The 55,460-nt window shown below is 70.4% G+C and carries 53 protein-coding genes (2 of these 53 cut by a window edge); 25 read left to right on the forward strand and 28 right to left on the reverse strand.

What is annotated here, in order from left to right; all coding sequences use genetic code 11:
- Together ABZT93_RS02745 and ABZT93_RS02750 are read right to left on the reverse strand one after the other, a co-directional pair.
- A protein-coding gene (locus ABZT93_RS02745) for a DUF4291 domain-containing protein (RefSeq protein ID WP_356097788.1) crosses the window boundary here: on the reverse strand, positions 1–215 show its beginning. Its footprint begins 382 nt before the window's first position; only the first 215 of its 597 coding nucleotides appear in the window; it begins with the start codon at positions 213–215; the stop codon falls past the left edge of the window.
- Between the two features lie 41 nt (positions 216–256).
- Positions 257–856: a hypothetical protein gene (locus tag ABZT93_RS02750; RefSeq protein WP_356097790.1), complete on the reverse strand. Its 600-nt coding sequence runs from the start codon at positions 854–856 to the stop codon at positions 257–259.
- A gap of 454 nt (positions 857–1,310) precedes the next feature.
- On the opposite strand from ABZT93_RS02750, the gene msrA (ABZT93_RS02755) reads away from it, so the two are divergent.
- Positions 1,311–1,823 carry a peptide-methionine (S)-S-oxide reductase MsrA gene (gene msrA, locus ABZT93_RS02755; protein WP_356097793.1) on the forward strand — a complete coding sequence of 171 codons (513 nt, stop codon included), beginning with the start codon at positions 1,311–1,313 and terminating at the stop codon, positions 1,821–1,823.
- A 90-nt stretch (positions 1,824–1,913) separates the two neighbouring features.
- On the opposite strand, the gene ABZT93_RS02760 is transcribed toward msrA (ABZT93_RS02755), so the two are convergent.
- The gene (locus ABZT93_RS02760) at positions 1,914–2,834 is read right to left on the reverse strand and encodes a DUF5829 family protein (protein WP_356097796.1); all 921 of its coding nucleotides are present in this window, start codon (positions 2,832–2,834) and stop codon (positions 1,914–1,916) included.
- Positions 2,835–3,554: 720 nt separating this feature from the next.
- Here ABZT93_RS02760 and ABZT93_RS02765 point away from each other — a divergent pair.
- A complete protein-coding gene (locus tag ABZT93_RS02765; protein WP_356097798.1) occupies positions 3,555–4,169 on the forward strand; it encodes a DUF1326 domain-containing protein in 615 nt (204 codons plus the stop codon).
- Entirely contained in the window at positions 4,157–4,924 is a 768-nt protein-coding gene (locus ABZT93_RS02770; RefSeq protein WP_356097801.1) for a DUF2182 domain-containing protein, read from the forward strand. The genes ABZT93_RS02765 and ABZT93_RS02770 overlap by 13 nt, the downstream gene beginning before the upstream one ends.
- Before the next feature lie 271 nt (positions 4,925–5,195).
- Here ABZT93_RS02770 and msrA (ABZT93_RS02775) read toward each other — a convergent pair whose 3' ends face one another.
- Both msrA (ABZT93_RS02775) and ABZT93_RS02780 read right to left on the reverse strand, forming a co-directional pair.
- Positions 5,196–5,831, reverse strand: coding sequence for a peptide-methionine (S)-S-oxide reductase MsrA (gene msrA / locus ABZT93_RS02775; RefSeq protein ID WP_356097804.1), 636 nt, complete (start codon positions 5,829–5,831; stop codon positions 5,196–5,198).
- Between the two features lie 133 nt (positions 5,832–5,964).
- Positions 5,965–7,083 (reverse strand): hypothetical protein, encoded by a 1,119-nt coding sequence (locus ABZT93_RS02780; protein ID WP_356097806.1) that lies wholly within the window; start codon positions 7,081–7,083, stop codon positions 5,965–5,967.
- Between the two features lie 193 nt (positions 7,084–7,276).
- Here ABZT93_RS02780 and ABZT93_RS02785 point away from each other — a divergent pair, with 193 nt between their 5' ends.
- Positions 7,277–8,434, forward strand: coding sequence for a cystathionine gamma-synthase (locus ABZT93_RS02785; protein WP_031043532.1), 1,158 nt, complete (start codon positions 7,277–7,279; stop codon positions 8,432–8,434).
- A gap of 7 nt (positions 8,435–8,441) precedes the next feature.
- On the opposite strand, the gene ABZT93_RS02790 is transcribed toward ABZT93_RS02785, so the two are convergent.
- The 3 genes from ABZT93_RS02790 to ABZT93_RS02800 all read right to left on the reverse strand — a co-directional run bounded on the left by ABZT93_RS02790 (position 8,442) and on the right by ABZT93_RS02800 (position 9,886).
- Positions 8,442–8,690, reverse strand: a complete 249-nt coding sequence (locus ABZT93_RS02790; RefSeq protein ID WP_356097809.1) for a hypothetical protein — start codon at positions 8,688–8,690, stop codon at positions 8,442–8,444.
- Between the two features lie 61 nt (positions 8,691–8,751).
- Positions 8,752–9,255 (reverse strand): sigma factor-like helix-turn-helix DNA-binding protein, encoded by a 504-nt coding sequence (locus tag ABZT93_RS02795; RefSeq protein WP_356097812.1) that lies wholly within the window; start codon positions 9,253–9,255, stop codon positions 8,752–8,754.
- A gap of 127 nt (positions 9,256–9,382) precedes the next feature.
- On the reverse strand, positions 9,383–9,886 hold the full coding sequence (locus ABZT93_RS02800; protein ID WP_356098455.1) for a MarR family transcriptional regulator: 504 nt from the start codon (positions 9,884–9,886) through the stop codon (positions 9,383–9,385).
- A 163-nt stretch (positions 9,887–10,049) separates the two neighbouring features.
- Between ABZT93_RS02800 and ilvA the strand changes: the two genes are divergently transcribed.
- The 3 genes from ilvA (at position 10,050) to ABZT93_RS02815 (ending at position 13,301) form a co-directional block, all read left to right on the forward strand.
- Positions 10,050–11,279 (forward strand): threonine ammonia-lyase, encoded by a 1,230-nt coding sequence (ilvA, locus tag ABZT93_RS02805; protein WP_356097815.1) that lies wholly within the window; start codon positions 10,050–10,052, stop codon positions 11,277–11,279.
- Positions 11,280–11,460: 181 nt separating this feature from the next.
- Complete coding sequence (locus ABZT93_RS02810) at positions 11,461–12,459, forward strand: ATP-binding cassette domain-containing protein (protein ID WP_356097818.1); 999 nt, start codon at positions 11,461–11,463, stop codon at positions 12,457–12,459.
- Complete coding sequence (locus ABZT93_RS02815; RefSeq protein ID WP_356097821.1) at positions 12,456–13,301, forward strand: ABC transporter permease; 846 nt, start codon at positions 12,456–12,458, stop codon at positions 13,299–13,301. Before ABZT93_RS02810 ends, ABZT93_RS02815 begins: the two co-directional genes overlap by 4 nt.
- Before the next feature lie 60 nt (positions 13,302–13,361).
- Here ABZT93_RS02815 and greA read toward each other — a convergent pair whose 3' ends face one another.
- Together greA and ABZT93_RS02825 are read right to left on the reverse strand one after the other, a co-directional pair.
- Entirely contained in the window at positions 13,362–13,862 is a 501-nt protein-coding gene (gene greA / locus ABZT93_RS02820; RefSeq protein WP_057607641.1) for a transcription elongation factor GreA, read from the reverse strand.
- A gap of 168 nt (positions 13,863–14,030) precedes the next feature.
- Complete coding sequence (locus ABZT93_RS02825) at positions 14,031–14,429, reverse strand: DUF4307 domain-containing protein (protein WP_356097824.1); 399 nt, start codon at positions 14,427–14,429, stop codon at positions 14,031–14,033.
- A gap of 136 nt (positions 14,430–14,565) precedes the next feature.
- Between ABZT93_RS02825 and mca the strand changes: the two genes are divergently transcribed.
- Positions 14,566–15,426, forward strand: coding sequence for a mycothiol conjugate amidase Mca (gene mca, locus ABZT93_RS02830; protein WP_356098457.1), 861 nt, complete (start codon positions 14,566–14,568; stop codon positions 15,424–15,426).
- Positions 15,419–15,676, forward strand: coding sequence for a hypothetical protein (locus tag ABZT93_RS02835; RefSeq protein ID WP_356097827.1), 258 nt, complete (start codon positions 15,419–15,421; stop codon positions 15,674–15,676). The genes mca and ABZT93_RS02835 overlap by 8 nt, the downstream gene beginning before the upstream one ends.
- 360 nt (positions 15,677–16,036) lie before the next feature.
- On the opposite strand, the gene ABZT93_RS02840 is transcribed toward ABZT93_RS02835, so the two are convergent.
- Positions 16,037–19,240: a tetratricopeptide repeat protein gene (locus ABZT93_RS02840; protein ID WP_356097830.1), complete on the reverse strand. Its 3,204-nt coding sequence runs from the start codon at positions 19,238–19,240 to the stop codon at positions 16,037–16,039.
- A gap of 167 nt (positions 19,241–19,407) precedes the next feature.
- Between ABZT93_RS02840 and ABZT93_RS02845 the strand changes: the two genes are divergently transcribed.
- Positions 19,408–21,438 (forward strand): thioredoxin domain-containing protein, encoded by a 2,031-nt coding sequence (locus ABZT93_RS02845; RefSeq protein ID WP_356097833.1) that lies wholly within the window; start codon positions 19,408–19,410, stop codon positions 21,436–21,438.
- Here the strand turns inward: ABZT93_RS02845 and ABZT93_RS02850 are convergent.
- The 4 genes from ABZT93_RS02850 to ABZT93_RS02865 form a co-directional block, all read right to left on the reverse strand.
- Positions 21,395–22,153 carry a Mut7-C RNAse domain-containing protein gene (locus tag ABZT93_RS02850; protein ID WP_356097836.1) on the reverse strand — a complete coding sequence of 253 codons (759 nt, stop codon included), beginning with the start codon at positions 22,151–22,153 and terminating at the stop codon, positions 21,395–21,397. The genes ABZT93_RS02845 and ABZT93_RS02850 overlap by 44 nt on opposite strands.
- Positions 22,154–22,186: 33 nt before the next feature.
- Positions 22,187–22,813, reverse strand: coding sequence for a TetR family transcriptional regulator (locus ABZT93_RS02855; RefSeq protein ID WP_356097839.1), 627 nt, complete (start codon positions 22,811–22,813; stop codon positions 22,187–22,189).
- Between the two features lie 11 nt (positions 22,814–22,824).
- Positions 22,825–24,363 carry an MFS transporter gene (locus ABZT93_RS02860; protein WP_356097842.1) on the reverse strand — a complete coding sequence of 513 codons (1,539 nt, stop codon included), beginning with the start codon at positions 24,361–24,363 and terminating at the stop codon, positions 22,825–22,827.
- A 100-nt stretch (positions 24,364–24,463) separates the two neighbouring features.
- The gene (locus ABZT93_RS02865) at positions 24,464–25,177 is read right to left on the reverse strand and encodes a hemolysin III family protein (RefSeq protein WP_356097845.1); all 714 of its coding nucleotides are present in this window, start codon (positions 25,175–25,177) and stop codon (positions 24,464–24,466) included.
- 339 nt (positions 25,178–25,516) lie between these two features.
- Between ABZT93_RS02865 and ABZT93_RS02870 the strand changes: the two genes are divergently transcribed.
- The gene (locus tag ABZT93_RS02870; protein WP_356097847.1) at positions 25,517–27,340 is read left to right on the forward strand and encodes a phosphoenolpyruvate carboxykinase (GTP); all 1,824 of its coding nucleotides are present in this window, start codon (positions 25,517–25,519) and stop codon (positions 27,338–27,340) included.
- A gap of 197 nt (positions 27,341–27,537) precedes the next feature.
- Here ABZT93_RS02870 and ABZT93_RS02875 read toward each other — a convergent pair whose 3' ends face one another.
- From ABZT93_RS02875 to ABZT93_RS02900, 6 genes are all read right to left on the reverse strand, one after another.
- Positions 27,538–28,152, reverse strand: a complete 615-nt coding sequence (locus tag ABZT93_RS02875) for a hypothetical protein (RefSeq protein WP_356097850.1) — start codon at positions 28,150–28,152, stop codon at positions 27,538–27,540.
- Positions 28,139–29,695, reverse strand: a complete 1,557-nt coding sequence (locus ABZT93_RS02880; protein WP_356097853.1) for a VWA domain-containing protein — start codon at positions 29,693–29,695, stop codon at positions 28,139–28,141. The genes ABZT93_RS02875 and ABZT93_RS02880 overlap by 14 nt, the downstream gene beginning before the upstream one ends.
- Positions 29,692–30,867 carry a toxic anion resistance protein gene (locus ABZT93_RS02885; protein WP_356097855.1) on the reverse strand — a complete coding sequence of 392 codons (1,176 nt, stop codon included), beginning with the start codon at positions 30,865–30,867 and terminating at the stop codon, positions 29,692–29,694. The genes ABZT93_RS02880 and ABZT93_RS02885 overlap by 4 nt, the downstream gene beginning before the upstream one ends.
- A 15-nt stretch (positions 30,868–30,882) precedes the next feature.
- Complete coding sequence (locus tag ABZT93_RS02890; protein ID WP_356097858.1) at positions 30,883–31,947, reverse strand: substrate-binding domain-containing protein; 1,065 nt, start codon at positions 31,945–31,947, stop codon at positions 30,883–30,885.
- Between the two features lie 511 nt (positions 31,948–32,458).
- Complete coding sequence (locus tag ABZT93_RS02895; protein ID WP_356097861.1) at positions 32,459–32,881, reverse strand: hypothetical protein; 423 nt, start codon at positions 32,879–32,881, stop codon at positions 32,459–32,461.
- Between the two features lie 82 nt (positions 32,882–32,963).
- Positions 32,964–34,175 (reverse strand): pyridoxal phosphate-dependent aminotransferase, encoded by a 1,212-nt coding sequence (locus tag ABZT93_RS02900; RefSeq protein ID WP_356097864.1) that lies wholly within the window; start codon positions 34,173–34,175, stop codon positions 32,964–32,966.
- A 392-nt stretch (positions 34,176–34,567) separates the two neighbouring features.
- Between ABZT93_RS02900 and ABZT93_RS02905 the strand changes: the two genes are divergently transcribed.
- The gene (locus tag ABZT93_RS02905) at positions 34,568–34,963 is read left to right on the forward strand and encodes a hypothetical protein (RefSeq protein WP_356097867.1); all 396 of its coding nucleotides are present in this window, start codon (positions 34,568–34,570) and stop codon (positions 34,961–34,963) included.
- Positions 34,964–35,165: 202 nt separating this feature from the next.
- Positions 35,166–36,098 carry a serine protease gene (locus ABZT93_RS02910; protein WP_356097870.1) on the forward strand — a complete coding sequence of 311 codons (933 nt, stop codon included), beginning with the start codon at positions 35,166–35,168 and terminating at the stop codon, positions 36,096–36,098.
- A 58-nt stretch (positions 36,099–36,156) separates the two neighbouring features.
- Here the strand turns inward: ABZT93_RS02910 and ABZT93_RS02915 are convergent, their stop codons facing one another.
- Together ABZT93_RS02915 and ABZT93_RS02920 are read right to left on the reverse strand one after the other, a co-directional pair.
- Positions 36,157–37,767, reverse strand: coding sequence for a D-aminoacylase (locus tag ABZT93_RS02915; RefSeq protein ID WP_356097873.1), 1,611 nt, complete (start codon positions 37,765–37,767; stop codon positions 36,157–36,159).
- 20 nt (positions 37,768–37,787) lie between these two features.
- Positions 37,788–39,062, reverse strand: coding sequence for an amino acid deaminase (locus tag ABZT93_RS02920; RefSeq protein ID WP_356097876.1), 1,275 nt, complete (start codon positions 39,060–39,062; stop codon positions 37,788–37,790).
- Between the two features lie 128 nt (positions 39,063–39,190).
- Here ABZT93_RS02920 and ABZT93_RS02925 point away from each other — a divergent pair, with 128 nt between their 5' ends.
- The 4 genes from ABZT93_RS02925 to ABZT93_RS02940 all read left to right on the forward strand — a co-directional run bounded on the left by ABZT93_RS02925 (position 39,191) and on the right by ABZT93_RS02940 (position 43,031).
- Entirely contained in the window at positions 39,191–40,282 is a 1,092-nt protein-coding gene (locus ABZT93_RS02925; protein WP_356098459.1) for a sugar kinase, read from the forward strand.
- Positions 40,279–41,040: an IclR family transcriptional regulator gene (locus tag ABZT93_RS02930; RefSeq protein WP_356097879.1), complete on the forward strand. Its 762-nt coding sequence runs from the start codon at positions 40,279–40,281 to the stop codon at positions 41,038–41,040. Before ABZT93_RS02925 ends, ABZT93_RS02930 begins: the two co-directional genes overlap by 4 nt.
- The gene (locus tag ABZT93_RS02935; RefSeq protein ID WP_356097883.1) at positions 41,037–41,447 is read left to right on the forward strand and encodes a RidA family protein; all 411 of its coding nucleotides are present in this window, start codon (positions 41,037–41,039) and stop codon (positions 41,445–41,447) included. Before ABZT93_RS02930 ends, ABZT93_RS02935 begins: the two co-directional genes overlap by 4 nt.
- Before the next feature lie 105 nt (positions 41,448–41,552).
- Positions 41,553–43,031: a gluconate:H+ symporter gene (locus ABZT93_RS02940; protein WP_356097886.1), complete on the forward strand. Its 1,479-nt coding sequence runs from the start codon at positions 41,553–41,555 to the stop codon at positions 43,029–43,031.
- A 57-nt stretch (positions 43,032–43,088) separates the two neighbouring features.
- Here the strand turns inward: ABZT93_RS02940 and ABZT93_RS02945 are convergent, their stop codons facing one another.
- Positions 43,089–44,318, reverse strand: coding sequence for an RNA-guided endonuclease TnpB family protein (locus ABZT93_RS02945; protein ID WP_356097889.1), 1,230 nt, complete (start codon positions 44,316–44,318; stop codon positions 43,089–43,091).
- A gap of 253 nt (positions 44,319–44,571) precedes the next feature.
- On the opposite strand from ABZT93_RS02945, the gene ABZT93_RS02950 reads away from it, so the two are divergent.
- A complete protein-coding gene (locus tag ABZT93_RS02950; protein ID WP_356097892.1) occupies positions 44,572–45,087 on the forward strand; it encodes a hypothetical protein in 516 nt (171 codons plus the stop codon).
- A gap of 12 nt (positions 45,088–45,099) precedes the next feature.
- Here the strand turns inward: ABZT93_RS02950 and ABZT93_RS02955 are convergent, their stop codons facing one another.
- A complete protein-coding gene (locus ABZT93_RS02955) occupies positions 45,100–46,443 on the reverse strand; it encodes a M14 family metallopeptidase (RefSeq protein ID WP_356097895.1) in 1,344 nt (447 codons plus the stop codon).
- A gap of 387 nt (positions 46,444–46,830) precedes the next feature.
- On the opposite strand from ABZT93_RS02955, the gene ABZT93_RS02960 reads away from it, so the two are divergent.
- Positions 46,831–47,721 carry an MEDS domain-containing protein gene (locus ABZT93_RS02960; protein ID WP_356097898.1) on the forward strand — a complete coding sequence of 297 codons (891 nt, stop codon included), beginning with the start codon at positions 46,831–46,833 and terminating at the stop codon, positions 47,719–47,721.
- A 67-nt stretch (positions 47,722–47,788) separates the two neighbouring features.
- Positions 47,789–49,105: an Nramp family divalent metal transporter gene (locus ABZT93_RS02965; RefSeq protein WP_356097901.1), complete on the forward strand. Its 1,317-nt coding sequence runs from the start codon at positions 47,789–47,791 to the stop codon at positions 49,103–49,105.
- On the opposite strand, the gene ABZT93_RS02970 is transcribed toward ABZT93_RS02965, so the two are convergent.
- Both ABZT93_RS02970 and ABZT93_RS02975 read right to left on the reverse strand, forming a co-directional pair.
- Entirely contained in the window at positions 49,102–50,346 is a 1,245-nt protein-coding gene (locus tag ABZT93_RS02970) for a hypothetical protein (RefSeq protein ID WP_356097904.1), read from the reverse strand. The genes ABZT93_RS02965 and ABZT93_RS02970 overlap by 4 nt on opposite strands.
- Positions 50,347–50,402: 56 nt before the next feature.
- Complete coding sequence (locus ABZT93_RS02975; protein ID WP_356097907.1) at positions 50,403–50,909, reverse strand: SigE family RNA polymerase sigma factor; 507 nt, start codon at positions 50,907–50,909, stop codon at positions 50,403–50,405.
- Positions 50,910–51,031: 122 nt separating this feature from the next.
- Between ABZT93_RS02975 and ABZT93_RS02980 the strand changes: the two genes are divergently transcribed.
- Together ABZT93_RS02980 and ABZT93_RS02985 are read left to right on the forward strand one after the other, a co-directional pair.
- Complete coding sequence (locus ABZT93_RS02980; RefSeq protein ID WP_356097910.1) at positions 51,032–51,460, forward strand: hypothetical protein; 429 nt, start codon at positions 51,032–51,034, stop codon at positions 51,458–51,460.
- Positions 51,461–51,462: 2 nt separating this feature from the next.
- On the forward strand, positions 51,463–51,774 hold the full coding sequence (locus tag ABZT93_RS02985; protein ID WP_356097913.1) for a hypothetical protein: 312 nt from the start codon (positions 51,463–51,465) through the stop codon (positions 51,772–51,774).
- 7 nt (positions 51,775–51,781) lie between these two features.
- Here the strand turns inward: ABZT93_RS02985 and ABZT93_RS02990 are convergent, their stop codons facing one another.
- Positions 51,782–53,479: a glycoside hydrolase family 18 protein gene (locus ABZT93_RS02990; RefSeq protein ID WP_356097915.1), complete on the reverse strand. Its 1,698-nt coding sequence runs from the start codon at positions 53,477–53,479 to the stop codon at positions 51,782–51,784.
- Positions 53,480–53,735: 256 nt separating this feature from the next.
- Between ABZT93_RS02990 and ABZT93_RS02995 the strand changes: the two genes are divergently transcribed.
- From ABZT93_RS02995 to ABZT93_RS03005, 3 genes are all read left to right on the forward strand, one after another.
- On the forward strand, positions 53,736–54,632 hold the full coding sequence (locus ABZT93_RS02995; protein ID WP_356097918.1) for a hypothetical protein: 897 nt from the start codon (positions 53,736–53,738) through the stop codon (positions 54,630–54,632).
- 67 nt (positions 54,633–54,699) lie between these two features.
- Positions 54,700–55,407 carry a Flp pilus assembly protein CpaB gene (gene cpaB, locus ABZT93_RS03000; RefSeq protein WP_356097920.1) on the forward strand — a complete coding sequence of 236 codons (708 nt, stop codon included), beginning with the start codon at positions 54,700–54,702 and terminating at the stop codon, positions 55,405–55,407.
- Positions 55,408–55,416: 9 nt separating this feature from the next.
- Positions 55,417–55,460, forward strand: the 5' portion of a protein-coding gene (locus tag ABZT93_RS03005; RefSeq protein WP_356097923.1) for an AAA family ATPase. Its footprint extends 1,207 nt past the window's final position; only the first 44 of its 1,251 coding nucleotides appear in the window; its start codon is at positions 55,417–55,419; the stop codon falls past the right edge of the window.

Consider the following 55,460-nt stretch of genomic DNA (forward strand, 5'->3'; position numbering starts at 1 on the left):
ACCGTTTCCTGCCCCTCCTTCATGCCCCAGCCGCAGCGGTACATCATCCAGAGGAACGACGGCTTGATCCACGTCATCCGGTCCCGCTTCCACACGGCGGGGAAGCGGCCCTCGCGTGCGGCGGGCAGGCCGATCTCCGGCGCGTACGCCTGGTACACGGTGATCGTGGACTCGGTGTGCAGTGCGCGGATTCCCCGCGGTTGCGGTTCTTGCATGGAGTACAGGGTGGGCGGAACAGGAGCCCCCTGCCAGCGAATTACGGACTCGGCGGACGGGTCCACAGGGTCACGTCGCTGCTCGTCGCGACGGCGAGGGTGCGACCGGAGGGGGAGAAGCCGACGGCCCGGAGTTCGGAGTAGTGGGAGTGGAAGATGTGCCACCACTGTTCGCCGTGCGGGTCGGGGTAGGGCATGCCGCTGTGGTGGGAGAGCAGGACACGTTCGTTCGGCCAGGCCGGGGCGACGACCTCCACATGCCAGCCGCCGGTCGCCGTGCTGTGGAGCCCGCCGCCGTACAGCCCGGCGATGTGCACCCTGCTTCCGTCGATCGGTCCGAGGCCCGGGCAGGTCAGATCCGAGGCCGTGTCAGGCGTATCGCTCTCGGGATCGGGGTCCCGGTCCCGGTCCCGAGCGATCCGCTCCCCGGTGACGGCGTCGAAGAGACCGTGACCGTCGGTCGAGACGACCATCACCAGGTCGTTGCCGCTGTCCGGGTGCGTCGCGAACCCGATGCCGAGTAGTCCGCCGACGGCGGCGCGGCTCTGGAAGACCGGCTGCCAGGGAGCGGGCGCGGGCACCACGGGCACGGCGAGCAAGCGGTCACGCAGGTTCTGCTGATACGGCGAGAGTGCGGTCACCTCGCCATGATCTCCTGCCCCACCCGCTGGGGACGTCCGCCGAACCGGGGCGGGGGCGGGGGCGGGGGCCGTCCTACGGTCGTCCGGGGATCGTCCGCCGGCCGGTCAGGCGAGCGTCCTACGACCGGCGGGGCGATCGGCCTCTCGGGCTGGGGGACGGCGTGGGTGGTGGGGTGATGCGGCCGGTCGGGCGGCGGGGTGATGTGGCTTCTCGGGCCGGGGGACGGCGTGGCCGGTGGGTGGTGGGGCGGCGTGGCCGGGCGATCGACGCGACCGCGGGATCGCGGGACCGCGGACCGACGTGGCCGCGCGACCGCGGAACGACGTGGCCGGACGGCCGGGTCGGAATCGTGCGGAGCCCTCGTGCGTTGAGGGGGGTGGGCACAGGATGCCGTTGGTGTGCGAGCAGAGTGGCCCGCCCGAATGACCGAGCCGACAGACAGGGAGGGCCGCAATGGCCGCGCAGACACAGAGGGCCGTGCTGGCGGGCGGATGCTTCTGGGGCATGGAGGAGCTGATCCGCCGACTTCCGGGCGTGACGGCCACCCGGGTGGGATACACCGGAGGCGACGTGCCGAACGCGACGTACCGCAACCACGGCACACACGCGGAGGCCATCGAGATCCTCTTCGACCCCGAGAAGACCGACTTCCGCACGCTCCTGGAGTTCTTCTTCCAGATCCACGACCCGAGCACCAAGAACCGCCAGGGCAACGACATCGGCCTCAGCTACCGCTCGGCGATCTACTACGTGGACGACGAGCAGAAGCGCATCGCCGAGGACACCATCGCGGACGTGGACGCCTCCGGCCTGTGGCCCGGCAAGGTCGTCACCGAGGTGGAGCCGGTCGGTCCCTTCTGGCAGGCCGAGCCCGAGCATCAGGACTACCTCCAGCGCTACCCGGACGGCTACACCTGCCACTTCCCGCGCCCGGGATGGCGGCTGCCCGCCCGCGCCGAGGGCTGACCGGCAGGGTCAGCGCGACGGCACGAGCCCGCTGTCCAAGCGTGTGGGTGCGCCCCCTGGCCGGGGGCGCACCCACTGTCCGTCCGCCGGTTACCGGGTGCCGTTCTCGGCGAACGTCCACACGGCACGGCTGCCCGGGCCGACCGACAGGGTCGAGTTGCCGATCTGCTCCACGTGCCGGTCCTTCACAGGCCGGTTGAGTGACATCTCGACCCGCTGCAACCCCGCCCGCTCGCGCGGGACGACGTCGAACCGGATCGTGGTGCCACCGCCCTGCGCGACGACGCCACCACCCGCCACGCCCTTGACGGCGAACCCGCCGGCCCGCAGCAGCGGCACGGTGTCGGCGAGGTCGCCCTCCGTGACCGCGAAGCGGACAGAGGTCACGTCCCGCATCAGGTGGGTGCGGTAGTCGTCGGACAGGACACGCTCCCGGCCGACGTCACCGGGGAAGCTCGCGGGCTCGGTGTTGCTGCGAGGATCGGCGAAGTACTCCGGCCGGTACTCCATCGCCCAGGCGTTGAAGGCGTCGTACTCGGTGGCGGTGAGGACGGCGTCGAACCACGGCACGGGTACACCGTCACCGAAGTCCCGGGTCTGGAGGAACTCGATGGGGTCGGCGACCCCCTCGCTCCTCAGTCGCTCGGTGACGGTCGCCAGGTCCCCGTCCCGTTCGCTGGACAGACCCAGCCCGCCGGAGCCGAACGTGCCGTCCGGGCCGGAGATGTCACCGACTCCGAACAGTTCCAGGTAGGTCTCGCGGCCCATCAGATAGCGGCCGGTCCAGGTCTGCCCGCCGGTACCGGTCGTGGTGCGGACCTGGAAGTTGGCGAACTCCCTCAAGTAGTCGGAGTGTTCGATCGCGTCGGCGGTCTCCCGGTCGAGAACCCCGTAGGAGTGGTTGTAGAACAGCAACTGCCGGTCGGACGAGGACAGGCCCTCATCGGCCTGCGCCGTCCCTACGGCACCCCCGATCGCTGCGGCGAGGGCCGCAGCGAGCACGACGATCATCCGTAATATCCGCGGAATCATCATGCGGGCGATCGTAGGACGGGGCCGCCGCGGCCGCTGTCCTATTTCAACGAGGTCGAAATGTTTGACACCTGGCGTTCGGCGGTGACTGTGGCGCCCCTCGAGCCATGCGCCGGACTCCGACGAGGGAACGGCGCTGCGTCTCGGCCTGGCTGACGCACGCGTCGAGCAGGACGACTTCTTCTGCCCGGGCCAGGCGCATACGCCCTCGGCGCGCCCAGCTGCTGGTGCTTGCTTCCCAGCGGCTCACCACTCACGTCCAGTTCGACCGTCGCGCAACCACATCCGCCCGGCGGCAGTGACTCAGCCATCCGCCCTCACCACACCGACCGGGCAGGACACCCCGGTCCCGCCGGGCCCGTGCTGCCATCTGGCCTGTGGACCCGGCGTCGGTGTTTTGACGATCGGCACATACGGCGAGGGCGACGCCGGGAACGGCAACCGTCCGGATGCCCCGTCTCCACTGATCTGACCCCAGGTCGGGCTCTTGAGCCGCAGTGACCAGTTCAGCTGAGACCTTCGGCGTCTCGACTGTGAGAGCGACGAGCGAGTCGACCCGGCCGCCACGGTCGCTCCCACGAGCAGGTGTCAGGACGGTGAGCTGGTTGTCGGCCGATCTGCGGTAGGGGTGTTGCCGGGAATAGCCTGGAGAAGAGCTGCACCGGGATGGCGCGGACCCTGTGAAGGGGAGGTAGAGCCATGTCCTGGAATCTGAACGGCACATATCTGGAGAGCTGCAACTGCAACGTGGTGTGCCCCTGCACCACCTCGGGCCTCACCGCACCGGCCGACCACGAGCGCTGCCAGGTGACCTTGGCGTTCCACGTGGACAGCGGGAACGTGGACGGCGTGGACGTCTCCGACCGCAGCGTCGCCGTTTTCATCGACGCGCCCCGCGTGATGGCCGACGGTGGCTGGCAGGTGGCGCTGTACCTCGATGCTTCGGCTGACGACGGCCAGGCGGAGGCGCTGGGCAAGGTCTTCTCCGGCCAGGCCGGCGGGCCGATGGCGGCGCTCACCCCGCTCATCGGCGAGGTCCTCGGGATGGAGCGCGTTCCCATTGGCTACCGCGACGACGGCCGCCGCCACGCCGCGCGGGTGGGCGACACCATCGACATCGAGATCGAGGACCAGGTTGCCCCTCAGTACGGCGAGGACGGTCCGGTCATGAGCCTGACCGGCATGTTCCACCCGGCGAACAGCACGCTGACCATTGCCCGGTCCACCCGGGCGACGGGTGACGGCGTGTACGGCCGATCCTGGGACTTCTCCGGCGGCAACGGACACTCGGCGCCCTTCACATGGTCCGCGTGACCGGTCGGCCGGTCACCCTCCGCCGCGGGGCGAGTCCTGCCGGACTGCTGCTGCTCGCGGCGGCTGCCGCCTGGGTCTGGGTGGTGACACGCTGGGGCGGCATGGAGGCGATGCCGGGCACAATGGGCCTGAGCCTGCCCGCTTTCCTGGCCGTGTGGACGCTGATGATGGCTGCGATGATGCTGCCCGCCACTGCGCCCGTCGGCGCGCTGTACGCACGTACCATCACCCTGCACCGAACTCCGCGCATGGTCGTTTTCACGGTCGGCTACCTGCTTGTCTGGGCCGCGGCCGGGCTGCCGGTGTACGGGCTGGCCGTCGGCCTGGGCCGAGTGGAGTACCTCCCCGCTTCGGCAGGGACCGCAGTGGCCGCGACGCTGTTCGCGGTCAACGGTGTCTACCAGCTCACGCCCCTCAAAGACCGCTGCCTGGCGAGGTGCCGCTCGCCGATCGCGCTGATGCTGCGCTACGCCTCGTACGCAGGGCCCTCGCGCGATCTGCGCGCGGGAGCCCATCACGGGGCCTTCTGCCTGGGCTGTTGCTGGTCGCTGATGGTGCTGCTGGCGGCGTTCGGCGTGATGAACCTGTGGGCCATGGTGGCTCTGACCGCCGTGATCACCACCGAGAAGCTGGCTCCGGCCGGTCATCTGGTGGCTCGTGTCGTGGGGATCGCCTCGATCGCCCTGGCCGTCGCCGTCTTCTGGTTCCCGGCGCTGGCTCCGGGCCTCACGGGTGGCGGTATGGCCGGGATGTGAGGGCGGACAAGTGCCCGCGCAAGATCCCACGCCGGGCGGGCACATGAAGGTCCGGCTCACGAGGCCGCGGAGGGTCCTGTTTCGCCACGGGGAACCATCCACTCGCGGCAATGATCGGTCGGACAGGCTCCTACGGCCGTGGCACCCTCATGAGTGATCGGCCGCACGGCCGAACGCGCGGGACGCGAAGAGAGTCACTGCCTCGTGGCGTCCGGGCCCGGAGCGATACCCGTCGGGCAAGACGTTCCCCAGCTCGTCCCGGACGGGTCACTCAGCTTGACCCCGTCCCGCCGATTCCGCAGTAACCGGCCGGGTTCTTGTCGAGGTACTGCTGGTGGTACCCCTCCGCCGGATAGAAGGGGCGGCCCTGCGCGGGCAGGATCTCGGTGGTGATCGTGCGGTGGCCCGACGCCGTGAGGGCCCGCTGGTAGGCGGCGCGGGAGGCCTCGGCCACCGCCGCCTGCTCGGGGGTGTGGGTGTGGATCGCCGAACGGTACTGGGTGCCTACGTCGTTGCCCTGGCGGAAGCCCTGGGTGGGATTGTGGGACTCCCAGAAGGTCTTCAGGAGGCGCTCGTACGAGATGAGGGCGGGGTCGAAGACCACGCGGACCGCCTCGGTGTGACCGGTGAGGCCCGAGCAGACCTCCTCGTACATGGGGTGCTCGGTGTGGCCGCCCTGGTAGCCGACCAGGGTCGTCCAGACGCCCACCGGAAGCTGCCAGAACTTGCGTTCGGCGCCCCAGAAGCAGCCCATGCCGAAGTCCGCGATCTCGTAGCCCTCGGGATAGGGGCCGAGCAGCGGGGTGCCGAGCACGGTGTGCCGGTCGGGGACCGTGAACGCCGGCTCGGAACGCCCCTGCAGAGCCTGCTCGGGGGTGGGCAGGACGGGCGTACGGCCGAACAGCATGACGCGGGCTCCTTCAGTCGTGCGTGGCGGGCAGGGGTGCGTGCCGGGCAGGGGTGCGTGGCGGCCCCGGGGACAACGCTGCCGCGTGGGTCCGCATTCCGACGGGACCGGCGGCGAGAATGGGGCCCGGGTGTCACTGCGCCAGCGTCGCCGGGCTCCCCCCGTTCGCCTCGTACCCCGCCACCGCCAGCGCCCGGTATATCGCGAACTCCGCGGCCGGGTCGGCGGACAGGGTCCAGGGCAGGGCGCCGACGTGGCCGTCGATGTGCACGAGTTGGCTCATGGCCTCCGACCAGCGTTCGCCGCGCACCAGGAAGAAGACCAGCAGGTGGCGGACATGGGCCAGCATCGGATCGTCCGCGCGGGCCGAGTGCACCGCGTGCAGCGCGCCGTGGATCGCCTTGGTCACGACCTCGCTCCGGTAGAAACCGCTGACCAGGTTGACCTCGGGAAGGTGCTCGAAGACCGCGAACAACGGCATCGCGGCGAGCAGCGAGCCGTGCGGGGCCCGGGCGGCGGCCGCCTCCGCGAAGTCGTACGCCAGTTCCCGCGAGCCGTGCCACTTCTCGCACCAGTAGTGCAGTGCGGCCAGATTCGCCCCCATGTGGTTCGGTGCGCGATCCAGGATCTTCAGCCACAGCTGCTCGAACTCCGCCTGCGAATAGGCCAGTCCACGCGCCACGGAGAGCTCGATGAGGTACGGGACGGGATCCCCGGGTGCCAGCAGTGCAGCCTCACCGCAGGCCGCCCTCGCCTCCTCCATGATGATCCGGAACTCGTCCGTGCCCGGCGTCGACGTCCGCCACGCCTGCTGCACCAGGAACTCCGCGTGCACCGCCGCGCCGCCCGCGTCCTTGGGCTGCTCGATCCGCCACACCCGCAGCCACTGTCCGCCCGGCGTCTCGCTGACGCCGCCCGGCCGCTGCCGCAGCTCCAGGGAGGCGGCCCCGGCGAAGGCCTGCACACGCTGCCAGCGCAGCTCGCCCTCCCGCTCGGTGCCCGCCAGGAGTTGGGCGGCGGCCTTGTAGTCCTGCGTGCGCTGCACCAGGTCCAGGACGTCCAGCAGGTCCTGGTCGGGGCCGGGCATGCGGATGTCCAGCTCCTCCTGCCGTACGAAACCGTAGTCCGCCGGGTCCGCGGCGTCCGGGTGGCCCGCCGGGACCTGCTCGATCCCGCCCCGCCCGCGCCGCAGGAACGGAAGCAGCACGAAGCCCAGCAGGACCGCCGCCATCAGGACCCAGAGAATCTCCATGCCCCAAGAGTTCCAGACGCCGCCGACAATTGCCCAACCCGGTCCGTGCCCTGTGGAAAACTCCCGGACCGGCCCGGACACCCTGGGGAAAACCTGCCGGACCGGCCCGAACACCTGGGGAAAACCCTGCCGTACGGCCGTCGGGAGCCCGTCGTCCGTCATCGGTCCGCCGGGCGGACTACCCTCGGAGCCCATGAGCGACAGGCACATCAGTCAGCACTTCGAGACCCTAGCGATCCACGCGGGCAACACCGCGGACCCCCTCACGGGCGCGGTGGTCCCGCCGATCTACCAGGTCTCGACCTACAAGCAGGACGGCGTGGGCGGTCTGCGCGGTGGCTACGAGTACAGCCGCAGCGCCAACCCCACCCGCACCGCCCTGGAGGAGAACCTCGCCGCCCTCGAAGGCGGCCGCCGGGGCCTCGCGTTCGCGTCCGGACTGGCGGCCGAGGACTGCCTGCTGCGTACGCTGCTCAGCCCCGGCGATCACGTGGTCATCCCCAACGACGCGTACGGCGGCACGTTCCGCCTCTTCGCGAAGGTCGTCGCCCGCTGGGGTGTCGAGTGGTCGGTCGCCGACACCAGCGACCCGGCCGCCGTACGGGCCGCCATCACCCCGAAGACCAAGGCCGTGTGGGTGGAGACCCCCTCCAACCCGCTGCTCGGCATCACCGACATCGCCGCCGTCGCCCAGGTCTCCCGGGACGCGGGGGCCAAGCTCGTCGTCGACAACACCTTCGCGACGCCCTACCTCCAGCAGCCCCTGTCGCTCGGCGCCGATGTCGTCGTGCACTCCCTGACCAAGTACATGGGCGGCCACTCCGACGTCGTGGGCGGCGCCCTGGTCACCGCCGACGAGACGCTCGGCGAGGAGCTGGCGTACCACCAGAACGCGATGGGCGCGGTCGCCGGGCCCTTCGACTCCTGGCTGGTGCTGCGCGGCGCCAAGACGCTGTCGGTGCGCATGGACCGGCACAGTGAGAACGCCACGAAGATCGCCGACATGCTGACCCGGCACGCGCGCGTGACGCAGGTGCTCTACCCGGGCCTGGCGGAGCACCCCGGCCACGAGGTCGCGGCCAAGCAGATGCGGTCCTTCGGCGGCATGGTCTCCTTCCGGGTGGAGGGCGGCGAGGAGGCGGCCGTCGAGGTCTGCAACCGGGCGAAGATCTTCACTCTGGGGGAGTCCCTGGGCGGTGTCGAGTCGCTGATCGAACACCCCGGACGGATGACGCACGCGTCCGTGGCGGGCTCGGCTCTCGAGGTCCCCGCCGACCTCGTACGCCTGTCCGTGGGCATCGAGAACGTCGACGACCTGCTGGAGGACCTCCAGCAGGCGCTGGCCAGGTAGTCCGGGCTCACCAGCCCGTCATCGGTGGAGTCGTCGTCGACGGCGGCTCCACCCAGGGGCGCGCGGTCAGCGCCCACACCACGAACGCCACACTCGCCGCGAGCAGCAGCAGCCACATGAGCCGGCGCGCCACGGACCGGCGCCGCAACATGCGCGATCCCCGCCGCACGACATCCCCGTACAGGTCCGCCGGCACCTGTGGCGTCCCCTGCTCCATGAGCTGCCGCACGGCGGCCTCGCGCTGGGTCCGGTTCACACGCGCCTCCCGGGGCTGTCCGGGTGTCCCATGACACGGCCACCACTTCCGGCCCGCTCCCTCATGACGCTGCCACCTTCGCCTTCACCACGGTCGGTGCGTGCCCGCGCGGAGGGTGCAGCAGCGTTGCCGTCGCCCGGTCGCAGATCGTGCGGACGCGTTCCGTCGGCAGGCCGAGCAGGGCCGCAGCCTGTTCCTCGGCCACACCCTCGTACAGGCGCAGCACCAGGACCAGCCGTTCCTGCGGGGCCAGCCGGGACAACGGGCCGGCGGGTTGGCCGCGGCCGCGGAGCAGGACGCCGTGGCGGCGCCACGCCCCGTGCGCGAAGCGCAGGGCGAGGTACTGGCGGGCCCGGTCGTAGGGGTCCTCGCCGCGCAGCCGGTCCCAGCACGCGTACGTGTGGGCGAGCGCCAGCGTGAGCAGACGTCGCGCGCGCGGATTGTCGTCCGGCGGCTCCGCCGTCAGGAGCGTCGCGGTGTGCAGCAGCCGCCCGGACGCGCCCGCGACGAACGCTTCGAACTCCCGAGCCCGACGCGTGCCCTGGGACGCCTGCCGTTGCCGCACCGCACCTCCCCGCCGCGGATGGCCGTACGACGGCTTCGTACGACCACGAGGACCCAGAGGACCTGGTCTCATATGAGGCCCGGCGCGGCCGTCCGGTCAAGAGGCGCGGCGGTACAGGCGTGCGTGCCTAGGAGGACTGCGCCTCAGGTCCCGGGACGCCCTGCGCGGCCATCCGGGAGGAGAGCGCGGTGTTGAAGCGTGTGAGGAGCGTGCAGAACGCCTCGCGCTCCTCGGGCGCCCAGTCGTGTGTCAGCTCGGCCATCAACTGACGCCGTGAGGATCGCACTTCCTCCAGCCGAGCCTGCCCGCGCGGGGACAGCTGGAGGACCACCGCGCGTCCGTCCTCGGGGTGCGAGGTGCGCTTGACCAGGCCGGTGTCGACGAGCGGCGCCACCTGCCGGGTGACCGTCGACGAGTCGATCCCCATGCTCGCCGCGAGCGCCTTGACGCCCATCGGACCTTCCTTGTCGAGCCGGTTGAGCAGCAGGTACGCGGCGCGGTCCATGGAGTTGCGCACCTGCCCCACCCCGCCGAGCCGGGTCTGTTCGGCACGACGGGCGAAGACCGCCACCTCGTGCTGCAGGGTGTCGAGAAGACCGGTGTCACCGACGGTCGTCATGTCCATCGACATTCCAGGTGTTGTGGGCATGGCCGGAGGCTCACTTCATGAAGGGGGAGCTGGATTGGGGGACAGAGTACGCGGCTGGAAGGCGGGCCGTACCAGCGCTGCGCAAACCCGTCTCGGACGTTGGTCACAGCGCGAGCACGCGCATGTGAACTGCGAGACTTGAGGCATGGACTACCGCAAGGCCCACCCCGTGCCGCCGGTGACGCTCGACGACGTGCGCGGCGCGCAGAAGATGCTGTCGGGCGTGGCGCGGACGACCGCGATGGAGGGCAGCCGCCATCTGAGTCAGCTGGTGGGCGCGCCGGTGCACTTCAAGTGCGAGAACCTCCAGCGGACGGGGTCGTTCAAACTCCGCGGCGCCTACGTCCGGATCGCCGGGCTGCTGCCCGAGGAGCGGGCCGCGGGTGTCGTGGCCGCGAGCGCCGGAAACCACGCACAGGGCGTCGCGCTGGCGTCCACGCTGCTCGGCGTGCGCTCCACGGTGTTCATGCCCAAGGGCGCCCCCCTGCCGAAGATCAGCGCCACCAGGCACTACGGCGCGGAAGTGCGCCTGCACGGCCAGGTGGTCGACGAGACGCTGGCCGCCGCGCAGGAGTACGCGGCCGAGACGGGCGCGGTGTTCATCCACCCCTTCGACCATCCGGACGTCATCGCGGGCCAGGGCACGGTCGGTCTGGAGATCCTGGAGCAGTGCCCGGAGGTGCGCACGGTCGTCCTCGGGATCGGCGGCGGCGGACTCGCGGCCGGCGTCGCGATCGCCGTGAAGGCGCTGCGGCCCGACGTGCGGATCGTGGGCGTGCAGGCGGCGGGCGCGGCCGCGTATCCGCCCTCGCTGGCGGCCGGGCACCCGGTGTCGATCGAGAACCCGGCGACGATGGCCGACGGCATGAAGGTGGGGCGGCCCGGGGACGTGCCGTTCGGGATCGTGGGCGAGCTCGTGGACGAGGTCCGCACGGTGACCGAGGACGAACTGTCCGCCGCGCTGCTGCTGTGCCTGGAGCGGGCCAAGCTGGTCGTGGAGCCCGCCGGGGCGAGCCCGGTCGCCGCCCTGCTGAGCGACCCGGAGGCCTTCGAAGGGCCGGTCGTCGCCGTGCTGTCCGGCGGCAACGTCGACCCGGTGCTGCTCCAGCGGGTCCTGCGGCACGGCATGTCCGCACAGGGCCGCTACCTCGCCGTCCGGCTCCGGCTGACGGACCGGCCCGGTGCCCTCGCGACGCTTCTCGGGGTGTTGTCAGTGGTCGACGCTAATGTCCTGGACGTGAGCCACGTCCGGACCGATCCACGGCTCGGGCTCGCGGAGGCGGAGGTGGAGCTGCACCTGGAGACGAAGGGTCCCGAGCACTGCGCCGAGGTCGGCCGAGCCCTGCGGGAGTCGGGCTACACGGTCATCGACTGAGGTCAGGACCCCTCCGGGCACAGGAGTCACTCTTTCGGGTAAGTCCATTGAGAGACGCGATACATCGCGTTATGGTGTGTCTCGTGTCCACTGCTCACGCTGTCCGCGAAAGAAATGGCGGGCAGAAGAAACCGCGCAAACCTAGGCTTTCCCAAGAATCCCCGACGACGTGGAGACTGATATGCCAGGCGCCATCTATGCCGAAGGCCTGGTCAAGACCTTCGGAGACGTAAAGGCTCTGGACGGCGTCGACCTCGATGTCCCGGAAGGCACCGTCCTGGGCCTCCTCGGACCGAACGGCGCGGGCAAGACGACGACCGTCCGCTGCCTGACGACCCTGCTCAAGCCGGACCGCGGCTCGGCCGTCGTCGCCGGCATCGACGTCCTCAAGCACCCCGACGCCGTCCGCCGCTCCATCGGACTCTCCGGCCAGTTCGCGGCGGTCGACGAATACCTCACCGGCCGCGAGAACCTCCAGATGGTCGGCCAGCTCTACCAGATGAAGGCCAGGCAGGCGAAGGCCCGCGCGATCGAACTGCTGGAGCAGTTCGACCTCGCCGACGCGGCCGACCGCCCCACCAAGACCTACTCCGGGGGTATGCGCCGCCGCCTCGACCTCGCGGCCGCCCTGGTGGTCTCACCGCCCGTGATGTTCATGGATGAGCCGACGACCGGTCTCGACCCGCGCAACCGCCAGCTGCTGTGGGAGGTCATCAAACAGCTGGTCTCCGGGGGCACGACCCTGCTGCTGACCACCCAGTACCTGGAAGAGGCCGACCACCTCGCCCATGACATCGCCGTCGTCGACCACGGCCGTGTCATCGCCACCGGCACCTCCGACCAGCTCAAGGCCCGCACCGGCGGCGAGCGCGTCGAGGTCGTCGTGCACGAGCGCGAGCACATCCAGACCGCATCGGAGATCCTGCGCGGCTTCGGCAAGGGGGACACCACGGTCGAGGACCACATGCGCAAGCTCACCGTGCCCGTCACCGGCGGCGCCAAGCTGCTGGCCGAGGTCATCCGCGAACTCGACACCCGCGGCATCGAGATAGACGACATCGGGCTGCGCCGCCCCACCCTCGACGACGTCTTCCTGTCCCTCACGGGCCATGTGGCCGAGGTCAAGGACGAGGACAACAACAAGAACGGCAAGAACGACAAGAAGGAGGACGCCAAGTGAGTGCCGTCACCGACACCGCGCGGGTCGCAGCTCCCGGCAACCCAGTCGGCCAGTCCGTCCGGGACTCCCTGGTCGTCGCCAAGCGCAACCTGATCAGGATGTCCCGGATCCCTGAGATGGTCATCTTCGGCCTCATCCAGCCGATCATGTTCGTGGTGCTGTTCAGCTATGTCTTCGGCGGCTCCATGAACATCGGCGGCACCACGGACTCCTCCGTCTACCGCGAGTTCCTGATGGCCGGCATCTTCGCGCAGACCGTCACCTTCGCCACCGCGGGCGCCGGTGCGGGGATCGCCGACGACATGCACAAGGGGCTCATAGACCGCTTCCGCTCACTTCCCATGGCCCGCGGCGCGGTGCTCACCGGACGCACGCTCGCGGACCTGGTGCAGACGGCCCTGACCCTGTTCGTGCTGGCCATGGTCGCCCTGCTGGTCGGCTGGCGCACCCACACCAACATCGGCGAGGTCCTCGGCGCCTTCGGTCTGCTGCTCCTGCTCGGGTACGCGTTCACCTGGGTCGGCGCCCTGATCGGCCTGTCCGTGCGCACACCCGAGGCGGCCACCTCGGGAGGGCTGATCTGGCTCTTCCCGGTGACGTTCATCTCGAACGCTTTCGTGGACTCCAGTCGTATGACCCCCTGGCTGCAGCACGTCGCCGACTGGAACCCGTTCAGCGCCACGGTCCAGGCCTGCCGCAAGCTGTTCGGCAACCCCGGTGTGTCCCCCTCGGACGCCTGGCCCATGCAGCACCCGGTCTGGGCCTCGCTGATCTACTCGGTCCTCATCATCGTCGCGTTCAGAACCCTGGCGGTCCGCAAGTACCGCTCGGCCACGGCATGACGGAGCCCCCGGCGCCGCGAGGACGCCGGGGGCCGCCAAGGACAGACGGTCGGCCGGGAGTCAGCCGTTGTAGGGCTCCGCCTTGAGGATGGTCACGGAGGCCTTCTTGCCGTTCGGCAGTTCGTACTCCGCGTCCTCGCCGACCTTGTGGCCGATCACGCCGGAGCCCAGCGGGGACTGCGGCGAGTAGGTCTCGACATCCGCGCTCGCGTACTCGCGCGAGGCGAGCAGGAAGGTCATGGTGTCGTCCTCGTCACCGTCGAAGGCGATCGTCACGACCATGCCGGGCGCCACGGTTCCGTCCGCGGACGCCGGAGCCTCGCCGACCTTGGCCTTTTCCAGGAGCTGGGTCAGCTGCCGGATGCGGAGCTCCTGCTTCCCCTGCTCTTCCTTGGCCGCGTGGTACCCGCCGTTCTCGCGCAGGTCGCCCTCCTCGCGCGCTGCCGCGATCTTCGCGGTGACTTCCTCGCGCGCGGGACCAGACAGGTACGCCAGCTCTTCCTTGAGCTTGGTGTACGCCTCCTGGGTCAGCCAGGTGACGTCTTCGCTGGTCTGGGTCACAGGTGCTCCTCGTAGGTACTGGGAATACAAAGCATCGCCCTACCCAGAAGAATGTTCCTTCACGGAAGGGCGAAACCACGAGCCTAACAATTCAGGAGCCGAAGGGGGAGGACATAAGCCATCAGAAATACGTCGACCCAGGTCAGCGGTCACGTATCGAGGGTGACCTCAGTCGGCGTGACAGCCCAGCAGCTCGGCCGTGGTGCCCGGAGCCGTCGTACGGAGCGTGACGACCTTGTCGATGCGGGTGGCGTCACCGCCGAAGCGGAAGTCGGCCCGGCCCACCTCGGAGCCGTTCGCCGCCTGGGAGCGGATCGTGCAGTAGCCGGAGGCGCCGGAGTCCTTGCGGACCTCCAGATGCACCTGTACCGCGGACTTCTGCGCGTCGAACGTGATCACCTCGGCGCTGATCTTGTTCTGGCCGACGTAGTGATACGCGAAGTAACCGATCAGCGCGAGTACGAGGGCTCCGAGCACGGCACCGGCGATCTTGAGCCTGCGGTCGGCACGCTCGTCCGAGGAGCGGCCGTAGCGGCCCTCGGGCAGCCGTGTGCTCGCCGTGCTCATGATCGTCTCCTGGAAAACCAAGACCGTGGAATGAAACGTCCCCCGATTCGGTCACTATAGAAGCCGCCGTTCGCACCCGAAGACACCGGGGGCGCCGACTTACGAGGATTGAGTCTTGACTGACCAGCTGCGACTGATGGCCGTGCACGCCCACCCCGACGACGAGTCGAGCAAGGGCGCGGCCACCATGGCGAAGTACGTGTCCGAGGGGGTGGACGTGCTGGTCGTGACCTGCACGGGCGGGGAGCGCGGCTCCATCCTCAACCCGAAGCTCCAGGGCGACAAGTACATCGAGGAGCACATCCACGAGGTACGCAAGAAGGAGATGGACGAGGCTCGCGAGATCCTCGGCGTCCGCCAGGAGTGGCTCGGCTTCGTCGACTCCGGCCTGCCCGAGGGCGACCCGCTGCCGCCGCTGCCCGAGGGCTGCTTCGCCCTGGAGGACGTCGACAAGGCGGCCGGCGAACTGGTGAAGCAGATCCGCGCCTTCCGTCCCCAGGTGATCACCACCTACGACGAGAACGGCGGCTACCCGCACCCCGACCACATCATGACCCACAAGATCTCGATGGTGGCGTTCGAGGGCGCGGCGGACACCGAGAAGTTCCCCGAGTCCGAGTTCGGCCCGGCGTACCAGCCGCTCAAGCTGTACTACAACCAGGGCTTCAACCGCCCCCGCACCGAGGCGCTGCACCACGCGCTCATCGAGCGGGGCATGGAGTCGCCGTACGGGGACTGGCTCAAGCGCTGGGACGACTCGCCGATGCGCGACCGTACGCTGACCACGCACATCCCGTGCGCGGAGTTCTTCGAGATCCGCGACAAGGCCCTGATCGCACACGCCACCCAGATCGACCCCGACGGCGGCTGGTTCCGCGTTCCGCTGGAGCTCCAGAAGGAGGTCTGGCCGACCGAGGAGTACGAGCTCGCGAAGTCCCTCGTCGATAGCTCCCTCCCCGAGGACGACCTCTTTGCGGGCATCCGCGACAATGCCTGACATGAGCGCAAGCGCAAGCCTGGCAATGACGCACTTCGTGACCTTCGCCAAGGAGGTCGACGAGGACAAGGTCACCCCCGGCGTCCTCGGCTTCATCGTCTTCGCGGCGATGGCCCTGGCGGTGTGGGCCCTGATGAAGTCCATGAGCAAGCACATGAACAAGGTCGACTTCAAGGAGTCCCCGGACGAGACCTCCGGCAAGGAGACCGCCGAGAGCCCGTCCGGCAGGGCCTCGTCGGCCAAGGGCTGAGTCGCACGGTCGATGACGGGAGGGGTGACCTTCCCGTCGTCGGCGTTGCCCTGCCCGGTCGGGCAGGGCAACAGCTACGACGTGTCCGCACGCGAAGGCGCGGACCGCAGCCCGGACGCGCCTGGGCTCGGTCCGCCCCAGGGACGGCCCACGGCCTGAGCGACCTCTCGGCCGCCCATGCCACCGCCTCACACCGTCACCGGCACCGATATGTCCCGGCGTTGCGGCCCGCCCGGCGCCGTGCCACCAGTCCGACGTCCTCCGAACTCCGGCTCACCCAGTGCCGCCGACGTGACGCCTCAGCACCGCAGTCAGATACCCCGGCCAGCCCCCCGCCCGCCCCGGCAGGCCCCCCGCACCTCACCCCCGCGCCGGAGCCACCCCCACTCCCATCACCTCGCGCGCGTGTCGGTTCGGGACCATGCCGAGGCGCCATGCCTGCCAGCCCGCGTCCAGGTTCACACCCCGCTCCAGCAGCAGCGCGTACGCCCCCACGTAGTCGTCCAGCTTCTCGTCCCGTGCGCCGTGCTCCCGGCGGCCCAGTTCCGCCAGCTCCTCCTGGGCGACCGCCGCGCCGATCTCCACGCCGCCCGGTGCCGCGTACGGCAGCAGGGTGCAGCGCAGGAAACGGGCCCAGTCCTCGCCCCGCTGGTCACCGTACGAGGCGAACAGGACCGCCGCCTCGTCGCACAGGGCGAGGGCCTGCGGAGTACGGCCGTTGCCCGCGTCGACCACCGCCAGTTCGAGACAGGTCCACGCCTCACCGTGGGCGACACCGATGCGCTGGAAGTCGGCGCGGGCGTCGACCAGCAGCTGGCGGGCGAAACCCGAGTTGCGCAACGAACCCGTCTGCGCGGCCCGTTGATCACGGGTGACACGGGCCGAGTGGTGGCGGGCGCATGCCAGGCCGTAGACGTCCCGCATCCGGGAGAACATCGTCCGGGAACGTTCCAGCTCGCGGACCGACAGGTCCAGGTTGCCCGTCTCCTCCAACGCCTGGCCCAGGTAGTACACCGTCCACGCCTCACCCCGCGCGTCCTCGTTGTCGCGGTGACGGGAGGCCGCCTGCCGCAGACCGTCCACCGCCGCCGACGGGTCCCCGGCCACCAGCCGAGCCCGCGCCAGCTGGGTCAGCGCCCACGCCTCACCGCGGGCGTCGCGGGTACGGCCGTACAGGTCGAGGGCGGTTCTGAGCTCCGACTCCGCACGCGGTACGTCTCCCATGCGCAGGGCCAGCTGACCGAGCTGGAAGTGGGCCCAGGCCTCACCGTGCACGGACTCGCCCGCGCGGTGCAGGACCAGGGAGCGGGTGAGGAGGTCCAGGGATTCGGCCACCCGGCCCCGGTCGCGCTCGACGGCCGCCAGCGCGTGCATCGTCCAGGCGCGGTCCGTGGCCAGCTCAGGAGGCGACTGGAGGGCCAGCGCCTCCTGGAGCTTCGCCGCCGCCTCCGTCAGATGGCCCTGATGGTGCAGGGTGATGCCCAGCGAGCACAGGGCGCGCGCGGCGCCCGCGTCGTGCTGGGCCTCCATGTACAGGTCGACCACCGAGGTCAGGGTCGTGCGCGCCTTGTCCAGCTCGCCCAGCTGGCGGGCGGCGATACCCGTGCGCCACTGTACCGAACGGACCAGCAGCCCCTGGTCCACCGCCTGCGCCAACTCGCTGATCTCGCCCAGGCGGTAGAGGTCGCCCCGCAGCAGGCAGTAGTCGCACAACGCGCCCAGCAGGTTGAGGACCGCCCCCTGATTGACGCCCTCCGCGTGCCGCAGCGCCGCCGTGATGAAACTCGACTCGTCGTCCAGCCAGCGCAGCGCCTCGTCGAGGGAGGTGAAACCGTGCGGGCTGAAGCGGTCCGAACGGGTCGACATGTTGCCGTCGACCAGGCGCAGCACGTTGTCGGCGAGGTCGGCGTAGTTCACGATGAGGCGTTCCTGCGCGGCCGTACGCTCGGCAGGCTCCTCCTCGTCCAGCAGCCGGGCCTGGGCGAAGGCGCGGACCACGTCGTGGACGCGGTAGCGGCTGCCGCGGACGTGGTCGATCAGGCCCGCACGGGCCAGCGCCACCAGATGCCGGGTCGCCTCCGTCTCGTCGGTGGCCAGCAGCGCGGCGGCCGCGGCGGCGCCGAGCGAGGACCGCCCGGCCAGCGCGAGCCGGCGCAGCAGCCGACGGGCCGGCTCCGACTGATCGGTGTAGCGCAGCCACAGGGCGCGTTCGACGGGCCCGACCGGACCGTACGCACCCAGATCCGCGGCGAGTTGGCGCGGAGAGCGCGGACCGAGGGACGAGCCCGCGATACGCAGGGCCAGCGGCAGTCCGCCGCACAGCTCCCTGATCCGGTCGGCGGACTGGGCGTCGTAGGGGCCGGTGGCGGACTGCGCGGCCGAGTCCAACAGCTCCTCGGCGCCCGCCGCGTCCAGAGCGTCGACCGGGAGCTCGTGCACATGGGCGGCGAGGTCCGACGGCAGGCCGAGCGGCTCGCGCGCGGTGACCAGGATCAGGCTGTCGGATCGCTCGGGGACGAGGGTGCGGACCTGCTCGGGGTCCGAGGCGTCGTCCAGCACGATCGTCACCGGCAGGCCGGTCAGATGCTGGTGGTACAGCTCGCTCAGCCGCTTGACCTGCTGGTCCGGGGAGGAACGCTCACGGAACAGCAGCTGTTCGCGCGGGGCGCCGAGCCGGTTCAGCAGATGCAGCAGCGCGTCCCGGGTGGACAGCGGGGACTCCTCCGGGTTGTCGCCGCGCAGATCCACGACGCAGGCGCCGCGGAAGTAGTCCTTGAGGTCGTGCGCCGCCCGTACGGCGAGTGCCGTACGGCCACTGCCGGGCGGCCCGTGCAGGACGACCACGGTGGGCCGGGTCTCGGTGGTGGCACGCGAGGCCTGCACCCACTGCCGGATGCGCCCCATCTCCGTCCGCCGGTCCGCGAACTCGCTGATGGGCTGCGGCAGTTGCCCGAACGACTGCTCCAGCACACTCCGCCCGCGGGCCGCCGCGCTCTTGTCCGTCCCGCGCAGTCGCGGGCCCGCCTTCTTCGGCCCGGTCGACGCGTTCAACACCCGCTGCTGGTCGAGGAAGGGCCGGATCCCCCGTACCTCCAGAGCCGTCAGCCACTGCAGCCGCAGCTGTTCCGGACCGCCGGGCTGGCCGATCGCACCCGCCCGGTGGTGCGCGGCCGGCAGATGCGAGCCGGCCACCTTCACGACGGTCGCCGCCGCACCCACGACCCCTACGACCACGCCCGCGCCCAGCGCGGTACCCGCGTCGGTGCCGAGCGCCAGGTCGGCGACAGCGGCGGCCACGGCGGCGACCCCCGCCACCAGCAGGGGAGTCCCGGACGCCTCCTTCGCATACCGCTGCCCGAAGGTCAGCTGCCCGGCCTGCGCCTCGTCCAGCGCGTGCGTGTAGGCCTCGTACTCCTCGACGGCCGACTGCGCCATCGCGTCCAGCGATCCACGGGCCCGCGCGAGCAGTACGGCACCGTCGACCCGCCCGCCCGATCGCCGCACCTCCTCCTCCACGGCCCGCCCCAACAGCCGTTCGGCTTCCGCCCGATGGCTGTCCCGCATGTGCGTCCCCCTCCGGCGGCAACGGCTTTCTTGGTCAAGTGTGCTGCGGACGGGGCATCGGGGCGAGAGGGCGAACGCTCTCGGCGTGATCGGGGAGGGTTCGCCGACGTCACCGCCGGGACACGCCTGACGCCCGACCCGAGGGGTACTGCGGCAGGATGGACCCCATGCCGAACCGACTGGCCCACGAGACGTCCCCCTACCTCCTCCAGCACGCGGACAACCCGGTCGACTGGTGGCCCTGGTCGGCCGAGGCCTTCGACGAGGCGCGGAAGACGAACAAACCCGTCCTGCTGAGCGTCGGGTATTCGAGCTGTCACTGGTGTCACGTCCTCGCCCGGGAGAGCTTCGAGGACGAAGCGGTCGCCGCTTTCATGAACGAGCACTTCGTCAACATCAAGGTCGACCGCGAGGAACGCCCCGACGTCGACGCCGTCTACATGGAGGCCGTGCAGGCCGCGACCGGGCAGGGCGGCTGGCCCATGACCGTGTTTCTGACCCCGGACGCCGAGCCGTTCTACTTCGGCACCTACTTCCCGCCCTCGCCCCGCCAGGGCATGCCCTCCTTCCGGCAGGTGCTGGAGGGGGTCCGGGCCGCCTGGACCGACCGGCGGGACGAGGTCGCCGAGGTCGCGGGGAAGATCGTGCGAGACCTGGCCGGGCGGGAGATCTCCTACGGTGACTCGCAGGCGCCCGGCGAGGAGCAGCTCGCCGCGGCCCTGCTCGGGCTGACGAGGGAGTACGACGCGCAGCGCGGCGGGTTCGGCGGGGCGCCGAAGTTCCCGCCGTCCATGGTGGTGGAGTTCCTGCTGCGCCACCACGCCCGCACCGGTGCCGAGGGCGCCCTGCAGATGGCCCAGGACACCTGTGAGCGGATGGCCCGTGGCGGTATCCACGACCAGCTCGGCGGCGGCTTCGCCCGCTACTCCGTGGACCGCGACTGGATCGTGCCGCACTTCGAGAAGATGCTCTACGACAACGCCCTGCTGTGCCGCGTCTACGCCCACCTGTGGCGTGCCACCGGCTCCGACCTGGCCCGGCGGGTCGCGCTCGACACCGCCGACTTCATGGTGCGGGAACTGCGTACCGCCGAGGGCGGGTTCGCCTCCGCGCTGGATGCCGACAGTGACGACGGGACGGGCAGGCACGTCGAGGGCGCGTACTACGTGTGGACGCCGGAGCAGTTGCGTGAGGTGCTGGGGGAGCAGGACGCCGAGCTGGCCGCCCAATACTTCGGGGTCACCGAGGAGGGCACCTTCGAGCACGGTCAGTCCGTGCTGCAGCTGCCTCAGCAGGACACCGTGTTCGACGCCGAGAAGGTCGAGTCGATCAGGCGGCGGCTGTTCGACTCGCGGGCGCGGCGGCCTGCCCCGGGCCGGGACGACAAGGTCGTCGCCGCGTGGAACGGGCTCGCGATCGCCGCGCTCGCGGAGACCGGTGCCTACTTCGACCGGCCCGACCTGGTCGACGCCGCGCTCGGGGCCGCCGATCTCCTCGTACGGCTGCATCTGGACGAGCAGGCCCGTCTCTCCCGTACCAGCAAGGACGGTCAGGCCGGTGCCAACGCGGGGGTGTTGGAGGACTACGCCGATGTGGCCGAGGGGTTCCTCGCGCTGGCGTCGGTGACCGGGGAGGGGGTCTGGCTCGACTTCGCCGGGTTCCTGCTCGACCATGTGCTGACGCGGTTCACGGGGCCGGAAGGGGCGCTGTTCGACACCGCCGCCGACGCCGAGCGGCTGATCCGGCGGCCGCAGGATCCGACCGACAACGCGGTGCCGTCCGGGTGGACGGCCGCCGCGGGGGCGTTGTTGTCGTACGCCGCGCAGACCGGGGCCGAGCCCCATCGGGTGGCAGCGGAGAAGGCGCTCGGGGTGGTGAAGGCGCTCGGGCCGCGGGTGCCGCGGTTCGTGGGGTGGGGGCTCGCGGTCGCGGAGGCGTTCCTGGACGGCCCGAGGGAGGTCGCGATCGTGGGGCCCGGGCCGGCCGACGAGGCCACGAAGGCCCTGCACCGTACGGCACTTCTGGGGAACGCGCCGGGGGCGGTCGTCGCTGTGGGGACCCCGGACAGCGGCGAATTCCCGCTGCTCGCCGACCGGGTCCTCGTCGACGGCCGGCCCACCGCGTACGTCTGCCGGCACTTCACCTGTGACGCGCCTACGACCGACGCGGAGGCGCTGCGGGTGGCGTTGGGCGGTTAGCCTCCGCCAGCGCGTTCGCCACGATCGCCTCCAGCTGTTCATGGTGTGCGCCCTTCCAGTAGGCGCGGCCGCACTCCTGGCACTGGGCGAAGACGTCGTACGAGCGTTCCGTGCCGCCCTCCAGCCGGTCGGCCACCTGTTCCTTGGTGGCCTCGCGCAGCAGGCCGTTGCAGGCGGTGCAGCGGGTCCAGGGCTTCAGGGCGGGGCGGAAGCGGTCCAGGACGTCGCGGAGCTGGTCCTCGGGGCGGGTGCTGTAGACGAAGGCGCCCGCCCAGAGTTCCCTGCGGTGCAGCAGGCCCCGGTCGCGGCTGAGCAGGACCCGTTTCTCGGTCGCCGAGCGGGTGGCGAGGGCGGGGTCGCCGATGTCCGTCGACTCGTACGCCGTGTCCACGCCGAGCAGGCGCAGGCGGCGGGCGAGGGTGCCGAGGTGGACGTCGAGGAGGAAGCGGAGCGGGGCGCCGGGGATCTGTTGGGGGCGGTCGACCGGGAGGACGGCCACGGTGTCGCCTGCGACGGGGACGTACGACCTCGGGACCTCGCGGCCGTCGACGCGCAGGGCGCCGACCTCGGTGAGCGGGACGCCGAGGGATTCCACGACATGGCCGAGGGAGGAGGCGCCGTCGGTGGTGACCGGGGTGGCGCCGAGGCGGCGTCCGTGGGGGACGAACAGGGCCAGCTCGGGGGCGAATTCGACGTGGATCTCGGGTGCGCTCACCGGGTCAGGATGGCATGCGGACGTGCGGTGGTCTCAGGGCTTTTTCGGGGGGAGCCCGTGTTCCAGGACGTGCAGGGCGCGGTCGGTGAGGCCGTGCAGGTCGTCCTGCATGCCGTTCTCCGCCCAGTACTGGTAGACCTCGGTGAGACCGCCGATGAGGGACATCGTCTGGACCCGTACCTCCAGGTCGTCGGCGTCCCGGCCGGTGCGTTCCGCGATGGCACCGGCGAGGAGCCGGCCGGTGACGGACATGCTCTCCATCATGCGGGCGCGCACCGCGGGCACCTGGATCATCAGGTGGGCCCGCAGCCGGGTGACCTCGTGGTCCACGGCGGAGACGTCGAGGGCGCGGTGCAGGATGTGCCGTACGGACTCCATCCACGGCTCGTCCAGCGGCCGGGAGCGGAGCTCTTCCAGCATGACGGGGTCGTACTCGTCCGTGAGGACGATGTCCTCCTTCGTGGGGAAGTAGCGGAAGACCGTGGACGGCGACACCTCGGCGCGTTCGGCGATCTGCTCGACCGTGGTGGCCTCGTAGCCCTGTTCCTCGATCAGCGCGTACGTCGCGTCACGGATCGCTGTCCGGGTCTTGATCTTCTTCCGCTCGCGAAGTCCCAGCTGGGGGGTGTCAGCGGGGGGAGAGGAGTGTACGGGCGTCATGGGTGCCATTCTCAGGCATGGGCCTCCTCGGCAGCCATGTCCGGGTCGGTGGGGGTCTCGGTGGGACGGGGTGTGCCCGGCAGGAACGCGGCCGCGAGCAGGGCGGCGACGAGGGCCGCGACCGCGCAGACCAGCAGGACGACGCCCATGCCGTGGACGTAGGCGCTGTTGGCGGAGGCCAGTAGATCGGCGGAGCCGGTGTGCTGGGCGACCAGGTGCGCGGCGACCACGGACTCCCCGGCGGTGTCGGCGGCCTGTGCGGGCAGTTCCGTGACGTCGAGGCGGTCCCGGAAGGCGCCGGCGAGCAGGCTGCCGAGGAGGGCGATGCCGATGGCGCCGCCGACCTGGCGCATGGTCATCAGGAGCCCGGAGCCGGTGCCGGCGCGGTCGCGGGGCAGGGCGCTGAGGCCACCGTTCATGGCGGGGAGGAGGGAGAGGCCGAAGCCGAAGCCGGTGAGGGCGAGCCACAGCGCGACGAATCCGTAGCCGGAGCCGACCGTCGTACGGCTGCCCAGGAGCCCGGCGAAGGCCAGCACCACCAGGCCGGCGCTGACCGTGGCGCGGGGGCCGAAGCGGGTGACGACCTTCGGGGCGAGGCGGGAGGCGACGAGGAGTCCGCCCATCATCGGCAGCAGGCGGACGCCGGTGCCGAGGGCGTCGTGGCCGAGGACGGCCTGGAGGAAGGGCGGCAGCACGAACAGCAGGCCGGACAGGATGAAGTTGACCAGGGTCGCGGCGATCGCGTTGAAGAGGAAGCCGCGGTGGGTGAGCAGGGTCATGTCGAGCATGGGCCGTTCGATCCGGCGCTCGCGCAGGACCAGTCCGGCGATCAGGACGACGGATCCCGCCAGCATGCCCAGCACCAGCGGGTCGCCCCAGCCGCGGGTGGGGGCCTCGATGATCGCGTAGACGAGGGCGCCGAGGCCGGTGACGGTGAGGGCGGTGGAGAGGGCGTCGACCTTGGGGGAGGAGGGGTCGCGGGTCTCGGGGAGGAGGAAGACGCAGGCGGCGATGCCTATCGCGGCCATCGGGACGTTGACCAGGAAGACCGAGCCCCACCAGAAGTGGTTGAGCAGCCAGCCGCCGATGATCGGGCCGAGCGGCAGGCCGAGCGCGGAGGCGGCGGAGACGATGCCGACGGCCTTGGTGCGCTCCTCGGGAGCGAAGAGCGTGGGCAGGACGGAGAGCGCGAGCGGGGTGACCAGGGCGCCGCCGACGCCCATCACCGCGCGGGCGGCGATGACCGCGTTCACGTCGCCGGCCAGTGCGCCGACCAGGGATCCGGCGAGGAAGATCGCGAGTCCTGTGATCAGCATCCGGCGCCGTCCGAACCGGTCGCCCAGGAGGCCCGCGGGGAGCATCAGGGCCGCGAAGACGACGACGTAGGCGTCCGCCATCCACTGCTGGGCGCCGGTTCCGGCGTCGAGGTCGGCGGCCATGGTCGGTAGCGCCACGTTGAGGATCGTCAGGTCGAAGCCGAGCGTGAGCATGCTCGCGACGAGGGCGGCCAGGGCCCACCAGCGGCGGGGGTCCGGAGTGAGAGTGTCCATGAAATGAGAGTAGCTCTCAAAAGTTAGTTGCTGTCAATCGAATCGGGCATGCAAAAAGGGCCACGGCTCGCAGCCGTGGCCCTCGAACGCTGTGGGCGGTCTACGTGTGCTGGTACGCCACCAGCGAGATGCCGATGTAGTGGACGATGAACGCCGCCACCGTGAGGGAGTGGAACACCTCGTGGAAGCCGAACCAGCGCGGTGACGGGTTCGGTCGCTTGATGCCGTAGATCACGCCGCCCGCGCTGTAGAGCAGGCCGCCGATGACGACCAGGACCAGGACCGCGACCCCGCCGGCGCGCATGAAGTCGGGCAGGAAGAAGACCGCAGCCCAGCCCATCGCGATGTAGCAGGGGGTGTAGAGCCAGCGTGGGGCGCCGACCCAGAAGACCCGGAAGAGGATTCCGGCCACCGCGGCGCCCCAGATGCCCCACAGCAACCATCGCCCCTTGCTGCCCGGCAGGAGCAGCATGGTCAGCGGCGTGTAGGTGCCCGCGATGATCAGGAAGATGTTGGCGTGATCCAGCCGTCGCAGGACGCCGTCCATGCGGGGACTCCAGGTGCCCCGGTGGTACAGCGCGCTGACGCCGAACAGCAGGCAGGCGGTCAGGGCGAAGATCCCGCAGGCGATCCGGCCTCTGGTGGAGTCCGCGAGGGCGGTGAGCACCAGTCCCGCGATCAGTGCGGTCGGGAACATGCCGAGGTGGAGCCAGCCGCGCAGCTTCGGCTTGATGGGCTCGGCGAGGTCGTGGGCGTGCTGCTTGATCTGGTGGGGCAGGGAGGGCGCTTCGGCGTCGTGGGCGGGCGGCGTCATGCCCGGCATCGTACCTACGGGACCGTAAGTTACGCATGAGTACTGCGTGAGGAGCGGCCGAGAGTGGCCATCATCTCACGGGAGTTGACCAGTAAAGAAACGGTTGTCTGAACGCTAAGTGCATGCAAATAAACGCGCTGTGTACATCGAAAGCGTGGCGATCCTCACTCCGCTCACCTGTGATGCCCTCTGGACAGATGGGCGCTCGGGTCGGATGATCAAATGAGTGCGGTCGGCACCGGATGAGCGCAAAGGTCACCACCGAAAAGGCGCGAGAAGCATCCGGGTCGCAGCCCCCACGGGGCCTCCAAACAAAAAATCCCTCACCTAGGAGCAATCGTGGCGCGCGACATCGCGGCTCCCCCCGTCATCCCCACCCAGCACAAGGAACTGATCTCGTGGGTGAACGAGATCGCCGAACTGACGCAGCCGGACAGCGTGGTCTGGTGTGACGGATCCGAAGCGGAGTACGAGCGCCTGTGCGAGGAGCTCGTCGCGAAGGGCACCTTCAAGAAGCTCGACCCCATCAAGCGCCCCAACTCCTACTACGCGGCCTCCGACCCGACCGACGTCGCGCGCGTCGAGGACCGCACCTTCATCTGCTCGGAGAAGGAGGAGGACGCGGGGCCGACCAACCACTGGAAGGCACCGGGGGAGATGCGGGACATCTTCGCCGGGGAGAACGGCGTCTTCCGCGGCTCGATGAAGGGCCGGACGATGTACGTCGTCCCCTTCTGCATGGGCCCGCTCGGCTCGGACCTCTCCGCGATCGGCGTCGAGATCACCGACTCCGCCTACGTCGCCGTCTCCATGCGCACCATGACCCGCATGGGACAGCCGGTCCTCGAGGAGCTCGGTGCCGACGGCTTCTTCGTCAAGGCCGTCCACACTCTCGGGGCGCCGCTGGAGGAGGGCCAGGAGGACGTTCCCTGGCCGTGCAACTCCACCAAGTACATCTCGCACTTCCCGGAGTCCCGCGAGATCTGGTCCTACGGCTCCGGCTACGGCGGCAACGCCCTGCTCGGCAAGAAGTGCTACGCCCTGCGCATCGCCTCGGTGATGGCCCGCGACGAGGGCTGGCTCGCCGAGCACATGCTGATCCTCAAACTCACCCCGCCTCAGGGCGAGTCCAAGTACGTCGCCGCCGCCTTCCCGTCCGCCTGCGGCAAGACCAACCTCGCCATGCTCGAGCCCACGATCTCCGGCTGGACCGTGGAGACGATCGGCGACGACATCGCCTGGATGCGGTTCGGCGAGGACGGCCGCCTCTACGCGATCAACCCCGAGGCCGGCTTCTTCGGCGTCGCGCCCGGCACCGGTGAGCACACCAACGCCAACGCGATGAAGACGCTGTGGGGCAACTCCGTCTTCACCAACGTCGCCCTCACCGACGACAACGACGTCTGGTGGGAGGGCATGACGGAGGAGACCCCGGCCCACCTCACCGACTGGAAGGGCAACGACTGGACGCCCGAGTCAGGCGTCCCCGCCGCCCACCCCAACGCCCGCTTCACCACCCCGGCCGCGCAGTGCCCGATCATCGCGCCCGAGTGGGAGGACCCCAAGGGCGTGCCCATCTCGGCGATCCTCTTCGGCGGACGCCGCGCCTCCGCGGTCCCGCTGGTGACGGAGTCCTTCGACTGGAACCACGGCGTCTTCCTCGGCGCCAACGTGGCCTCCGAGAAGACCGCAGCCGCCGAGGGCAAGGTCGGCGAGCTGCGCCGCGACCCCTTCGCCATGCTGCCGTTCTGCGGCTACAACATGGGCGACTACATGGGGCACTGGGTCGACGTGGCCAAGGACAAGGACCAGTCGAAGCTGCCGAAGATCTACTACGTCAACTGGTTCCGCAAGAACGACGAGGGCAAGTTCGTCTGGCCCGGCTTCGGCGAGAACAGCCGCGTTCTGAAGTGGATCGTGGAGCGGCTGGAGGGCAAGGCCGAGGGCGTCGAGACCCCGATCGGCATCCTGCCGGCCAAGGACGCGCTCGACACCAAGGGCCTCGATCTGGCCGACTCCGACCTGGAGTTCCTGCTCACGGTCGACAAGGAGGTGTGGCGGGAGGAGGCGTCGCTGATTCCCGAGCACCTCAACACCTTCGGCGACCACACGCCGAAGGAGCTGTGGGACGAGTACCGCGCGCTGGTGCAGCGCCTGGGCTGACGTCCCCCGAGAACCCCCGCGGCCGGCCCCCGATGGGAGCCCTGACCCGTGATCGTCACGGGCCGGCCGCGGGTGGCGGCACGAGGGCCGACAGGCCCTGAGTCACGAACCGCCCCGCACAACGGCGTGCGGGGCGTGCTGCCACCGGTCGTTCCAGGCCAGGGCCAGGGCCGTCGTGGCGACAGCGTTCAGTCGTATCAGCCGCCGCTGAGCTCCTGGTGCCCGCCCCGGTCCTCCAGGTACCGCGTGTGGGTCTCCTGACGGCGGGCCTCCGTGTCCCGGAGCGCCGCCGCCAGTCGCTGTGCGTCCTGCTTCATCAGGCCCAACTGCTGCTCCAGCTGGAGCTCGGGGGACTCCGTGCCCGGGGTCATCCGGGTCCACCACCGGGTCCGTACGAAGCTGTCGACGGCCTCGGGCAGGTCGCGCCGCACGATCCGGGACAGCGAGTGCACACCTTCCGGGTCGTGCGCCAGCAGCTCCTTGCTCCAGCCCTGGTCGAGCAACGCGTCCAGCAGCTCGCTGAGTTCGCGCAGCCGGGCCGCCGCCGTGACCGACAGCTCGATGTCCGTCAGATACCCCCGCAGCTTCTCGAAGTCCCCCCGTACCTCGTCCAGTTGGGCCGACGGGTCCGGGAAGTCCGGCAGCGATGGGCGTTCCGGCGGGGCGATCAGTGCGCCCGCGCCGTACAGACCGGCCACGACCACGGGCCAGTACGGGCCCGCCACCCCGGTGAAGGTCAGCACCAGGCCGACCAGTCCGCAGGCGCTCCCCGCGATGTTCTTGCGGGACTCCAGGTATCTACTGATAGCCACGGATCTCCTCGAAGGCGCCGTCCAGCGAGCCCTGCCGGGCGTCGAAGAGGCGGCCGCCGGTCAGCTCGGCGATGTGGGCGAGCTCGGAACGGTCGGAGTCGCCGAAGAGAATGGGGAAGACGGGGATGTCCCGGGCCTCCCGGCCGAGCCGGGCGTAGAAGGCGTCGAAGTCCTTCGCCTGCGCCCCGGCCGTGTTCTCGCCGTCCGTCATCAGCACGATCGACGTGAACGTGTCGCGCCCGGCGCCGAGATGGTCGTACGCCTTCTCCAGCGAGGTGTAGATCGCGGTGTCGCCGTCGGCCGACAGCGCCGAGGTGTCCTCGCGGATCGCGGCCAGGCCGGAGCGTGGGTCCGAGGGCTCGACCACGTGCGTCCGTACGCTCTTCACCTCCGATCCGAACGGCATCAGCGTGACCTCCTCGCGCTCGCGGAAGTCGCCGGTGAGGTCGGCGAGGGCCGTCTTCAGGCGGTCCAGGCGATCGCCCTCCATCGAACCCGAGGTGTCCAGGACGTACACGGTCCGCGACGGGCGGCGCAGTTCGTTCTCGTAGGAGTCGAGCAGGCCGTCGGCGACGGAACGGGTGCCGGGGAAGGGGAGTTCGCGGCGGCGGGTGGTGTCCAGGCCGCTCGCCGGAGGGACCGAGGCGACGACCGGGCGGCGGTGGGTGCGCTCGGTGATCAGCCGCTGGATCCTCTCGGTGCGCAGGTCCTGGGTCAGCCGGCTGACGTCCTCGCGGGTCCGGGCGCTCGTGGACCTGAGCGAGGTGACCGGGTAGTCGGCGGTGATCACGCCGTCGCGGGGGCGGATCACGGTAAGACCCGGGATGCCCTTGAGGACGGACTCGTAGTTGAGGAGGGCGTCGACGTCGCCGCGCCGGTCGTAGGCCGCGGCCAGCCAGCCCGAGGAACCCGAGGTCAGCTTCTGGCCCTTGAAGAACTCCTTCAGGCGGGGGGTGGCCTTCTCGACGTCCGCGTCCGTCAGCGCCGACTGGGCGCCGGAGAGGGCGGAGGCCACCGAGACCAGCGTGGAGAAGCCGGAGTTGGAGCGGGCCGGGTCGGTCATGCCGTACGTCAGCCTTCCGTCCTGGACGGCCTGTTCGATCTGGGACCAGGTCACGTCGGCCGGCTTCCAGCCGAGGGCCTTCACCTTCGCGGACTTCACCCCGATCGCGACCGGGCTCGACATGACGGGTGTCTCGGAGACGACCTTCCTCGCCGCGTCGGGGCGCAGCCGCAGGTAGTCGTTCGAGGACAGCCACAGGGCGTCGTAGTCGCCGTCGGCCGTGCCCTTGGCGAGCATGTCCACGGCGTCCAGGGTGCCGAGGTACGTCGGCCGGACCTTGATGCCGGTGTCCTTCTCGACCTGGTCGAGGACCGGCGTCATGTCGCTGAGCTCGCTGGAGGCGAGGACGCGCACGGTGCCCGGTTCGGCGGGTACGGGGACACCGGGCGTCGAGACACCGCTGATCCCGTCCCCGTGGGTCGTGCAGGCGGTGAGCAGACCGAGTGCCGCGAGGCAGACGGCGAGTGCGTGTCGTCTCATCCGAGGCCTCCCTCCAGGGCGCCCTGAGAGCGGCTGCGCTCCAGGTACCCACTGGCCTGCTGGAGTTCGGAGGTCAGCGACTCCACGGTCGCCGCCATCACCTCGGTCGCCTGGACCTTGTACGTGTCGATCGCGTCGAGCGTGCGGTAGATCTGCTGGAAGGCGCTCCGCAGGGTCTCGGCGCCGACGGCCGGGTCGGCCGCGATGCGCTGGATCTCCCCGCTCTGGCCGGCGAGCATCTCGGCGTTGCCCCGGATCAGGTCCTCGGTGGTGCCGCGCAGGGCGTTGACCTGCTCGATGACCTTCTTCTGGTGGTCGAGCGCGGAGGCCAGCATCACGGAGATCCGCAGGGCCGACACGGTGGTCGTGGCCGCCCGGTCGACGCCCTTGATCAGCTCCTCGTTGTTGCGGCGTACGACGTCCATCGCGAGGTAGCCCTGTGCGCACACGGCGAGCTGGGTGAGCAGGTCCTGGTGCTTCTGCCGGACCGGGAAGAGCACGTCGGCGCGGAGCGTGTCGGCGGCCTCGGGATCTCCTACGGCGGTGATGTGCCCTTCGACGGCCTGGTCCAGGGCCTCGGTCAGCACGACGTACTCCTGGAGCTTGCCCATGGTCTCCCACAGGCGGACCCGCTCGGTCTGCAACGCGGCGTTGTCCCGCCGGAGTTCGTCCTGGCCGCCGCGCAGCGAGCCCACGATCCTGTTCAACGTGCCCTGCGCGGAGGCGTACTTGGCGACGTGGTCGCGCAGCCTGTTGCCGCCGGGTAGCCGGGACAGGAACTTGCGTCCCTTGGCGGCGGGCAGGTCCCTCGGGTCCAGGTCCTCGACCACGCGCCGCAGTTCGACGAGTGAGCGCGCCACCTGGGACTGGGCGTCCCCGCCCTGGTCCGGCAGGCTGCGCACGGTCCGCTCCAGCATCCGGTTGGACTGCGCCGCGGCACCGCGCATCTCGCCGCTGCCGAGCGCGGTGATCTCACCGACCTTGCCGGCGAACTCGGGCGAGCGGGCGTCGAGCGTGGCGAGTCCCTCGACGTACGCGGAGGCCTTCTGGGCCATGTCGGTGCGGACGGAGTCGTCGACGGGGACGAGCCCGCCGGCCTTCTCACGCGGCACCGCGGCCACGGGCTCGGGCGGCGTGAGCAGGAAGGTGTCGTCGTTGTTCATGGATGTCATGGCTGGTGTCCCCCGTTATCCGCGCGCCCGTCGCGCCAGCTCGTGCAGCACCGCGGAGGTGGGCACGGGCGCCTGGCGGACGCCGGTCAGTTCCTGCTTGAGATAGGTGGTGGCCGAGGCGAACTCGGTGGCCTCGCCCTGCGGCCGGAAGCCGTGCCGGACCTCCAGCTTCCGCAACCGCGGGTCGCTGGAGAGGAGTTCGGCGAGGGCCCGGCCGTCGTCGGTCAGCGGTACGACCGTGTGGTCGCTGTTGACCGTGGTGTCCGGGTAGAGGACGACCAGGTCGTCGGGGTGCTGCCCGTCCGCGAGGAGCGAGGCGACCTGGGACTCGTAGACCAGGACGAGCGGGTTGCCGGCGCCGCTGACGAAGTCCCGGAAGGCCGCGTCGGTGCTGGACTGCTGGGCGCCCTGCACGCTGACCAGCTTGTGCAGCAGGGGAGTCGTCCTCCTGACGTCGGCGTCGCTCGCGACGACCTTGCCGCCGTTCGCCACGTAGGAGGCGTCGGCGAGGTAGAGGGCGCCGGAGTTGGAGGTCTCCGGGTCGGTGCTGGAGAGGTAGAGGGTGCCGGTCAACTCCCCGTACTTGTCGGCGCCCTTGAGCTGCTGCCAGGTGCGGTCATCGTGGGCCGCGTCGAGGAACGCGGCCATCCTGAGCGTGCCGCGGTGCTCGGCGTCCAGCGTGGCCAGGCCGTTGCTCGCGAGGACCCCGGCGGCGCTCTTGTGCGCCACGACGACGAGGGGCGAGTAGAAGGGGCGGGGGAGGGTCCCCCGCACCCGGTACTTCGCGGCGAGTTCTGTGGCCGGCGCCTGGCTGGACGGGAAGGCGAAGTCGTACCCCTTGAGGTCCAGGCCTTCCATGGCCCAGGACCCGGAGGTCTCGGCCTTCACGGTGTAGCCCTTGGCGGCGAGGGCCTTCACCACATCGGGATCGGCGAAGAACTCGGCCTTCTCCGATCCGATCACTCCTTGCACGGTCTTCGTTGCCGTGCCCTTGTCGTCCGCTTCCCGGCCCGCTACGACGGCTGCCACCACGCCGCCGATCAGCAGGACCGCGAGGACGATCCCTACGATTCGTCTCACGCCGGGGAGCGTGCTCGCGGAACCCAACATTCCCCGCCGAAAAGGATGAACGGGAGGTGTAGTACCGGTCCCGGATCAACACGGCCCTCTGCAAGGGGCGCGGGGAACGGCGCGACCAGCCACAACGCACCCGCACCCGCCGGACGACACGAAGCGCTACGGCGAGGTGGCTGAACGGCGGGCGCGGTACCGGCCCCGGATCACGAAGACCCCTGCAAGGGGCGCGGGGAACGGCGCGACCAGCCACAACGCACCCGCACCCGCCGGACGACACGAAGCGCTACGGGGAGGTGGCTGAACGGCGGGCGCGGTACCGGTCCCGGATCAACACGGCCCCCTGCAAGGGGCGCGGGGAACGGCGCGACCAGCCACGACGCACCCGCACCCGCAAGATCACACAAGCCCCTACGGCGACCAGGCGCCCCGGCTCAAGCCAACGCAGTGCATGGCACCCGGTCCGCACGTCGCTGTGGGTGCGCGCGGACCGGGGCCGTTCAGGGAGCCGTCAGGCTCAGTGGGTGGCGAGTTCGCGGGGCTCCAGGGCCGCCGCGTGGGAGTCCATCCGCTCCGCCGCCAGGATCGCCGCCGCCGTGTCCGGGCGGGACGCCGCCACGAGCAGCGCGCGCCCGGCCACCGCGTGGGCGCGGCGGTGCAGGTCGGTGAGGTCCGGTGCTGAGGTGACCGAGGTCAGCGACGCGCGGGCCGGTGCGCCGCCGCCGCGCAGCCGGGCCACCTGCTGGGCGAGCCGCTCGGCCGCGGTGTCCAGGTCGGTGGACGGGGCCAGTGCGCGCAGCTCGTCCGTGACGGCGAGCAGGGCGGCGAGATGGCCCGCGAGCTGGATGTCCAGCTCTTCCTCGCGGGAGCGGTGGGGGAAGTCGGTGGGGGCGTCGGCCATCGTGGAGTGGACCGACTTGGTGCGGATCGGCTCGTACATGGGATGGCCTCCTGTGCTGTCAGGAAACCATCCTAGCTTAGATCCCGTCTAAGTTCAGCGAGCTGAACGCCGGATCCGCGACCTACGGCTGCCCGTACCCGTCCAGGAAGTTCCCGATCCGCCCCACGGCGTCCCGCAGGTCCCCGACCGTCGGCAGGGTGACCACCCGGAAGTGGTCGGGCTCGGGCCAGTTGAAGCCGGAGCCCTGGACGACCATGATCTTCTCCTGGCGCAGCAGGTCCAGGACCATCCGCCGGTCGTCCTTGATCTTGAAGACCTTGGGGTCGAGCCGCGGGAAGAGGTACAGCGCCCCCTTCGGCTTCACGCAGCTCACGCCGGGGATCTGGGTCAGCAGTTCGTACGCCACGTCCCGCTGCTCGACGAGCCGGCCGCCCGGCAGCACCAGGTCCTTGATCGACTGCCGTCCGCTGAGCGCGGCGACCACCCCGTGCTGCCCCGGCATGTTCGCGCACAGGCGCATGTTGGCCAGGATGGTCAGGCCCTCGATGTAGGAGTCGGCGTGCGCGCGGGGGCCGGAGATCGCCATCCAGCCCACCCGGTACCCGGCCACCCGGTACGCCTTCGACATGCCGTTGAAGGTGAGGGTGAGCAGATCCGGGGCGATCGACGCCGTCGGGGTGTGCGTGGCACCGTCATAGAGGATCTTGTCGTAGATCTCGTCCGAGCAGACCAGCAGGTTGTGCCGGCGGGCGATGTCGGTCAGGCCCTTGAGCATGGTCTCGTCGTACACCGCGCCCGTGGGGTTGTTGGGGTTGATGATGACGAGCGCCTTGGTGCGGTCGGTGACCTTCCGTTCCACGTCCGCGAGGTCGGGCATCCAGTCCGCCTGCTCGTCGCAGCGGTAGTGCACGGCCGTACCGCCGGACAGCGACACGGCGGCCGTCCACAGCGGGTAGTCGGGGGCCGGTACGAGGACCTCGTCGCCGTCGTCGAGCAGACCCTGCATCGCCATCACGATCAGCTCGGAGACGCCGTTGCCGATGAAGACGTGCTCGACGTCGGTCTCGATGCCGATGGTCTGGTTGTGCATGACGACGGCCCGGCGCGCGGCGAGCAGTCCCTTCGCGTCGCCGTATCCATGGGCCGTCGAGACGTTCCGGAGGACGTCCTCCAGGATCTCCGGCGGAGCCTCGAACCCGAAGGCGGCGGGGTTGCCCGTGTTCAGCTTGAGGATGCGGTGCCCGGCCGCTTCCAGGCGCATCGCCTCCTCGAGAACCGGGCCCCGGATCTCGTAACAGACATTGGCGAGCTTGGTCGACTGGATCACCTGCATGTCTGGGAGCTTACGGCCCGGTAACGGTGGGCGGGTCGTGTTTTCCGCCACTTGAGACGCGGCGGTTTGGGTGGTTATCGCCGGCAGCTGTCCCAGCCGCCTCATCCGTCCCTAGAATCCGTCGCCATGTCGAGGCCAGTCGAATACGAGTCCGGGGCGCCGAACGTCTATCAGCCGCAGCCCACGGCGGCCCCGGCGTACGAGGAGTACCCGGACCCGCCGCCGCGCACGGCTGGCAGACCGCGTACGACGCGACGGCCGAGCTCCCCCGGGTGGGGCCCGCGGGTCCGGAGTCCGGCGACCGGGGGCCGGGCGGGCCGGACTCCGTCGGCCGGGCCGCCCGGCGACGGGCCGCCCGCGGCGAAGGCGGTCGGCGCTCGCGCCGGGTGGTCGTGGCCGTCGGGGCCGTGGGGGCCGTGGGGGCGGCGGCGCTGATCGCGGGGCTGTCCCTGTCGGGCTCCTCCTCCGAGTCCCGGCAGGATCCGGCCGGCGGTGCCACCTCGGCCTCCGCACGGACGGGCGACGCCACGGACCCGGCCTCCGCCACCCATCCGGCGGCCCCGGGTGCGACGGCTTCCGGTGGGTCGGCGACCGGCGCCGGCGCATTGGGCGCGAGCCCCTCCGCGGACGCGTCCGGGGACCCGCGGACGAGCGAGAGCCCGTCGGCCCGGGCCTCCTCCAGCACCTCGCCCACTCCTTCGGCGAGCTCCACCACGGCCGGCGCCGACGGTCCGGGGAACTCCGGTGGGAAGGGACGCGGACAGGGCGCCACGAAAAAGCCCAAGTAGCCGTAGGACTGGGTAAGTTGATCTCGTCCAACGGGCAGCGGAGGGTCCGTGCTGTCCCGGATGTGGAGGTGTCGCCCGTCGAGAGGCGCGGGCTCGGCACAGCTTCTTGCCCAAGTGACCACCCTTCTTCACAATGTCCATGACAAACTCACGGGCGGCCGGAAGATTTCCGGTCGCCCAAGTCGCAAGAGGGGACCCCCACATGAGAAAGCCTCTCGTCGCCGCGCTCAGCGCCCTGGCCCTGGCCGGGATAGGCGCGGCACCCGCGGTCGCCGCCGAGCCCGCCGCCTCCGGCGTCGGCAAGAGCGTCCACACGAACACCCCCGCCTCCGTGATCAACGACGTGGTCACGTCCGCCGCCGCGACCCTGTCGCAGGTCACGTCACCGTCACCGGGGCTCAAGGCCGTGTCCCTCGCCGGGACCGTCTCGCTCAGCAACTGCTCCGGCTCGGTCATCCGGTTCCCGAACTCCCTGGACACCGACCCGGCGCTGGTGCTCAGCAACGGGCACTGCCTCACCACCGGCTTCCCCGAGCCGGGCGAGGTCCTCACCAACCAGGCGTCCAGCCGCACCTTCGGGCTGCTCAACTCCTCCGGCACCAAGGTCGCGACCCTGCGCGCCAGCAAGCTCGCCTACGGGACGATGACCGACACGGACGTCTCGATCTACCAGCTCACCAGCACATACGCGTCGATCAAGAGCTCGTACGGCATCTCCGCGCTCACCGTGCAGGACACGCACCCGACCGCCGGGACCGCCATCACGGTGGCCTCCGGCTACTGGAAGCGGCTCTACAGCTGCAACATCGACGGGTTCGTATACCGCCTGAAGGAGGGCGACTGGACCTGGAAGGACTCGGTCCGCTACACCTCCGCCTGCCAGACCATCGGCGGCACCTCGGGCTCGCCCGTCATCGACCAGTCCACCGGCAAGGTCGTCGCCGTCAACAACACCGGCAACGAGGACGGTGAGCGCTGCACGGAGAACAACCCGTGCGAGGTCGACGCGAATGGCAACGTCACCGTCCGCGAGGGCATCAACTACGCCGAGGAGATCTACAACATCCCGGCCTGCTTCACGACCGGCAACCAGCTCAACCTGAACGCGAGCACCTGCACCCTGCCCAAGCCGTAAGGCCCCGTCGGTAAGGCGCGACCAGTAAAGCGCGACCAGCAAGGCACGAGCCGTTCCGTCACATGGGACTGTGACGGACCGCTCTGCCGGCCAGTACGTCCGTGCGGCTCCCGTCCTCGATCACGAACCTGCCGTCGACCAGGACGTGCGGGATGCCGGTCGGCAGCCTGCGCGGGTCGTCGAAGGTCGAACCCGGGGCCACCGTCTCCGGGTCGAAGAGGACCAGGTCCGCGCGGTACCCCTCCTTGACCAGACCGCGGTCGGGCAGCCGCAGCCGGGACGCCGGGCGCGAGGTGAGATGCGCGACGCACTCCTCCAGGGACAGGACGCCCAACTCCCGCACATACGTGCCGAGATAGCGTGGGAACGTGCCGTACGCCCGCGGATGCGGCTTGGCGCCCTGAAGGATGCCGTCGGAGCCGCCGGTGTGCACCGGGTGCCGCATGATCCGGCGGACGTTCTCCTCGTGGCCGACGTGCTGGAGGATCGACGGGGCCAGCCGGTCGGCGAGCAGGAGTCCGCGGGCCGTCGTCCAGGGGCTCTCGCCACGCAGCCGGGCCGACTCCGCGACCGTACGGCCGACGAAGTCCGCGAGGGCCGCGTCGCCGACGCCCGAGATCTCGACGGTGTCCCACTCGACCGGCACGCCGTGGCAGCCGTCCGCCCCGACGACCTCCAGGTGGTGCCGGATCCGTTCGGCGGTGTCGTCGTCCGCCAGCCGCTTCAGCACCGCCTCCGGACCGCCCTCGCTCGCCCAGCTCGGCAGCAGGGCCGCGAGGGTCGTGGCGCCCGGCGTGTAGGGGTAGGTGTCCAGGCTGATGTCGGCGCCCGCGGCCAGCGCCTCGTCCAGGACGGCGAGCAGCTCAGGTGCCCGGCCCTTGTTCACGCCGAAGTTCATGGTGGCGTGGGCGAGGTGGAGGGCGCAGCCGGCCTCCCGGGCCAGGGCGATCATCTCCTCGTACGCCTCGAGCGCGCCCGCCCCGTACGAACGGTGGTGCGGGCAGTAGTAGCCGCCGTGCCGGGCCACCACCCGGCACAGCTCGGTCAGTTCGGCGTCCTCGGCGTACATGCCGGGGGTGTAGGTCAGCCCCGAGGACATGCCGAGCGCGCCCTGTTCCATCCCTTCGGCCACCAACTCGCGCATGCGGTCGAGTTCCCGGGGAGTCGCCCCGCGGTCCTCCCAGCCGACGACGAGCGCGCGGACCGTGCCCTGGGGGATCAGATAGGCCGCGTTGACGGCGATCCCGCGGTCGAGGCGGTCCAGGTACTCGCCGACCGACCGCCAGTCGAAGTCGATGTCGTCGCCGTGGCCGTTCCACCCGGCGATGGCCCGGCGGACCTCCTCCAGCGTGCGGTCGTCGACCGGGGCGTACGACAGCCCGTCCTGGCCCAGCACTTCGAGCGTGACGCCCTGCGCGGCCTTGGCGCTGTGGTCGGGATCGCGCAGCAGGGCGAGGTCGCTGTGGGCGTGCATGTCGATGAAGCCGGGGGCCAGGACGAGCCCCTCGGTGTCCAGCTCCCGGCGTGCGGTGGGCCGTTGGCATCCGGCGTCGGCGGCCTCCTTGACGATCGACACGATCCGGCCGCCGTCCACGACCACGTCGGCGCGGTACGAGGGGGCGCCGCTGCCGTCGACCACGTCCGCGTCCCGGATGACGAGCTCCTCCATCGCCGGGCTCCCTTCGGGTCTCAGAAGAACGTGCGGATGTATTCGACGACCGTCCCGTCGGCCTCCGCCACCGGGATCAGCTGCCACTTGTCGAAGGACGTGCACGGGTGGGAGAGGCCGAGGCCCAGCCAGTCGCCGACCTCCAGATCGGTGCCAGGCGCCGTGGCCAGCCAGGCGTGCTGGTCGGAGAGCGAGGTCACCTCGATGCCGGTGGCCGGGCGCTCGGTGTCGCCCCGGCGGACCACCTGGGGGAAGGGGAGGTCGAGGTCGTGGGCCGCGTCCCGCTTGCCCGCGTTGGCGAAGGCCTGGTCGGGGGAGGGGCGGGAGACGATCTGCGTCCACAGGCGGAACGCCGGCTCCAGCGCGCCCTCCTCGGGGATCCGGTTGAAGGGGGTCACCTTGCGGTAGTGGCCGTCGTCGTGCGAGACGTAGGCACCGGAGCGGAGCAACTTCAGGACCGGGCGGGACAGTTCGGGGATCTCGGCGAAGACGTCGGCGACCGCGTCGAACCAGGCGCTGCCTCCGGCGCTGACCACGATCTCGTCGAGCCCTTCCGCCGCGAACCGTCCCGCCTTGTCGAAGTCGGCGGCCAGGGCGACGAGTCGGCGCAGCCAGGCGTGCACACGCTCCGGGTCCGCTCCGGGAACCTCGCCCTCGTATCCGGCGACGCCGACGAGCCGCAGCGTCCCGGTGGCCGCGACCGCGTCGGCGACCGCCGCGCACTCCGCCTCGGTACGGACACCGGTGCGGGCGCCCTCACCGGCGGCGAGCTCGACGACGACGTCCAGGGGGCGGGCGGCGCCGGTCAGGGCGGCGTCCATCAGCTCCACGCCGCGTACGGAGTCGACGTAGCAGACGAAACGGAAGCCGGGGTCGGCCGCCAGCTCACCGGCGACCCACTTCAGCGCCGCCGGGTCCACCAGTTCGTTCGCGAGGAAGACCCGCCGCACGCCGTACGCCCGCGCGACCCGCACCTGGTGGGGTACGGCCAGCGTGATGCCCCACGCGCCGTGCTCGATCTGACGCCGGAAGAGCTGGGGGGCCATGGTCGTCTTGCCGTGCGGCGCGAAGGCGAGGCCGTGGCGGGTGGCGTATGTCTCCATGAGCGCGAGGTTGTGCGCCAGGCGCTCGGCGGAGAGGGCGAGCACGGGGGTCGTGAAGCCGTCGGTGAAGAGGTTCCGGCGCTGGGAGGTCAACTCGGCGACGGTCAGGCCGTCCGCGTCCGGGGGGAGCCCCTTGAAGCGGTGGTCGACGCGGTCCTCCGCGAGGCGGGCGAGCGCTTCGGTACCGGACAAGGGGCCTCCCTGAAGGTGCGTTGCAGTGTGTGCAACGTCCATTGCGTATGTCGCTGACTGCTGTCTAACATCCACGCCAACGCCGGGTCAATGAAGGAGTCAGGACCATCGTGCATGCCCCCGACGCCATGGACGTCGTCGCGCTCGGCGAGTCCATGGTCACGTTCCTGCCCAGCCGGCCCGGGCGTCTCGCCGACGTGCCGTCCTTCGACCGGGCGATCGGCGGGGCGGAGTCGAACGTGGCGTGCGGGTTGGCTGCCGCCGGCTTCGCGGTGCGGTGGGTCAGCCGGGTCGGCGCCGACGGGTTCGGGGATCACCTGGTCGAGACGGTCGGGGGGTACGGGGTCGATGTCTCGGCCGTGGGCCGTGATGCTTCACGGCCCACGGGGGTGTACTTCCGTACGGCGGGGGACCGGGCCACGGACGCGCATGAAGTGGCGTACTACCGGGCCGGGTCGGCGGCTTCGGCGATGTCGGTCGAGAACGTGGACCTCTCGGCGGTGCGGGCGGGGCGGGTGCTGCACCTCTCCGGGATCACGGCCGCCTTGTCGGACACGTGTCTGTCCTTGCTGCGCGAGCTGACGGCTCCTGGCGCGGATCGGCCGCTCGTGTCGTTCGACGTCAATCACCGGGCCGGGCTGTGGCGTGACGCGGATGATCCGCGGGTGCTGCTGGAACTGGCCCGGGGGGCCGACATCGTGTTCGTGGGGGAGGACGAGGCCGAGGAGGCGTGGGAGGTGACGGGGGGTCCTGCCGCGATTCGGGCGGTGCTGCCTGACCCTTCGGTGCTGGTGGTGAAGCAAGGAGGCAAGGGGGCTACGGCATTCGTTTCGGATGCGGCCGAGTGGGGGCCGGTCGCGCCCCGCGGCGGAGCCGCTCATCGATGCAGCCCCGCGCCCCTGGGCAGGTCCCAGTCGCCGTCGAGCATTTTCGTTCCCGCCCTCGCCGTGGACGTCGTAGCCACCACCGGCGCCGGTGACGCCTTCGCCGCCGGGTTTCTCTCCGCGACCCTGCGCGAACTCCCCCTCCGGGACTGCCTCCGGCACGGGCACCTCTGGGCCGCCGCCGCCCTCACCACCCCCGGCGACCTCGCCGCACCCCCTGCCCGCGCACACGCCGACCGCCTCGCCGCCGCCGGAGACGACACGTGGGGGACACTTCGACTCGGCCCCGGCTGGACGCAAGCCGACACGGCCCCGGAGGAGGTACGCACCCCATGAGCCAGACCGTCGACCGCGCACTGAGCATCCTGCCGCTGCTCGCCGAGGGCCCCGCCGACCTCGGCCAGGTCGCCGAGCGCCTCGGCGTCCACAAGTCCACCGCGCTGCGACTTCTGCGCACCCTCCACGAACACGGCATGGTCTTCCGGCAGTCCGACCAGCGCTACCGCCTCGGCGCCCGCCTCATCGCCCTCGCCCAGGAGGCGATGGAGAACCTCGACATCCGCGAGATCGCCCACCCCCACCTCGTCCGGCTGAACGAGCAGTGCGGTCACACCGTCCACCTCGCCGTCTACGAGGAGGACGAGGTGCTCTACATCGACAAGGTCGAGAGCCGCTACCCCGTGCGCATGTACTCGCGGATCGGCAAACCGGTCGCCATCACCGTAGCGGCGGTCGCGAAGCTGCTGCTCGCCGATCTCCCCGAGGCCGAGCGGCACGCCCTCGCGGACAAGCTCGAATACCCCCTGTACACGGCCCGTTCGACACCCAACGCCCCCGCGTTCCTGAAGGAGTTGGAACGGGTGCGCGAACAGGGCTGGGCCACCGACCTCGGTGGCCACGAGGAGTCCATCAACTGCGTCGCGGCCCCCGTCCGGGGCGCCGACGGCAGGGTCGTCGCCGCGATGTCGGTGTCCGCGCCCAACGTCGTCGTCACCGCCGAGGAACTCCTCACCCTCCTCCCACAGGTCCGCCGTACGGCCGACGCCATCAGCGGCGAGTACTCGGGCAGAACAACAGCTAAGGAATCCGTATGACGGACAAGATCGCGCTCACCCCGAGCACCCACACCACGCCGCCCGCGAAGTTCTCCCACGGCGTGCGGAAGGGCAACATCCTCCAGGTGGCCGGGCAGGTCGGCTTCCTGCCGGCCGAGGAGGGCAAGCCTCCGACGCCCGCCGGTCCCACCCTGCGCGAGCAGACCCTCCAGACTCTCGCCAACGTCAAGGCGATCCTGGAGGAGGGCGGTGCCTCCTGGGACGACGTGATGATGATCCGCGTCTATCTGACGGACGTGGACCACTTCGCCGAGATGAACTCGATCTACAACAGCTACTTCGAGGAGCAGGGCCTCACCGCGCCCCCGGCCGCCCGCACGACCGTCTACGTCGGTCTGCCCGCCGGGCTCCTCATCGAGATCGACGCGCTCGCCGTTCTCGGCTGACGCCCCCTCAACTCCCGCACGCCGTACACGGCACGGCCCCTCACCGGACGCCGTGCCGCGATCCCCCCTGCCCGAAAGCCGGATGTACTTACCCAGAGGACCCCCATGTCGTCCTATCCGCTCGCCGCCACCGCCCCCGAGGCCCCACCCCACACCGGTGGCCTGCTCCTCCTCATCGACGGCACCGCGGGTCTGCTGACCGTGGCCGCCATCGGTATCGCCCTGCTGCTCTTCCTGATCATCAAGGCGAGACTCCAGCCCTTCGTCGCCCTGCTCGGCGTCTCCATAGCCGTCGGCCTGCTCGCGGGTCTCTCGGTCACCGAACTCTTCGGCACGGTCCAGCGCTCGGACGCCGTGTCCACCATCGAGTCCGGGATGGGCGGCATCCTCGGCCACGTCGCGATCATCATCGGCCTCGGCACCATGCTCGGCGCGATCCTCGAAGTCAGCGGCGGCGCCGAGGTGTTGGCGTCCCGGCTGCTGAACCTCTTCGGGGAGAAGCGGGCGCCCCTCGCCATGGGCCTCACCGGCCTGATCTTCGGCATCCCGGTCTTCTTCGACGTCGGCATCTTCGTGCTCGCGCCGATCGTGTACGCGGCGGCCAAGCGCAGCGGCAAGTCGATCCTGCTCTACTGTCTGCCGCTGCTGGCGGGCCTCTCCATGACCCACGCCTTCCTGCCCCCGCACCCCGGCCCGGTCGCCGCCGCGGGTCTGCTCCACGTGGACCTCGGCTGGGTGATCCTCATGGGCATCGTCTGCGGCATCCCCGCGGTGCTGGCCGCGTGGGCGTACTCCGCGTGGGTCGGCCGCCGCATCTTCGTCGCCGTACCGCAGGACATGGTCGAGGCGGCCGCGGAGGCCAGGCAGGCGGTGATCGAGGAGCAGCGGGCGCAGGGTGTCGCGCCCCGTGAGGACCCCGTCCCCCTCGGTACGGTCCTCGGCATCATCGGTACGCCCCTGGTCCTGATCCTCGCCGCCACCTTCTCCTCGATCGCGCTCGACCCCTCCACGGGCCGCTCGGTGATCGAGTTCTTCGGCAGCCCCTTCGTGGCGCTGACCATCGCGCTGGTCCTCGCGTACTACCTGCTCGGCATCCGCCGCGGCTGGTCCCGCAAGTCCCTGGAGACGGTGTCGACCGCGTCCCTCAAGCCGGTCGGCAACATCCTGCTCGTGGTCGGCGCGGGCGGGGTCTTCGGCGCGGTCCTGAAGGCCAGCGGGGTCGCCCAGGCTCTCTCGGACACCTTCAACGACGTCGGCCTGCCGGTGCTCGTGCTGTCGTACCTGATCTCGGTGGTCCTGCGGGTGGCCCAGGGCTCGGCGACGGTCGCGATCGTGACGACGGCGGGCATCGTGGCGCCCCTGCTGACGGAGGGTCACCACTCGCAGGCCTTCGTCGCACTCGTCATCATGGCGATCTCGGCCGGTTCCATCTTCGCCTCGCACGTCAACGACGGGGGCTTCTGGATGGTGGCCAAGTACTTCGGCATCAGCGAACGCGACACCCTGAAGACGTGGACCGTGCTGGAGACGGTGCTGTCGGTGGCGGGGTTCGTGGTGGCCGCCGTACTGAGTGTCTTCGTTTGACCTGCTCCTCGGGCTGGAGCCCGGGGATTCTGGCCGTCCTCACCCGAACCTGAGCCGCTACGAGGCACAGGTTCGGGTGAGGGTTCCGTGGCTTCCTGTTTCTTCGCGCTGCGCCAGAACGGGTTCTGGTCTCACCGGCACTCCGCAGGCCGATGCCGCCAGTCCGGCGGCCTGTTTGACGTTGATCGCGGCATTGTGGTCGCGGTCGTGGAGGGTCTTGCAGGCGGAGCAGGTCCATTCCCGTACGTGCAGGGGTTTGGGCCCGTCGCGGTGGCCGCAGGTGGAGCACGTCTGGCTGGTGGGCTCGAACCGGCCGATCTTGACGAAGGTCCGCCCATACCGCTGCGCCTTGTACTGCAGCATGGCCACGAACTGTGCCCAGCCCGCGTCGTGCACGCTCTTGGCCAGCCGGGTGCGTGCGAGTCCGGATACCGCCAGGTCCTCCACCGCGACCGCTTGGTTGTCGCGGATCAACTGGGTGGAGAGTTGGTGGTGGAACTCCTTGCGCGCGTCCGCCACGCCCGTGTGGGCGCGGGCGACCTTCAGCCGGGCTTTGGCCCGGTTCTTCGATCCCTTCTGCTTGCGGGACAGTTCCCGCTGGGCCTTCTTCAGCTTCTTCTCCGCGCGGCGCAGAAACCGCGGGGAGCTGATTTTCGTGCCGCCGGAGAGGACCGCGAAGTGGGTGAGCCCCAGGTCGATGCCGAGGGCGCTGCCCGGCTCCGGCTCATTCCAGCGCGCCTGGTCCGTTGCGGAGTCGGTGTCGATGACGAACGAGGCGAAATACCTGCCCGCCGAGTCCAGGATCACCGTCACGCTGGAGGGCGCGGCGGGCAGGGCCCGCGACCACTTGACCCTCACGGCACCGATCTTCGGCAGAGCCAACCGCCCACCGCTGGTGATCTTCCAGCAGGCGTTGGCGGTGAACCGGATCGACTGCCGGGTGTCCTTACGCGACTTGAAACGCGGTGCACCCACCCGCTTCCCCTTGCGCTCCCCTTTGAGGGAGGCGAAGAAGTTCCGGTACGCGGCTTCCACATCCCGCAAAGCCTGCTGCAGCACCACCGAGGAGACCTCGCCCAGCCAGCAGCGCTCGACCGTGTGCCGGGCCTGGGTGATCAGCCGTTTCGACAGCTCGGCCGCTTTCGGGAACGGCAGGCCTGCAGTGCGGGCGTCCTCCCGTGCCCGTACCGCATCGTTGAACACCACCCGCGCGCACCCGAACGCCCTGGCCAACGCGGTGCGTTGACCGGGCTCCGGGTACAGGCGGAAGGCGTACCGAAGCTGCATTCGGTGATCGTACGAACACACACCACTCGATGTCGCCGGGAACAACCGTTCCCCGCCTCACCCCTGTGACCACAGTGTCCGGCTCCGCCGGAACGACGCCGCGACGCCCGGCGCCGCGGTCACGGGATCCGCTTCACCTCCGGGCTGGAGCCCGATGCATTGCAAATGAAACTCGGTAGCCCCATGTAGGCGTCCGATAACGATGTAGGGGCCGGGTGTTCCGGGCACAGGATCGTCGACCATACTGCCCGCTGTGGAGCAGCGCATAGGTTCGAGCAGCCAGCCCCTGGAAGGCGCCGGGTTCGACCCGGCCTTCATCCCCGGGCTCACCTCGCCCGTGTCCGACGAGGCGGAGGACGCAAGTCCGGAGGAGACGGAGGCGAAGGCCACTGCGGAGGAGCCAGTCGAGGCCGCCGAGGCCGCCGAGGCCGTCGAGGAGGAAGCTCCCGACGGCCCCGTCTTCGAGGCCTCCGACCGGCGCGCGAAGATCGTCGCCGATCACCGGGGCGTCCGTCTCTCCCTCGACGACCAGTCCTGCGAGTTCCGCTGGGACGAGATCGGCGCGATCGAGACGGAGACGCCCCGGTTCGGCAAGCGCTACACCATCACGGTGCACACCCCGGACCGCCGCTGGTACCCGATCGAGATCGAGGCCAAGTCGCGGTCGAGCTTCGAGGAGTGGGACGAACAGATAGACGCCGTCCTCGACGCGTACTTCGAGGACGAGACTCCGGAGCCGGAGGAAGACGAGTCCGACGAGACTCCTTAGGAGCACAAACCTCTAGCAGTACTGCGCCTGTTTCCCGATCGACCGGTACATGCAGTCCGAGTTCTCCAGGAGTTGCAGCACCGCGTCCCGGTTCCGGGACGTCTCCCGCTCGATCACCTCGTCGGGCGGGTAGAAACCGCCACCGGAACTCGACGTCGGGTACATCTCGAAGGTGTACGAGAAGATCTTGTGCGTGCCCCAGAGGTAGTCGTCGATCGACCCGTCGGTGATGTAGAGGTCGCTCGACTGCTCCGGTGTGTACCCGTTGCTCGCGGCCATCTTCTGCCCGACCGTCTTGAACACGGCGTTGTCGTCGGCCGTCATCCCGGTCGCCGTGTCGGAGTACGTGTACCCGTAGGGCCACAGCACCAGTTCGCTGTACGTATGGAAGTCGATGTTCGTCTTGATCTGCTGGACCCCGCCGACGACCCGGCTGCGCACGAAGTTCGCGACCACCTTGACCTCGGGCGCCGACTCGGCGGCGGTACCCCGGTAGGTCTCGGAGGACGTCGAACCGGACGAGCCGCCGCAGCAGCCCCAGCGGTAGGCCCAGTTGCGGTTGAGGTCGGTGCCGACCGCCGACGAACCGGAGTTGGGCTGCCGGTTCTTGCGCCACGAGCGGTAGGAGCCGGTGGCGATGTCGTACTCGCCGCCGTCGGGGTTGAGGTCGGGGATGATCCAGATCTCGCGGTTGTTGACCATGTTCGTCACCCGTGAGTCGCTCCCGTAGCCCGCGCCGAGTTCGCGCAGCAGATACAGGGCCATCTCCACCGTGAGGTGCTCGCGGGCGTGCTGGTGGTGGGTGAACAGCACCTCGGGCTCGGCCTCGTCGGTCGCCACGTTGTCGCTGATCTTGATCGCGACGATGTCCCGGCCCTGGTACGACGTGCCGATGACCCGCTTGCTCATGATGTTCGGGTAGGCGGCGAGGCGCTGGTCGATCTCGGCGTTCATCTCGGCGTAGTTGTGGTAGCGCGAGTCGGCCGAGGGGAAGTCGTAGAGCCGGGCCTCGTCCTCCGCGGCACGGCTCGGAGCCGACCCCAACGCGGTGACCTCGTACCCGAGTTGACGCAGCTTTCTGATCTGGTCGGCGCGTCCGGAGACCACCACGGTCTCCTCGTCGGCCTCGTCGACGGTCACCCCGGTCTGTTGGATGGCCGTACGGGTCACGGGTGTCGAGTGCTGGTGGATCTCGTACTGGCGGACGTCCTCGGTGCTCGGTGCCGCCTTGGGCGCGCTGTCTGCGTTCGCGGAGAGTGGGGCCGCGAGGGCGAGGGTCATGAGGGAGGCGACGGCGGCGAGGGTGGCGTAGCGGGTGCCGCCGCGGGCGCCTGAACCGCGTGTGCGAAGTCGCATGAAGTCTCCTGTGTTCTCCAGGGATTCCGGGATCTCCGGAAGTGGGGAGTGGAGCGGGGGTGTTTCAGCGAGTTCTGCGACGTACTGCCGGTGCGGGTGTGCCGCTCATCGTGGGCTCGTGGCATGAGCAGGTCAAGAGTGAATAAAGACGCGGTGGCGTGAACTGTGCGTTCCCTGTGGGTCCTTGATGAGCTCCGGGGGCCGCGCAGTGTACGCGGACCGCTGCGGCACGGTGTGGTCCCGGAGGAAGTGCACCCGCGGGTGTGAGCGGTACGTGCGTATATGTGAGGGCCGGGATGACAGTGAGGCGGTGTGCGTGGACGAGGGCCTCGTCCACGGTGCGAGGAAGTGCGCCGCCCGACCCTCCACCCCACCGAAGGACCCTCCATGACCCCCGCCTTCGACCACCGCATGGCCACCTACGGCACCGACGACGGATTCCTCGCCGCCGCCCTCCCCTTCCTCGCCGAAGCCCTCGCCGCCCCAGGGGAACCTCCGCCCGCGGCCATCGCCTCCCCCCACAACCTCGCCCTGCTCCGGGACATCCTCGGCACGGACGCCGAGCGCGTCACCCTCATCGAGCACACGGACTGGTACACCGGCTCCGCCGCGAACGCGGTCGCGCAGGGCGCCGGTTACCTCGCCGCGCACGCCGGGCCCGGCGGCCGTATCCACCTCCTCATGGAACCCGTCTGGAACGGCCGGGCCGGCAGCTCCCCCCGCGAGACCACCGAGTGGATCCGCTACGAAGCCCTCGCCAACCTCCTCTTCGCGCCGCTCGCCACCACCGCCCTGTGCGCCTACGACAGCCGCACCGCGGGTCCCGCGATCATCGACGCGGTCCGCAGGGCCCACCCCGGTACGGGCGTGTACGAGGACCCCGTACGCCTCGCCGCCGAGCTGGACGCAGTACCCCTCGCGCCGCCCCCGCCGGACGCCGAGCTCCTCACCGACCTGGCCGCCGACGCCGTACGGGTGAGGGCGCAGGACCGGGGTCTGCCGCCCGCCGACGCGGAGCTGTTCGCGACGGCCGTCGCCGAGGCGGCGGAGGCGGTCGGGCAGCGGAGCGGTACCGCGCTGCTGTGGGGACAGGACACGCACTGCGTCTGCGAACTGCGCTCCGAGCGCCGGGTGGACGACCCCCTCGCCGGGTTCGTCCCGCCCGTCACCACCGACCTGGAGCCCGGGCAGGGACTCTGGTACGCGCGTCAGGTGTGTGCGTACGTCGACGTACGGGCACACCGGGACGGGTCGACCGTACGACTGCGGTACGCGTAGCCCCACCCGACTTCCTTCACCGCACGCCCTCTTGCCCGGCAGCGACCTTTAGGGTTTCTTTACCTTCATGGCGGACACCACGGACAACAAAGTGACCGGTGAGGCGAACTCCGTACCCCGCAAGTCCAGTTGGCGCTACATCGGCCCGGGGATCGTCGTCGCCGCGACCGGCGTCGGCGCCGGAGACCTCGTCGCCACACTCATCGCGGGCAGCAACTTCGGCTACACCCTGCTGTGGGCCGCGGTGATCGGCTGTCTGGTCAAGATCTCCCTCGCGGAGGCGGCGGGCCGCTGGCATCTGTCCACCGGCAGCACCCTGTTCGAGGGCTGGGCGAGCCTGGGCCGCTGGACCACCTGGTTCTTCGCCGTCTACGTGGTGATCTGGGGCTTCGTGTACGGCGCGGCGGCGATGTCGTCGAGCGCACTGCCGCTCCAGGCACTGTTCCCGGACGTGATGGACCTCGAATGGTGGGCCATCGCCTGCGGTCTGGTCGGCCTGGTCTTCGTCTGGTTCAACAAGTACGCGGTCTTCGAGAAGGTCATGACGGTCCTGGTGGGCGTCATGTTCGTGGTGACGGTGTACCTGGCGATCAGGGTCACCCCGAACCTGCCGGACGCCTTCGCGGGCCTGCTCCCCGTCCTGCCCGACGAGAAGGACTCCATCCTCAACACCCTGGGCCTGATCGGCGGCGTCGGCGGCACCATCACGCTCGCGGCGTACGGCTACTGGGTCAACGCCAAGGGGTGGACGAACACCGGCTGGATGAAGGTGATGCGGCTCGACAACCGGGTCGCCTACATCACCACCGGCATCTTCGTCGTCGCCATGCTCTTCGTCGGCGCGGAACTGCTGCACAGCGCCGACGTGGCGATCGCGAGCGGCGACAAGGGGCTCATCCAGCTCAGCGACATCCTGGAGGAGGAGTACGGCTCGGCGACCGCCAAGTTCTTCCTCATCGGCTTCTTCGCCACCTCCTTCACCTCGCTGATCGGCGTCTGGCACGGGGTGAGTCTGATGTTCGCCGACTTCGTGGCGCGCTACCGCGACCGCGGGGGTGCCGCGGGCTCCGGCCAGGAGGTCGCCACCGGTTCGCGCGAGCGCTCCTGGCCCTTCCGCGCGTATCTGCTCTGGCTGACGTTCCCCCCGATGGTCCTCCTCTTCCAGGGCCAGCCCTTCCGCCTGGTCATCATCTACGGCGTCCTCGGCGCGGCCTTCCTGCCCTTCCTGGCCGGCACCCTGATGTGGCTGCTGAACACCTCCCGCACACCCAGGGAGTGGCGCAACGGCCCCCTCAGCAACGCCATGCTGGCGATCGCGGGCCTGCTCTTCCTGGTCCTGTGCGTGAAGCAGATCTGGGACCAGCCGTGGTCGGAGTTCTTCTAACTGCCGCTCCACCACCGGGCGTCGAGCGCCATCTTCCGCATCTGGGCGATGCTGAGCGCGGGGGTGGCACGGGTCGCGGACTCGTTCTGGGTGCCGGCGTTGAAGGCGCTGATCACCACGCGCCTGCCGTCGGCGCGCATGGTGTCGACGGTCCACATGACCTGGTCGCCCCGGTCCCCGGGGCCCTGCTTGACGGCGACCCGGGTGCCGTCGGGCAGGGTCTCGGAGCCCGAGCCGAAGAGGTCGCCGGCCACGTCCAGCATGTCGGGCTGCACGTTGACCTGGACCAGGCTCCTGCCCTTGCCGTCGTCGACCACGGCGTAGGCGAAGTCGCCGTCGTCGCTGCTCTTGTCGGTCACCTTCAGTCCCTTGGGCAGCAAGGCCAGCAGGTTGGTGCGGGCATGCAGGTCGGAGCCCGGGAGCTCCGGCTCGGGGAGGGGCTCGGGGAGGGCGTTCGCGACAGCGCGCCACTCCTTCGCCGCCGCCAGCCGCGTCAGCTGAGCCGGAGTCAGCGGGGGATCGGTCCGGGTGACGGGCTTGTCCTTCTCGGCGGCCGCGTTCCACTCGCTCACGGTGATGTGCTGCCCGGTCGGGGTGACCAGCTCGGCGGTCCAGAATTTGGTGTCCACCCGGCGGTCGGGATACTCGTAACCCTGGAGCACGGTGACCACGGAGCTGTCGGCGAGCCGGCTCGTCCTGCAGGCGTCGTACGGGATGAACACCCGGTCGGGGCACTGGGCCGCCTGCCGGGCCTGTGTACCGCCCGGCTGCACCCGGCCCACGCTGACCCCGATGGCCGCGGCGCCCTTGCCGTCGTCGAAGACCAGCCCCGCGGACGGCGCGGGCACCTTCAGCTTGTCGGTCGGCTCGGTGCCCTGCCCGCGCTCCTCGCTGAAGTCGCCCTTGGGCAACAGCCTCTTGAGGGTCTCGATCATCTGCTCGTCAGTCGCATGCGTGGCCGTGGCGCTCGGCGTCGGCTTGGCGGAGGCCGTCACGGAGGACGGCACGGCCTCGGCCGCCGTACCGCCCGGCCGCAGGACCAGCGCCCCGCCCACGCCGGCGAGCACGACGCTCGCGGCGCCCGCGGTGACAGCGGCCCGCCGCACGAACCGCTTGCGCCGGCCCCGCACCGCGCCGCGCGCGGCGAGGGCCGTACGGTCGGCGTCGAACCCGCCGCCGGTCTCGTGCAGGGCGGCGGTGAGCCGCTCCTCGAAGGGGTCCTTGTGCTGGTCTGTGAGCATGGGTCAGCCACCGTTCCGGGTCGGTCGGTCGGTCGAAAGGGAAGTCGGGTGGCCGGTCAGGGCCGGGCGTAGGCGCCGATGTCCTCGCCGAGGAGCCCGCGCAGTTGCCTCAGGGCTCGGGTAGAGCGCGTGCGGACCGCTGCCGCGCTGGCGTTCAGGGCGCCGGCGGTCTCCTCGATGGAGCGGTCCTCCCAGTAGCGCAGGACGACCACGGCCCGGTCCTTGGCGGGCAGCCGTGCCAGGGCGTCGAGCAGCGTCAGCCGCAGGGGCGTGTCGACACCGGCGACGGCCACCTCCGGCAGGACGTCGGTGGCGCGCTCCCCGCTGCTGCGGCGGCGCCGATGGGTCAGGAACACCCGGACCAGGACGGTCTGCGCGTACGCCGCGGGGTTGCCGACTTGGGAGATCCGGCTCCAGCGGACGTAGATCCGCCCGAGCGCCTCCTGCACCAGGTCCTCCGCGAGATGGGTGTCACCCGCGGTCAGCAGACACGCCGACCGGTACAGATGTCCGGCCCGGGCAGCGGCGAACTCCGCGTACTCGTCCGCGCGGGCCTGTCTCATGTGTTCCCCCTGATGCTGTGCGCCCGGCCGTGGAAGAGGTCCTCACTTCTCTGACGCTGTGGGGCGGGGAGAATGTTTCACATGATCTGCAAGCAGTCCGTGACGCGAGGGGACGGATGCCGATGACCACCCCACCACCCGGCCGGCCCTACGGCGACCAGCCCCCGCCCCCTCCTGCGCCCATGGCCCCACCGACCGCGCCGCCGCCGGGCTTCGGGCCGCCGCCCGCGCAGTACGGCTACGGCTACCCGCCCCCGCCCCCGCCCCCCGAGGGCCCGGAGTTCATGGCCGTGGACCGCCACAACTCCATCGTCGTCGACTCGGCGGGGGTCGCCTTCGAGTCCCACGGCCAGACCGCCGAGTTCCCCTGGCACGAGGTCCGCAGCGTCCACTACAAGGCGGGCCCCAACGGCAAGACCCTGATGATGGCCGTCGTCCACCCCGACGGCCGCTTCTACGAGTGCGTGGTCGACGCCAAGGGCCGGGACACGCTGGGCCAGTGGTTCGCCCGGCTGGCACCGGTGCTGGGGTACTACCGGCCCCTGGTGTGAGCGTGGACGCCGAACTGCAGATCCACGAGGTGCGCGGCGCCGGGGCGACGGAGGCGACCGTGGTCGTGCGCTGCCTCCGGGGCCCCGTCCGCCTCGGCGCCCGCTTCTCGCTGGTTCGCGACACGCGGGCGCCGATCGATCTGACGGTGACGAGCATCGTGCGTTACGGCCGTCCGGACCACGCGATCGATCCCGTGCACTCCGGCCTGGTGACGCTCCAGGGCACCGGCGTGCATGAGCTGAGCCCGACGATCGGGGAGGCGGGACGGCAGGTCATGCAGGTCATCCAGGGCGACAACCCGGCCACGTCCTGACCCCCCGCTACGGCAGCCCGTGCACGTGCGGTCCCACCGTGTTGGACCACGCGTTGCCCGCCGCCGCGTCCCAGTTCGTCGACCAGGTCATGGCGCCGCGCAGGTCGGGATAGGTCCTCGACGGCTTGAAGGAGCCGCAGCCCGTGCCCTTCGTCAGGCAGTCGAGCGCGTTGTTCACCACCGAGGGCGAGACGTAGCCGCTGCCCGCCCCGCTCGTGGACGCCGGGAGGCCCAACCCCACCTGGGACGGGGACAGTCCGCCCTCCAGCTGGATGCAGGCCAGGGCGGTCAGGAAGTCCACCGAACCCTGGAAGTACACCTTGCCGTCGCAGCCCAGCATCGAACCGCTGTTGTAGTACTGCATGTTGACGACCGTGAGGATGTCCTTCACGTTCAGCGCGGTCTGGAAGTACGCGTTGGACGTCGACTGCATGTCGATCGTCTGCGGTGCCATGGTCAGCACCAGGCCCGACCCCGCCTTTGCCGCGAGCGATCGCAACGCCTGGGACATGTAGGTCGCGTTGAGCCCGTTCTCCAGATCGATGTCCACGCCGTCGAAGCCGTACGTCTGCATCAGCGCGTACACCGAGTTCGTGAAGTTCGCCGCGGAGGCGGGGTCGTTCACCGCGACCGTGCCGTTCTGTCCGCCCACGGAGACGACGACCTTCTTCCCGGCCGCCTGCTTCGCCCTGATGTCCGCCTTGAACTGGTCGACCGTGTACCCGCCGAGCCCGGCCGAGTCCAGGTTGAAGGTCACCGCCCCCGGAGTCGTCGTCGCGTCCGCGAACGCCACCGCGATGATGTCGTACTGCGACTGCACGGCCGACAGCTTCTGAACCGTCGCCCCGTTGTTGAAGTTCTGCCAGTACCCGGTGACGGCGTGCTTCGGCACCGCACCGCCCCCGGTGCCCGTCGACGCGCTCGTCGTCCCCGTCACCGCACCCGACTTCGCGGACTCACCCGCCGAGTTCACCGCCGTGACCTGGAAGCTGTACGACGTCGACGCGGCCAGCCCCGTCACGGTCGCCGAGGTCCCGGTCACCGCCGTGACCTTCGTACCGTTGCGGTAGACGTTGTAGCCCGTCGCGCCCGACACCGTGTTCCAGGCGAGGGAGACGGACGAGGAGGACGTGCCGGAGACCGCGAGACCGGCCGGTGCCGACGGGACCGTGGGAGCGGGATCGCCCCCGCCGCCCCCGTCCGGGCCGTACACCGACACGTCGTCGGCGACGTACGCGGCCTGGCCGTACCAGCCGTGCGTGTACACCGTCACCGAGGTCGTCGAGGCGCCCGTGGTGAAGGTGGTCGTCAGCTGCTTCCAGGAGGCGGAGTCCGGGGTCCAGGCCGACACGTCCGTGGTGCCGGTGCCGGTCGCGCCCAGGTAGGCGTAGCCGCCCTGCACCCAGGCGCTCAGCGTGTAGGTGGAGCTCGGCTTCACGGCCACCGTCTGGACGCACTTGGCGTTGTCCTGCCCGGCGGGCGTCGCCTTCAGCGCGGCCGAGCCGCCGTGCACGGGGGAGGCGACGGTCGTACCGCTGCTCGCCGAACAGGTCCAGTTGGTCAGGCCGGACTCGAAGCCGGCGTTCTTCGCGTTGTTGACGTCCGCGGCGGACGCCGGTCCCGCGAGACCGAGGGCGCCTCCCAGGGCGAGGGCCGTGGTGAGGGCCGCGGTCCGGAACCGCGGTTTTCTGCTGAGTATGGGCATGACAAGAGAGTTGGTCCAGACCAATCCCGCTGTCAAGGCCGGTGTCGAGGATGAATGCGCAACCGGCCTTTCTCTGGAGTGCGCACGTGGCAAGTGCGCCCCATCTGGGCAGGAATCGCCCGCTTTTGATCCGTCACCCAGGCCAGGAAGTCACAGAATCGCTGTTCTCCGGTCATAGACCCGTGGTTACAGTGCTCAGGTAGTCACGCAGTGAAGTCGACCGGGTGCGCCGGAGTGATCCGTCGGACCCACGGGCATGGGATACGGGGAGCTGCGCGTGCCAACTGCCATCGCAGTGACCGGTGCCGACATGGCGCTGCCGGCACAGGATGAGCGGACCCTGCCCGCCGTCGTGCTCGACGGCCTCGACCGGCAGCCGCTCGACCACTCGCTCGCCGCCCTCCAGGCGCTGATCGACCAGCACGGCCATGTGATCGTCGTGTACTCCCGTGCCGTGCCCACGGCCGTGGACCAACGGCTGCGTACCGTGCGGTCCCTGCTGGAGAGCGACCGGATCGCCCTGTTCCAGCCCGAACTGCCACCCCTGGGACTCGCCGTCCTCGCCCGCCAGTTGAGGCAGCTCGCCTCCTGCGACCTCAGCCCCGGTGTCCTCGCCTCGGCGGGCCGCCTGCTCACCCACTACATCCACGCGGGCGCGCTCCTCGGCTCGGTGGCCAAGCTCGACCGGGTCCCCGTCGGGCTCAAGTCGCACGCCAAGTCATGGGTTCCGGGCAGCCAGTTCGCCGTGCTCGCCCACCCCCAGCCGCAGCTCGTCAGGATCGCCCCGGACGCCACCCTCGCCGGCCCCGAGTTCGCCACCTCGATGCTGGTCGCCCGCGGCCAGCTCCAGTCCGACTGGGTCTCCGGGACCCTCGCCAAGACCTGGCGGATCCAAGGGCTGCGGGAGGCGCCGCTGCCCGCCGAGTCCGACCGGTGGTGGGGCACCGGCAAGCTGATCGAGTTCTGCAGCTTCCTGCCCGACCTGTCCGTCCTTTACCAACTGGTCACCTCGGTACGGCAGAACATCTGTCACTGGTGCGGTATCGACGTCATCGGAGACCGCTGCGTCTTCTGTTCGGCCACCGCACCGATGACGACCGTTTCTCAGCAGTACCAGCACCAGCAGCACCCGCACCAACTGCCCGCCGGGTGAGCCGTACGCCGGATCGCCCCCGTCCCCGATTCCGCTCGACCGAGCCCCCCAACGAGGTCCACGGTTCATGAACTCCCGTCAGCGCCGCGGCGTGATACTCCTGCTCCTGTCGGTCCTGGGCGCCCTCGCGGCCTTCGCCGGCGTGCTCTCCGTCATCGACGACGTGAAGTCCAAGGTCGGCCCCGAGGTCACGGCGTACGAGGTCAAGAAGGACATCGAGCCCTACACCCGGCTCACCGCGGCGCAGTTCGAGAAGACCGAGATGCCGAAGCGCTGGCTGTCGGCCAACGCGATCACCGACCTCGCCGCCGTCCGCGACAAGATCGCCGTGACGACCCTCAAGAAGGGCTCGCTGCTCCAGAGCGACATGATCGTCGACCAGCCCGCCCTGCAGCCCGGGCAGCAGGAGGTCGCCATCATGATCGACGCGGCGACCGGCGTCGCCGGCAAGATCACGGCAGGCTCCGCGGTCAACGTGTACGCCACCTTCGAGGGACAGAAGGAAGGCGATTCCGACCAGTCGAAGATCATCGTGACGAACGCCCGGGTCCTCGACGTCGGGCAGATCAAGGCCCTCGAACCCGACGCCGACGACCGCACCCGGGCGGCCACCGACGCCGTCCCCATCACCTTCGCCCTCTCCGCCCTCGACGCCCAGCGCATCACGTACGCCGAGTCGTTCGCCAAGCGGGTCCGGCTCGCCCTGGTCGCGCCGGGCGAGACCGGGACCGTGCCCGAGCAGGAGCGCACGTACGAACTCGCGAAGGACAAGTGAGAGGCCGCCATGCCCACGAGGATCCTCCCGGCAGTCGGCGACGCGGACGCGGT

The organism is Streptomyces sp. NPDC005303, assembly GCF_040607335.1.
Taxonomy (GTDB): Bacteria; Actinomycetota; Actinomycetes; order Streptomycetales; family Streptomycetaceae; genus Streptomyces.

What these genes read in the sequence shown, in the direction of transcription:
- ABZT93_RS02910 (WP_356097870.1), top strand. Translation starts at nt 35,166, where the DNA reads ATGAGAAAGCCTCTCGTCGCCGCGCTCAGCGCCCTGGCCCTGGCCGGG.
- ABZT93_RS02860 (WP_356097842.1), bottom strand. Translation starts at nt 24,363, where the DNA reads ATGGACACTCTCACTCCGGACCCCCGCCGCTGGTGGGCCCTGGCCGCC.
- ABZT93_RS02960 (WP_356097898.1), top strand. Translation starts at nt 46,831, where the DNA reads ATGACCCCCGCCTTCGACCACCGCATGGCCACCTACGGCACCGACGAC.
- ABZT93_RS02825 (WP_356097824.1), bottom strand. Translation starts at nt 14,429, where the DNA reads ATGAGCACGGCGAGCACACGGCTGCCCGAGGGCCGCTACGGCCGCTCC.
- ABZT93_RS02810 (WP_356097818.1), top strand. Translation starts at nt 11,461, where the DNA reads ATGCCAGGCGCCATCTATGCCGAAGGCCTGGTCAAGACCTTCGGAGAC.
- ABZT93_RS02780 (WP_356097806.1), bottom strand. Translation starts at nt 7,083, where the DNA reads ATGGAGATTCTCTGGGTCCTGATGGCGGCGGTCCTGCTGGGCTTCGTG.
- cpaB (WP_356097920.1), top strand. Translation starts at nt 54,700, where the DNA reads ATGAACTCCCGTCAGCGCCGCGGCGTGATACTCCTGCTCCTGTCGGTC.
- ABZT93_RS02995 (WP_356097918.1), top strand. Translation starts at nt 53,736, where the DNA reads ATGGGATACGGGGAGCTGCGCGTGCCAACTGCCATCGCAGTGACCGGT.
- mca (WP_356098457.1), top strand. Translation starts at nt 14,566, where the DNA reads ATGGCCGTGCACGCCCACCCCGACGACGAGTCGAGCAAGGGCGCGGCC.
- ABZT93_RS02835 (WP_356097827.1), top strand. Translation starts at nt 15,419, where the DNA reads ATGCCTGACATGAGCGCAAGCGCAAGCCTGGCAATGACGCACTTCGTG.
- ABZT93_RS02855 (WP_356097839.1), bottom strand. Translation starts at nt 22,813, where the DNA reads ATGACGCCCGTACACTCCTCTCCCCCCGCTGACACCCCCCAGCTGGGA.
- ABZT93_RS02945 (WP_356097889.1), bottom strand. Translation starts at nt 44,318, where the DNA reads ATGCAGCTTCGGTACGCCTTCCGCCTGTACCCGGAGCCCGGTCAACGC.
- ABZT93_RS02785 (WP_031043532.1), top strand. Translation starts at nt 7,277, where the DNA reads ATGAGCGACAGGCACATCAGTCAGCACTTCGAGACCCTAGCGATCCAC.
- ABZT93_RS02940 (WP_356097886.1), top strand. Translation starts at nt 41,553, where the DNA reads ATGTCGTCCTATCCGCTCGCCGCCACCGCCCCCGAGGCCCCACCCCAC.
- ABZT93_RS02770 (WP_356097801.1), top strand. Translation starts at nt 4,157, where the DNA reads ATGGTCCGCGTGACCGGTCGGCCGGTCACCCTCCGCCGCGGGGCGAGT.
- ABZT93_RS02760 (WP_356097796.1), bottom strand. Translation starts at nt 2,834, where the DNA reads ATGATCGTCGTGCTCGCTGCGGCCCTCGCCGCAGCGATCGGGGGTGCC.
- ABZT93_RS02880 (WP_356097853.1), bottom strand. Translation starts at nt 29,695, where the DNA reads ATGAGACGACACGCACTCGCCGTCTGCCTCGCGGCACTCGGTCTGCTC.
- ABZT93_RS02955 (WP_356097895.1), bottom strand. Translation starts at nt 46,443, where the DNA reads ATGCGACTTCGCACACGCGGTTCAGGCGCCCGCGGCGGCACCCGCTAC.
- msrA (WP_356097804.1), bottom strand. Translation starts at nt 5,831, where the DNA reads ATGCTGTTCGGCCGTACGCCCGTCCTGCCCACCCCCGAGCAGGCTCTG.
- ABZT93_RS02965 (WP_356097901.1), top strand. Translation starts at nt 47,789, where the DNA reads ATGGCGGACACCACGGACAACAAAGTGACCGGTGAGGCGAACTCCGTA.
- ABZT93_RS02990 (WP_356097915.1), bottom strand. Translation starts at nt 53,479, where the DNA reads ATGCCCATACTCAGCAGAAAACCGCGGTTCCGGACCGCGGCCCTCACC.
- ABZT93_RS02865 (WP_356097845.1), bottom strand. Translation starts at nt 25,177, where the DNA reads ATGACGCCGCCCGCCCACGACGCCGAAGCGCCCTCCCTGCCCCACCAG.
- ABZT93_RS02915 (WP_356097873.1), bottom strand. Translation starts at nt 37,767, where the DNA reads ATGGAGGAGCTCGTCATCCGGGACGCGGACGTGGTCGACGGCAGCGGC.
- ABZT93_RS02980 (WP_356097910.1), top strand. Translation starts at nt 51,032, where the DNA reads ATGACCACCCCACCACCCGGCCGGCCCTACGGCGACCAGCCCCCGCCC.
- msrA (WP_356097793.1), top strand. Translation starts at nt 1,311, where the DNA reads ATGGCCGCGCAGACACAGAGGGCCGTGCTGGCGGGCGGATGCTTCTGG.
- ABZT93_RS02765 (WP_356097798.1), top strand. Translation starts at nt 3,555, where the DNA reads ATGTCCTGGAATCTGAACGGCACATATCTGGAGAGCTGCAACTGCAAC.
- ABZT93_RS02885 (WP_356097855.1), bottom strand. Translation starts at nt 30,867, where the DNA reads ATGACATCCATGAACAACGACGACACCTTCCTGCTCACGCCGCCCGAG.
- ABZT93_RS02975 (WP_356097907.1), bottom strand. Translation starts at nt 50,909, where the DNA reads ATGAGACAGGCCCGCGCGGACGAGTACGCGGAGTTCGCCGCTGCCCGG.
- ABZT93_RS02800 (WP_356098455.1), bottom strand. Translation starts at nt 9,886, where the DNA reads ATGTCGATGGACATGACGACCGTCGGTGACACCGGTCTTCTCGACACC.
- ABZT93_RS02900 (WP_356097864.1), bottom strand. Translation starts at nt 34,175, where the DNA reads ATGCAGGTGATCCAGTCGACCAAGCTCGCCAATGTCTGTTACGAGATC.
- ilvA (WP_356097815.1), top strand. Translation starts at nt 10,050, where the DNA reads ATGGACTACCGCAAGGCCCACCCCGTGCCGCCGGTGACGCTCGACGAC.
- ABZT93_RS02840 (WP_356097830.1), bottom strand. Translation starts at nt 19,240, where the DNA reads ATGCGGGACAGCCATCGGGCGGAAGCCGAACGGCTGTTGGGGCGGGCC.
- ABZT93_RS02925 (WP_356098459.1), top strand. Translation starts at nt 39,191, where the DNA reads ATGGACGTCGTCGCGCTCGGCGAGTCCATGGTCACGTTCCTGCCCAGC.
- ABZT93_RS02935 (WP_356097883.1), top strand. Translation starts at nt 41,037, where the DNA reads ATGACGGACAAGATCGCGCTCACCCCGAGCACCCACACCACGCCGCCC.
- ABZT93_RS02895 (WP_356097861.1), bottom strand. Translation starts at nt 32,881, where the DNA reads ATGTACGAGCCGATCCGCACCAAGTCGGTCCACTCCACGATGGCCGAC.
- ABZT93_RS02845 (WP_356097833.1), top strand. Translation starts at nt 19,408, where the DNA reads ATGCCGAACCGACTGGCCCACGAGACGTCCCCCTACCTCCTCCAGCAC.
- ABZT93_RS02930 (WP_356097879.1), top strand. Translation starts at nt 40,279, where the DNA reads ATGAGCCAGACCGTCGACCGCGCACTGAGCATCCTGCCGCTGCTCGCC.
- ABZT93_RS02970 (WP_356097904.1), bottom strand. Translation starts at nt 50,346, where the DNA reads ATGCTCACAGACCAGCACAAGGACCCCTTCGAGGAGCGGCTCACCGCC.